The organism is Streptomyces sp. NPDC005266, from assembly GCF_040607655.1.
In the GTDB taxonomy this organism is placed as follows: Bacteria; Actinomycetota; Actinomycetes; order Streptomycetales; family Streptomycetaceae; genus Streptomyces.
Genome location: NZ_JBEXHC010000007.1, coordinates 57,125 through 112,927 on the forward strand (window position 1 = coordinate 57,125; position 55,803 = coordinate 112,927).

The 55,803-nt window shown below is 71.7% G+C and carries 49 protein-coding genes, 4 pseudogenes and 1 riboswitch (2 of these 54 only partly in view); of the genes and pseudogenes, 26 read left to right on the forward strand and 27 right to left on the reverse strand.

Annotation, left to right across the window (positions count from 1 at the left end; all coding sequences use genetic code 11):
* Together ABZU99_RS15895 and ABZU99_RS15900 are read left to right on the forward strand one after the other, a co-directional pair.
* Positions 1–211: the final stretch of a polysialyltransferase family glycosyltransferase gene (locus ABZU99_RS15895; protein WP_355946593.1), read on the forward strand. 1,202 nt of this gene lie to the left of the window's left edge; the window shows 211 of its 1,413 coding nt (coding positions 1,203–1,413); the start codon falls outside the window, past its left edge; it ends in the stop codon at positions 209–211.
* Positions 208–1,455: an acyltransferase family protein gene (locus ABZU99_RS15900; RefSeq protein ID WP_356047551.1), complete on the forward strand. Its 1,248-nt coding sequence runs from the start codon at positions 208–210 to the stop codon at positions 1,453–1,455. The genes ABZU99_RS15895 and ABZU99_RS15900 overlap by 4 nt, the downstream gene beginning before the upstream one ends.
* 69 nt (positions 1,456–1,524) lie before the next feature.
* Here the strand turns inward: ABZU99_RS15900 and ABZU99_RS15905 are convergent, their stop codons facing one another.
* Genes ABZU99_RS15905 through ABZU99_RS15915 form a run of 3 tightly spaced genes read right to left on the reverse strand, consistent with a single transcriptional unit; the run spans position 1,525 to position 3,582 of the window.
* A complete protein-coding gene (locus tag ABZU99_RS15905; RefSeq protein WP_356047553.1) occupies positions 1,525–1,713 on the reverse strand; it encodes a hypothetical protein in 189 nt (62 codons plus the stop codon).
* 49 nt (positions 1,714–1,762) lie between these two features.
* Positions 1,763–2,302 carry a GNAT family N-acetyltransferase gene (locus tag ABZU99_RS15910; RefSeq protein WP_356047555.1) on the reverse strand — a complete coding sequence of 180 codons (540 nt, stop codon included), beginning with the start codon at positions 2,300–2,302 and terminating at the stop codon, positions 1,763–1,765.
* Positions 2,299–3,582, reverse strand: coding sequence for an XRE family transcriptional regulator (locus ABZU99_RS15915; RefSeq protein WP_356047557.1), 1,284 nt, complete (start codon positions 3,580–3,582; stop codon positions 2,299–2,301). The genes ABZU99_RS15910 and ABZU99_RS15915 overlap by 4 nt, the downstream gene beginning before the upstream one ends.
* A gap of 241 nt (positions 3,583–3,823) precedes the next feature.
* On the opposite strand from ABZU99_RS15915, the gene ABZU99_RS15920 reads away from it, so the two are divergent.
* From ABZU99_RS15920 to ABZU99_RS15950, 7 genes are all read left to right on the forward strand, one after another.
* Entirely contained in the window at positions 3,824–4,270 is a 447-nt protein-coding gene (locus ABZU99_RS15920) for an ATP-binding protein (protein WP_356047559.1), read from the forward strand.
* A 227-nt stretch (positions 4,271–4,497) separates the two neighbouring features.
* Positions 4,498–4,686 (forward strand): hypothetical protein, encoded by a 189-nt coding sequence (locus tag ABZU99_RS15925; RefSeq protein ID WP_356047561.1) that lies wholly within the window; start codon positions 4,498–4,500, stop codon positions 4,684–4,686.
* A gap of 187 nt (positions 4,687–4,873) precedes the next feature.
* Complete coding sequence (locus tag ABZU99_RS15930; RefSeq protein ID WP_356047563.1) at positions 4,874–5,053, forward strand: FxLD family lanthipeptide; 180 nt, start codon at positions 4,874–4,876, stop codon at positions 5,051–5,053.
* A gap of 217 nt (positions 5,054–5,270) precedes the next feature.
* On the forward strand, positions 5,271–8,225 hold the full coding sequence (locus ABZU99_RS15935; protein WP_356047565.1) for a lantibiotic dehydratase: 2,955 nt from the start codon (positions 5,271–5,273) through the stop codon (positions 8,223–8,225).
* Positions 8,222–9,496 (forward strand): lanthionine synthetase C family protein, encoded by a 1,275-nt coding sequence (locus ABZU99_RS15940; RefSeq protein WP_356047567.1) that lies wholly within the window; start codon positions 8,222–8,224, stop codon positions 9,494–9,496. Before ABZU99_RS15935 ends, ABZU99_RS15940 begins: the two co-directional genes overlap by 4 nt.
* Before the next feature lie 21 nt (positions 9,497–9,517).
* The gene (fxlM, locus tag ABZU99_RS15945) at positions 9,518–11,599 is read left to right on the forward strand and encodes a methyltransferase, FxLD system (RefSeq protein WP_356047569.1); all 2,082 of its coding nucleotides are present in this window, start codon (positions 9,518–9,520) and stop codon (positions 11,597–11,599) included.
* Positions 11,600–11,683: 84 nt separating this feature from the next.
* The gene (locus tag ABZU99_RS15950; RefSeq protein ID WP_356047571.1) at positions 11,684–12,817 is read left to right on the forward strand and encodes a hypothetical protein; all 1,134 of its coding nucleotides are present in this window, start codon (positions 11,684–11,686) and stop codon (positions 12,815–12,817) included.
* 6 nt (positions 12,818–12,823) lie between these two features.
* Here the strand turns inward: ABZU99_RS15950 and ABZU99_RS15955 are convergent.
* The 5 genes and pseudogenes from ABZU99_RS15955 to ABZU99_RS15975 form a co-directional block, all read right to left on the reverse strand.
* Positions 12,824–13,061 (reverse strand): annotated as a pseudogene (locus tag ABZU99_RS15955) (mobilization protein); the annotation flags it as partial.
* Positions 13,062–13,168: 107 nt separating this feature from the next.
* The gene (locus ABZU99_RS15960; protein WP_356047573.1) at positions 13,169–14,062 is read right to left on the reverse strand and encodes an aminoglycoside phosphotransferase family protein; all 894 of its coding nucleotides are present in this window, start codon (positions 14,060–14,062) and stop codon (positions 13,169–13,171) included.
* Positions 14,063–14,443: 381 nt separating this feature from the next.
* Entirely contained in the window at positions 14,444–15,820 is a 1,377-nt protein-coding gene (locus ABZU99_RS15965; protein ID WP_356047575.1) for a CoA transferase, read from the reverse strand.
* A 460-nt stretch (positions 15,821–16,280) separates the two neighbouring features.
* Positions 16,281–17,678: a gluconate:H+ symporter gene (locus tag ABZU99_RS15970; RefSeq protein WP_355946569.1), complete on the reverse strand. Its 1,398-nt coding sequence runs from the start codon at positions 17,676–17,678 to the stop codon at positions 16,281–16,283.
* A 20-nt stretch (positions 17,679–17,698) separates the two neighbouring features.
* Positions 17,699–18,211 carry a gluconokinase gene (locus ABZU99_RS15975; RefSeq protein ID WP_356047577.1) on the reverse strand — a complete coding sequence of 171 codons (513 nt, stop codon included), beginning with the start codon at positions 18,209–18,211 and terminating at the stop codon, positions 17,699–17,701.
* A 133-nt stretch (positions 18,212–18,344) separates the two neighbouring features.
* Between ABZU99_RS15975 and ABZU99_RS15980 the strand changes: the two genes are divergently transcribed.
* A complete protein-coding gene (locus ABZU99_RS15980) occupies positions 18,345–19,055 on the forward strand; it encodes an FCD domain-containing protein (protein WP_355946563.1) in 711 nt (236 codons plus the stop codon).
* A 284-nt stretch (positions 19,056–19,339) separates the two neighbouring features.
* Here ABZU99_RS15980 and ABZU99_RS15985 read toward each other — a convergent pair.
* Positions 19,340–19,438, reverse strand: a pseudogene (locus tag ABZU99_RS15985) (ATP-binding protein); the annotation flags it as partial.
* Positions 19,439–19,579: 141 nt separating this feature from the next.
* Between ABZU99_RS15985 and ABZU99_RS15990 the strand changes: the two are divergent.
* Positions 19,580–21,775, forward strand: a complete 2,196-nt coding sequence (locus ABZU99_RS15990) for a glycoside hydrolase family 9 protein (protein WP_356047580.1) — start codon at positions 19,580–19,582, stop codon at positions 21,773–21,775.
* Between the two features lie 7 nt (positions 21,776–21,782).
* Here the strand turns inward: ABZU99_RS15990 and ABZU99_RS15995 are convergent, their stop codons facing one another.
* Positions 21,783–23,198, reverse strand: coding sequence for an amidase (locus tag ABZU99_RS15995; protein WP_356047582.1), 1,416 nt, complete (start codon positions 23,196–23,198; stop codon positions 21,783–21,785).
* 131 nt (positions 23,199–23,329) lie between these two features.
* Between ABZU99_RS15995 and ABZU99_RS16000 the strand changes: the two genes are divergently transcribed.
* Together ABZU99_RS16000 and ABZU99_RS16005 are read left to right on the forward strand one after the other, a co-directional pair.
* Positions 23,330–23,479: an SCO1431 family membrane protein gene (locus tag ABZU99_RS16000; protein ID WP_356047584.1), complete on the forward strand. Its 150-nt coding sequence runs from the start codon at positions 23,330–23,332 to the stop codon at positions 23,477–23,479.
* Between the two features lie 353 nt (positions 23,480–23,832).
* A pseudogene (locus ABZU99_RS16005) lies at positions 23,833–24,039 on the forward strand (hypothetical protein); the annotation flags it as partial.
* Between the two features lie 25 nt (positions 24,040–24,064).
* On the opposite strand, the gene ABZU99_RS16010 reads toward ABZU99_RS16005, so the two are convergent.
* The 3 genes from ABZU99_RS16010 to ABZU99_RS16020 all read right to left on the reverse strand — a co-directional run bounded on the left by ABZU99_RS16010 (position 24,065) and on the right by ABZU99_RS16020 (position 26,534).
* The gene (locus tag ABZU99_RS16010) at positions 24,065–24,277 is read right to left on the reverse strand and encodes a hypothetical protein (protein WP_355946545.1); all 213 of its coding nucleotides are present in this window, start codon (positions 24,275–24,277) and stop codon (positions 24,065–24,067) included.
* A 15-nt stretch (positions 24,278–24,292) separates the two neighbouring features.
* Positions 24,293–24,880, reverse strand: coding sequence for a hypothetical protein (locus ABZU99_RS16015; protein WP_356047586.1), 588 nt, complete (start codon positions 24,878–24,880; stop codon positions 24,293–24,295).
* 64 nt (positions 24,881–24,944) lie between these two features.
* Complete coding sequence (locus ABZU99_RS16020) at positions 24,945–26,534, reverse strand: methylmalonyl-CoA mutase family protein (protein ID WP_356047588.1); 1,590 nt, start codon at positions 26,532–26,534, stop codon at positions 24,945–24,947.
* Between the two features lie 149 nt (positions 26,535–26,683).
* Here ABZU99_RS16020 and ABZU99_RS16025 point away from each other — a divergent pair, with 149 nt between their 5' ends.
* Complete coding sequence (locus ABZU99_RS16025) at positions 26,684–27,550, forward strand: L,D-transpeptidase family protein (RefSeq protein ID WP_356047590.1); 867 nt, start codon at positions 26,684–26,686, stop codon at positions 27,548–27,550.
* Positions 27,551–27,823: 273 nt separating this feature from the next.
* On the opposite strand, the gene ABZU99_RS16030 is transcribed toward ABZU99_RS16025, so the two are convergent.
* The 4 genes from ABZU99_RS16030 to ABZU99_RS16045 all read right to left on the reverse strand — a co-directional run bounded on the left by ABZU99_RS16030 (position 27,824) and on the right by ABZU99_RS16045 (position 32,690).
* On the reverse strand, positions 27,824–28,996 hold the full coding sequence (locus tag ABZU99_RS16030; RefSeq protein ID WP_356227857.1) for a hypothetical protein: 1,173 nt from the start codon (positions 28,994–28,996) through the stop codon (positions 27,824–27,826).
* Positions 28,996–29,676, reverse strand: coding sequence for an RNA polymerase sigma factor (locus tag ABZU99_RS16035; RefSeq protein WP_355946707.1), 681 nt, complete (start codon positions 29,674–29,676; stop codon positions 28,996–28,998). The genes ABZU99_RS16030 and ABZU99_RS16035 overlap by 1 nt, the downstream gene beginning before the upstream one ends.
* Before the next feature lie 56 nt (positions 29,677–29,732).
* Complete coding sequence (locus ABZU99_RS16040; protein ID WP_356047594.1) at positions 29,733–30,740, reverse strand: DUF4328 domain-containing protein; 1,008 nt, start codon at positions 30,738–30,740, stop codon at positions 29,733–29,735.
* Positions 30,741–31,046: 306 nt separating this feature from the next.
* The gene (locus ABZU99_RS16045) at positions 31,047–32,690 is read right to left on the reverse strand and encodes a glycoside hydrolase family 20 protein (protein ID WP_356047596.1); all 1,644 of its coding nucleotides are present in this window, start codon (positions 32,688–32,690) and stop codon (positions 31,047–31,049) included.
* Positions 32,691–32,943: 253 nt separating this feature from the next.
* Between ABZU99_RS16045 and ABZU99_RS16050 the strand changes: the two genes are divergently transcribed.
* The 7 genes from ABZU99_RS16050 (at position 32,944) to ABZU99_RS16080 (ending at position 40,406) form a co-directional block, all read left to right on the forward strand.
* Positions 32,944–33,492, forward strand: coding sequence for a 2-oxo-4-hydroxy-4-carboxy-5-ureidoimidazoline decarboxylase (locus tag ABZU99_RS16050; protein WP_355946526.1), 549 nt, complete (start codon positions 32,944–32,946; stop codon positions 33,490–33,492).
* A gap of 156 nt (positions 33,493–33,648) precedes the next feature.
* Positions 33,649–34,029 carry a succinate dehydrogenase, cytochrome b556 subunit gene (sdhC, locus tag ABZU99_RS16055; protein WP_355946524.1) on the forward strand — a complete coding sequence of 127 codons (381 nt, stop codon included), beginning with the start codon at positions 33,649–33,651 and terminating at the stop codon, positions 34,027–34,029.
* Between the two features lie 5 nt (positions 34,030–34,034).
* Positions 34,035–34,505: a succinate dehydrogenase hydrophobic membrane anchor subunit gene (locus ABZU99_RS16060; RefSeq protein WP_355946521.1), complete on the forward strand. Its 471-nt coding sequence runs from the start codon at positions 34,035–34,037 to the stop codon at positions 34,503–34,505.
* 24 nt (positions 34,506–34,529) lie between these two features.
* Positions 34,530–36,284 carry a succinate dehydrogenase flavoprotein subunit gene (gene sdhA, locus ABZU99_RS16065; RefSeq protein ID WP_355946518.1) on the forward strand — a complete coding sequence of 585 codons (1,755 nt, stop codon included), beginning with the start codon at positions 34,530–34,532 and terminating at the stop codon, positions 36,282–36,284.
* The gene (locus tag ABZU99_RS16070; protein WP_355946515.1) at positions 36,284–37,057 is read left to right on the forward strand and encodes a succinate dehydrogenase iron-sulfur subunit; all 774 of its coding nucleotides are present in this window, start codon (positions 36,284–36,286) and stop codon (positions 37,055–37,057) included. Before sdhA ends, ABZU99_RS16070 begins: the two co-directional genes overlap by 1 nt.
* Before the next feature lie 214 nt (positions 37,058–37,271).
* On the forward strand, positions 37,272–38,576 hold the full coding sequence (locus ABZU99_RS16075) for a serine/threonine-protein kinase (RefSeq protein WP_356047599.1): 1,305 nt from the start codon (positions 37,272–37,274) through the stop codon (positions 38,574–38,576).
* An 81-nt stretch (positions 38,577–38,657) separates the two neighbouring features.
* Complete coding sequence (locus ABZU99_RS16080) at positions 38,658–40,406, forward strand: VanZ family protein (RefSeq protein ID WP_356047601.1); 1,749 nt, start codon at positions 38,658–38,660, stop codon at positions 40,404–40,406.
* Here the strand turns inward: ABZU99_RS16080 and ABZU99_RS16085 are convergent.
* Both ABZU99_RS16085 and ABZU99_RS16090 read right to left on the reverse strand, forming a co-directional pair.
* Positions 40,310–42,166 (reverse strand): metallophosphoesterase, encoded by a 1,857-nt coding sequence (locus tag ABZU99_RS16085; protein WP_356047603.1) that lies wholly within the window; start codon positions 42,164–42,166, stop codon positions 40,310–40,312. The genes ABZU99_RS16080 and ABZU99_RS16085 overlap by 97 nt on opposite strands.
* A 49-nt stretch (positions 42,167–42,215) precedes the next feature.
* Entirely contained in the window at positions 42,216–42,467 is a 252-nt protein-coding gene (locus ABZU99_RS16090) for a hypothetical protein (protein ID WP_355946702.1), read from the reverse strand.
* A 106-nt stretch (positions 42,468–42,573) separates the two neighbouring features.
* On the opposite strand from ABZU99_RS16090, the gene ABZU99_RS16095 reads away from it, so the two are divergent.
* Positions 42,574–43,854, forward strand: a complete 1,281-nt coding sequence (locus ABZU99_RS16095; RefSeq protein ID WP_356047605.1) for a D-alanyl-D-alanine carboxypeptidase — start codon at positions 42,574–42,576, stop codon at positions 43,852–43,854.
* 42 nt (positions 43,855–43,896) lie between these two features.
* Here ABZU99_RS16095 and ABZU99_RS16100 read toward each other — a convergent pair whose 3' ends face one another.
* The 4 genes from ABZU99_RS16100 to ABZU99_RS16115 form a co-directional block, all read right to left on the reverse strand.
* Complete coding sequence (locus ABZU99_RS16100; RefSeq protein WP_356047607.1) at positions 43,897–44,832, reverse strand: YihY/virulence factor BrkB family protein; 936 nt, start codon at positions 44,830–44,832, stop codon at positions 43,897–43,899.
* Between the two features lie 27 nt (positions 44,833–44,859).
* Complete coding sequence (locus tag ABZU99_RS16105; RefSeq protein ID WP_356047609.1) at positions 44,860–45,309, reverse strand: GtrA family protein; 450 nt, start codon at positions 45,307–45,309, stop codon at positions 44,860–44,862.
* Positions 45,310–45,374: 65 nt separating this feature from the next.
* Entirely contained in the window at positions 45,375–46,337 is a 963-nt protein-coding gene (locus ABZU99_RS16110; protein WP_356047611.1) for a decaprenyl-phosphate phosphoribosyltransferase, read from the reverse strand.
* Positions 46,330–46,881 (reverse strand): phosphatase PAP2 family protein, encoded by a 552-nt coding sequence (locus ABZU99_RS16115; RefSeq protein WP_356047613.1) that lies wholly within the window; start codon positions 46,879–46,881, stop codon positions 46,330–46,332. The genes ABZU99_RS16110 and ABZU99_RS16115 overlap by 8 nt, the downstream gene beginning before the upstream one ends.
* A gap of 179 nt (positions 46,882–47,060) precedes the next feature.
* Between ABZU99_RS16115 and ABZU99_RS16120 the strand changes: the two genes are divergently transcribed.
* Both ABZU99_RS16120 and ABZU99_RS16125 read left to right on the forward strand, forming a co-directional pair.
* Entirely contained in the window at positions 47,061–48,443 is a 1,383-nt protein-coding gene (locus ABZU99_RS16120; RefSeq protein WP_355946493.1) for an FAD-binding oxidoreductase, read from the forward strand.
* Between the two features lie 168 nt (positions 48,444–48,611).
* Complete coding sequence (locus ABZU99_RS16125; RefSeq protein WP_355946491.1) at positions 48,612–49,367, forward strand: decaprenylphospho-beta-D-erythro-pentofuranosid-2-ulose 2-reductase; 756 nt, start codon at positions 48,612–48,614, stop codon at positions 49,365–49,367.
* Positions 49,368–49,533: 166 nt separating this feature from the next.
* Here the strand turns inward: ABZU99_RS16125 and ABZU99_RS16130 are convergent, their stop codons facing one another.
* Both ABZU99_RS16130 and trpS read right to left on the reverse strand, forming a co-directional pair.
* Positions 49,534–50,133, reverse strand: coding sequence for a 2'-5' RNA ligase family protein (locus ABZU99_RS16130; RefSeq protein ID WP_355946488.1), 600 nt, complete (start codon positions 50,131–50,133; stop codon positions 49,534–49,536).
* Positions 50,134–50,310: 177 nt separating this feature from the next.
* A complete protein-coding gene (gene trpS, locus ABZU99_RS16135) occupies positions 50,311–51,324 on the reverse strand; it encodes a tryptophan--tRNA ligase (RefSeq protein ID WP_355946485.1) in 1,014 nt (337 codons plus the stop codon).
* A 46-nt stretch (positions 51,325–51,370) separates the two neighbouring features.
* On the opposite strand from trpS, the pseudogene ABZU99_RS16140 reads away from it, so the two are divergent.
* A pseudogene (locus ABZU99_RS16140) lies at positions 51,371–51,955 on the forward strand (sigma-70 family RNA polymerase sigma factor); the annotation flags it as partial.
* Between the two features lie 302 nt (positions 51,956–52,257).
* Here the strand turns inward: ABZU99_RS16140 and glyA are convergent.
* On the reverse strand, positions 52,258–53,529 hold the full coding sequence (gene glyA / locus ABZU99_RS16145) for a serine hydroxymethyltransferase (protein ID WP_356047616.1): 1,272 nt from the start codon (positions 53,527–53,529) through the stop codon (positions 52,258–52,260).
* Positions 53,530–53,569: 40 nt separating this feature from the next.
* Positions 53,570–53,667, reverse strand: a riboswitch (ZMP/ZTP riboswitch).
* Between the two features lie 31 nt (positions 53,668–53,698).
* Here glyA and rocD point away from each other — a divergent pair.
* Positions 53,699–54,919: an ornithine--oxo-acid transaminase gene (gene rocD / locus ABZU99_RS16150; protein WP_355946479.1), complete on the forward strand. Its 1,221-nt coding sequence runs from the start codon at positions 53,699–53,701 to the stop codon at positions 54,917–54,919.
* A gap of 29 nt (positions 54,920–54,948) precedes the next feature.
* On the opposite strand, the gene ABZU99_RS16155 is transcribed toward rocD, so the two are convergent.
* Positions 54,949–55,803, reverse strand: the 3' portion of a protein-coding gene (locus ABZU99_RS16155; protein ID WP_355946477.1) for a glutathionylspermidine synthase family protein. 330 nt of this gene lie beyond the right edge of the window; 855 of the gene's 1,185 nt are visible here — the last part of the coding sequence; the start codon falls outside the window, past its right edge; the stop codon is at positions 54,949–54,951.

The following is a 55,803-nucleotide window of genomic DNA, read 5'->3' on the forward strand; positions in this document are numbered from 1 at the left end:
TCTGCGGCCCGCCGCCGAGCGCTATCTGGCGGCCCATCTGGACGCCCACAGCTGGCGCTACTTCAAGCGCCGCCGGCTCACCGCGCTCGCCCTGCCCGGCTCGGTCCCCTCCCAGCTCGCCTTCATCCCGCGCAATGAGACGGTGCGCCGGGTGGCACGCCGCGCCCGCGCCCTCAAGCGGGCCGCCCTCAAGCGGACGGCGACCGGATGAGTGCCCCGGCCGCCCCCGACGCCGGCCCGATACCCGACGCGGCGGCGCCCACGTCGACGCCGCCGCCCGGCGGGGCGCCCACGTCGACGCCGCCGCCCGGCGGGGAGACGGCGAAGCAGAGCGCGAAGCAGAGCGCGAAGGAGATCGCGCAGGGGGCCGCGCGCCCGGCGCGTGGCGGGCACCCGGCGCGGCTGCGCGCGCTGGACGGGCTGCGGCTGCTGGCCGCGCTGATGGTCGCCGCCTACCACTACGGCGGCCGCAGCGGCGAGATCGGCCAGGCGTGGGGCTCCTCGCCCCGTGGCCAGTTCCCCACTGCCTCGACGTTCTTCGCCTATGGCTGTCTCGGTGTCCAGATCTTCTTCATCATCAGCGGCTTCGTCATCTGCATGAGCGGCTGGGGGCGGCCGCTGCGGTCGTTCTTCGCCTCCCGCGTCTCCCGGCTCTTCCCCGCCTACTGGGCCGCGATCATCCTGGTCACCGCCGTCTTCGCGCTCCCCTGGGTCACCTACGAGGCGGTCTCGCCCAGCGACGCGCTGGTCAACTTCACGATGCTGCAGCAGCCGCTCGGGGTGGACCGGGTGCTCGGGGTGTGCTGGACCCTGTGGGCGGAGCTGCGCTTCTACGCCCTCTTCGCGCTGTTCGTCGTCCTCCCGGGCGCCAACCGCCGCCGGGTCGTGCTCTTCTGCGCCGTGTGGACGCTGGGCGCGGCCATCGCCCAGGCGTCGGACCTGCCGCTGCTGGACATCGTGCTGATGCCGGAGTACGCCTCGTACTTCATCGGCGGCATCGGCCTCTACCTGATCCACCGCTTCGGCCATGACGCCCTGTCCTGGGGCATCGTCGGGATCAGCTTCCTGATCGGCCAGCACTACGCGATCCGCGGGCTGTGGCACCCCGCGTCCATGGACAACGCCTTCTCCTACCGGACCTCGATGGGCATCATCGCCGTGGTGGCCTTCGGCTATGCGGCGGTGGCACTGGTCGCGCTCGGCAAGCTGCACTGGGCCAACTGGCGCTGGCTGACCGTGGCGGGCGCGCTGACCTACCCGTTCTATCTGGTCCATGAGCATCTGGGCTGGGTGGTGGTGTGGGCGCTCCACCGGAAGCTCGGCATCCCCTCGTCCGGGACCCTCGCCCTGACCGTCCTGCTGATGCTGGGCCTGGCCTGGGTGCTCTACCGCTACGTCGAACAGCGGCTCACCCCGCTGCTCAAGCGGTCGCTGTCGACCGTCCGGCTGCGCTGACGGCGGCCCCCACGCCCTGGCGGGCGCCCGGCTGTGGGGGCCGGGCGCCCGCCAGATCAAGTCCGGGGCCTAGCCGCAGCGCTGGGCCTTCTCCCGGTCCGTCATGGGACGGGTGCGCTGGGTCTTGGTGCTGGACGCGTCCGGCGTGGGGCCGGACGCCTCGAACGGCACGTACCAGATGTAGTGACCGTAGAACCGGTCCGGGAAGTGCAGCTCATAGGTGCCCTTGACGCTCTGCGTCCGGGGCTCGCGGGTCACCCAGCCGACCTCACCCGGGCGGACGTCCTTGCTCTGCCCGCCTCTTGGGTCAGCGGGTGTCGCGGATCATCACGGTGAGGACCGGTGAGGCCGGTGACGGCTGGCTCTGCCCGATGTCCTCGTACCCCCATGATCTGTAGAGCGCGTGGACCTGTCCGTCCCCGACGGCCGAGTTGACCATGAGCGTGACGTACGGTTCGTCGCGGGTGGCGAGGAGGGCGTCGTGGATGCGGCGGGCAGTGCCGGTCTTCCGCCAAGCCAGCCGGACGCCGCCCTCCTTCAGGGACACGGCCGGACGCTCCGTGTACTTCTCCGCCGGCGCCGGGCTGATGCGCTGCCAGTATCGGTCGCCGTGCTCGATGGTGTTGCCGTAGGCGAAGCCGACCGGATGCCCGTCCGCGTAGGCGAGGACAGCCACGAACCCCGGCTCGGTGCCGTGCCGGTCAAGGCGCTCGCCGAACGCGGTGACCGCGTAGTTCGGCAGGCAGAGGAGTGGGGCGCGTACGTCGGCGTACACGTCGAGGAGGTCGCCGCGGGCAGTGTCGAGGGTGGTGAACCTGCGCAGTTCGACGGCGGGCGCCGTGGTCATGCGGCCTTCCTCCAGGTGGCGGTGTGCTCGGTCCAGGTCTGCACGGTGGAACGGCCCGGCGCAGTGGCGCGCAGCGCGGCCCCGAACTCCTGAAGCATGCGTGTGACCCGGGCGTGTTGGGTGGCGGCTTCGGCGGGGACCTTCATGGCCGTGGCCGTGGCGGCGTCGGCTTCGCCTTGTCCGAGTTGGGCGTGTGCGAGCCGGGCAGTGTTGATGGCGCGGTCGCGCTGCATCTGGGGGCGGAGCAGAGTCAGGCTTCGGTGGGCGTGCGATTCGGCCTGTTCGAAGTTGCCAAGGCGGAGGTGTGCGGACAGAGCGAGTGTTTCAAGCTCGGCTCCGTCGCGGACAGCGGCCATCCACACGGGGAGAGCGAGATCGGGATCGGCGCGTGCGAGTGCGTCCTGAGCGCAGCCGAGGGCCTGCCGTACGGCTGCGGTGTCGCCCGTAAGGCCGAGCGTGGCGGCTTGGCGGGCATGCCCTAGGCAGGCGAACAGGGGGTCACGGCGCGTGATGTGCAGGTTGCGGGCGACGTCGTTGGCGGCGAGCGCGTCGGCGGGACGCCCCATGTGGCGGTACATGGTGCCCGCGTGGCTCCAGATGCGGAACTTGATCGCCTGGTCGCCGGACATCTCGGCGAGGGCCTGGGCTTCGCGCATGTGCGCCTTGGCGACGTCGTAGCGTCGGCCGTCGATGGCAGCCCACATCGCGGAGGAGCGGAAGGCGGCTGCTGAGGCATAGAGGTTGCTGCGTACGCGCTGGGTGGCGCTGCCGGCGTTCTGGAGGTTGAGTGCCTCGTCGGCGAGGGCGGCGGCCCGCTGTTCGATGCCGAGTTGTCCGCCGTGGCGGTGGTCGCTGGCGATGATCTCGGCGAAGCGCTTGTTCAGGCGGTTGACGTCGCTCATGCCGAGACGGCGCGGCGATGCGGTGCCGGGTGCGGCTGCTGCTGCGGCAGCCGCCGCGATGCTGCCGACGAGGGTACGGCGCTTCATGTCGGGGTCCTCCTGCTGCGGTGGGGCCGGGGTGGACGAAGGCCGGCTCCGTGGCACGAACCCTAAAGCGACGGCGGGTAGTCCGGTGACGTCCTCAAGTGCCTTGCGGCCGACTGACTTTGGCCACGTGACCCGGCCCGCTTTCCATGCCCGGACCGATGAGCCGTCGAGTCCTCCAGGGCGCCCGGTCAACCGTTCAATGGCCCTGTTCACGGCCTCGGCGAAGCTGTTGGAGCTGTAACCGTGTTCGGTCATCCACGCCTCAAGAACGGTGTTGCGGGTGGTGTCCATGCGGGCACGGTAGCCCGCGCGATCCCCACCCGCCAGGTAAAGAAGAGGTCAAAACGCCCTAGGTCAATCCGTCGGCTGAGCACCTGAACGCCCTAACCAACCCGCCGGGAAAGGGAGTTGTCTGGGTGCTGGTCACCCGCCGCGCCCCACCGTGCGGGCGGCTGTTGACGGCCCGGCCCGCCCCTGAGGTTCCCCCGCGGGGGCGGGCCGGGCGCCGAGACGACACGAAGGCTCCACCTCAATGACGAGTCTGAGAACATCAGTTGAGGCCCTCTCTGTCGGCCACCCGACATACAGCCAGACCTTCCCGTGCGAGCCGTCCACGGCCGAGATCGGCCGCGAACTCGTCCGAGACGTCCTCGGTGTGTGGCACCTCGACGGCCTCGCCGACCGTGCCGCGCTGATCGTCACGGAGCTGATCGCGAACGCCTCCAGGCACACTCCGTGTCCCGAGATCCGCCTCACGGTTGGGCGGCCGAGCGCGACACGACTGCGTGTCGGGGTCTTGGACCGGGAACCAACGCGTCTGCCCATACTCAGCCAGGCGGCTGACGACGACGAGTCGGGGCGCGGGCTGCTCCTCGTCGATGCTGTCGCCGACCGGTGGGGCTACGACCTGCACGGCTCGGGCAGACGCCCTTGGGGCAAAGAGGTCTGGGCGGAACTCCGTGCCGAGGGCGGCAAGTGAGCATCCAGGCCACGGCACCCCCGCCCCTTCCGGATCTCGCCCGACTCCGGCCCCGCCAGCAGATGGCCATGGACTGCGCCCTCTGCGCCCGGCCGCTGGGAGCGAGCAGTCGACGGCTGGGCGAGATACGCCACCGGGGCCTGCCGTTCCAGCTCTGGGCCTGCGCTCCCAACTGCCAGGCCGCCAGATCGACCATCCCGACCAGCTAAGAAAGGGGACGTCCTTCCATGGAGTGGCCGTGGACCACCGGTGATTGCTGGCTCGGCTGCGGACGTACCGGAGTCCTGGTGATCTGGCTCGGCCCGGTGCAGTGGGGCGGGCAGCACGCCCCCTTCTACGCGTGCGAGCCGTGCCTCGATCGTCTCAAGGCCCAGGCGCTCGCCTACTTCATGGAGCGGCGGCCGACGTCCGCTTGATCAGACTCCCGGCACACGACTTCCCGGCGTGAGGCAGGCAGCCCGCGAGGACTTCCTACGCGGAGCACGTCCCCTCGTGCCGGGCGGCCAGGAACCGTGCGGGGAGCAGCCGTCTGGCGGCGCTCCCGTGATGGCACCTGGTGGGCGCCAGCCCAGTAACACCACAACGATTATGAGGAGTTGACGCATGACGCCGAGCACCGTAGTTCCCAGCCGCACCGAAGTACGCCCGCAGATCCCGGGGGCATCGGACGGTTTCGACCTGGACGTCTCCCTCGTCGAGATCGCCGACCCGGCGGGCCTGGTCAACCTGACCGACGACAACTGCGGGTCCACCTGCGGCGCCTGCACCACCAACGTCGCCTGACCCGGCCCCCAGGTCAATCCGGTCTGGTGCCGCCGCGTCTCCGCGAGGCGGCACCAGCCGCCCGCCCCCTCACCTACGGAGGTACTTGGTGGTTGCTCCGCCCGCAGCGTTTCGCACCGGTTCCACTGCTCTCGTGCGCGCCGTGGCCCGGCCCTCGCTGCCGTTTCCTCCATGCCCTGACCTCGATGACCGCTCGCCCAGTGGTTCGTCTGCCCGTGTGGCGTGGCTACGCGCGGTCTGGGCGAACAAGGACGTCGCCGAGGCACTCCAGCACTCCAGCCCGGTCCTGGCCGCGCCGGTACGGGCCCTGTGTACGGCCGAGCATCCCGCCCGCCGCGATGTGCAGCGCGCGACGCTGTCCGTAGCCCGCTACCTGCTGCGTGCCCAGCACCGAGCGACGCCCTTCGGACTGTTCGCCGGCGTGGCCACCGCAGCGTTCGGCCCGCAGGCGCGGGCCGACTGGGGCGACGAGCACGTGGCCGTCGGCCGCGCGGGGGCAGAGTGGCTGGCGGCCCTGGTCGCACGGTTGGAGGCATGCCCGGAACTCCTCGAACGGCTGCCCGTCGTCATCAACAACACCGTGACGTACCGGGGAGACCGGCTCATCGTGCCGTTCCAGCCCGACGTCCAGGACGACCGGACTCGCGCGGTCGAGGCGTCTCTGGCCCTGACCGGACCGGTGCGCGCGGTCCTTGCCGCGACCCGACTGCCGATCCGGTTCGGCACCCTCGTGGACAAGCTCCAGGCGGAGTTCCCCGAGGCCGGTCCCGAGAAGGCACATCAACTGCTGGCGGAGTTGATCCGGCGGCGGGTGCTGATTACGGGCCTGCACGCTCTGAGCACCGAGACCGATGCCCTCGGGCATCTGGTGGGCCAACTCGACGCGATCGACGCTGGAAGCCTCGCACCGGTCGCGGAGACCGTACGCGAACTCCACGCGGTTCGGGCGGGCCTGGAGGAGTGCGCCACGCACGGCGGCCGGGACAGCGTCGCGGCGCGGATGCGAGACCTCGTCCCCGGCCTGCGTCGCCACCCTGTCGCGCTCGACCTCCGCCTGGACGCCCAGATCGTTCTGCCGGAAGCGGTCGCCCAAGAGATCGAGCGCGCCGCTCTCATCCTGACCCGCTTGAGCATCCGCCCGTACGGGACCGCCGCGTGGAACGAGTACCACCAGCGGTTCTACGAGCGGTACGGCATCGGCACGTTGGTGCCGCTCGCGGAGGTCGTCGCGGACAGCGGCACCGGCTATCCCGACGGCTACCCAGGCGCTCCGGCCAGCGCACGCAGGCCCCGCGTCTCCGCTCGGGATGACGCCCTCGTACGGCTGGCTCAGGCCGCCGCGCTCGATGGCCGTGACGAAGTGATCCTCACGGACGAGCGGATTGAGGCCCTGGATGTGGGTCCCGACGAGCCTCGGCTGCCGCCGCACTTGGAGATTGGGGTGCGGGTGCACGCCGCCGGCCTGGAGGAGTTGCAGCGCGGGCGTTTCCGGCTGGAGGCCGTGAGCGTGTCCCGTGGTGTCGGCGTCTCCACGGGCCGATTCCTCAGCGTGCTGGCCCCCACCGACCGCGAGGCCCTGGCCGCCGAGCTCGCCGACCTCCCGGCCGCGGACGGCAACACCGTGCCCGCGCAGCTCTCTTTCCCGCCCCTGCTCCCCGAGAGCGCCCACGTCACCCGCTCCCCACAGGTCCTGCCCACTGTGATCAGCCTTCAGGAACACCGCGCCCCGCGGGACACCGTGCTCACCCCGGAGGACTTGGCTGTGGGGTGCGACGGCCGCCGCATGTACCTCGCCGTCCCCGAGCGCGGACATCGCGTCGAGGCCATCGGGATGCACGCGCTGAACCCCCGCACCCACACCCCGCCGCTGGTGCGGTTCCTTACTGAACTGTCCCGCGCCCAGTGCGCGCAGGTCACCGTCTTCGACTGGGGCGCCGCACTGGCCATGCCGTTCCTTCCACGTCTGCGGTACGGCCGCATCGTGCTGGCCCCGGCACGCTGGCGGCTGGACGCGTCCGAACTGCCGGGCCGCGTCCGCCCTCGGGAGGAGTGGGATGCTGCGCTTGCCGACTGGCGTGCCCAGCGGAGGCTGCCGCGCCGCGTCCATCTCGTTGAGGACGACCGACGTCTCTTCCTCGACCTCGACGAGGCCAGCCATCGGACGCTCCTGCGTCAGCACCTCGACCGCACGCGCCTGGCCGTGCTGGTCGAGGCCCCGGAACCAGAAGCGTACGGCTGGTGCGGTGGGCGAGCCCACGAGGTCGTAGTTCCGCTCAGGGCGACCCGACCGCCGACGTGGCCGCCGCTGCCCGCCCCCAGCAGGGCCCGTGTCCTGTCTGCTCCCCAGATGCAGATGCCCGCCGCTTCCTCGGTTCTTCTGGCCGCCCTGTACGGCGACCCCCGGCGCCAAGACATCTTGCTCTCCCGGCACTTGCCCGGCCTCCTCGAACAGCTCGGTAACCCGCCGTGGTGGTTCATCCGCTTCCGCGACCCGGACCAGCACCTCCGCGTACGCATCGCCCTCCCCGATCCGGAAGCCTTCGCCGACACGGCCCGAACGGTGAGCGCTTGGGCCGACGAGCTACGAAGCATCGGTCTGCTGGCCGACCTGCGCTATCCCACCTCCTACCGGGAGATGGGCCGCTGGGGCTCCGGCACCGCATGGGAGGCGGCCGAGGAGGTGTTCCGGGCGGACTCGCGCGCCATCTTGGCCCAGCTCACGCAGCCACAGCGCCCCAGCCAGCGCACGCTGGTGGCGGCCCACACCGTTGCCATCGCCTCCGCGTTCCTTGGCAGCACCGAGGCCGGGATGCGGTGGCTGATCGACCACATCCCGCCGACAGCCCCCAAACCCGTTCCGCGCCCCCAGTTCACCGGCGCCGTACGGCTCGCCGACCCGTCCGACGACTGGGCGGCGCTGCGCCGCGTCCCGGGCGGGGACGGCGTCGTGTCGGGATGGGCTGACCGGGATACGGCGCTCGCCACGTACCGGCCGCACCTGTCCGGCCCAGACACGCAGGGCATCGCCGTCGACGACGTCCTGACCTCCCTGCTGCACGTCCACTTCGTGCGCCACGTCGCCGTGAACTTCCCGGAGGAAGAGGTGTGCCTCTACCTGGCGCGTGCCGCCGCCCTGGCCTGGACCGCCCGCACCAGGGCGAGGGCCTCGTGACCGCCCACCCCGCGCTCGGCCTGGTCGACGCCATTGCCACCCGGCTCGCCGACCCCGACACTGTGCCCCTCGGCTCCAGGACGCTGTCCTCGGACCGGCAGAACCTTGCTTACGGCCCTCCCGGCATCGCGCTCCTGCACATCGAGCTGGCCGCGAACGGCCTCGGCTCGTGGCACCGCGCCCACGACTGGCTCGCCGCCGCCTCCAAGCAGCCGCTCACCAGCGGCCCGGACAGCCACCCGTTCTACGGAGTGCCCGCCTTCGCCCACGCCCTTGCCTGTGCCGCCGACCACCTTCCCGGCTCCTACCGGCGCGCCCTCGACGCGATGGACGGACAGTTCGCAGTCGACGTCGGACGCCGTCTCGACGCCGCACACCGCCGCATCGACGCCGGACGCCTGCCGCAGCTCGCCGAGTTCGATGCCATCCGGGGCCTCACCGGATACGGTGCCTGCCTACTGCGCCGAGACCCCGGCAGCTCCACGATGCGCGCCGTTCTCGACTACTGCGTGCGCCTCACCGAACCGATCACCCACCACGGCGAGACCCTGCCGGGCTGGTGGGCGGAGACCGGGCCCTCGGGCAGCCCGGACGACCGATTCCCCGGCGGGCACGCCAACACCGGTATGGCGCACGGCATCGGCGGCGTGCTCGCGCTCCTGGCCCTCGCAGCTCGGAACGGCTCCGCCACCGACGGGCACCATGCAGCACTGCGCACCATCCTGACCTGGCTGGACCGTTGGAAGGAGAAGGCCGGCGGCGGACCGGTCTGGCCGTACTGGGTCACTCAGGGCGAGCTGCGCAGGGGGCGTCTCGTCCCGTCAGTCCCCAGGCGGCCGTCCTGGTGCTACGGAACCGCCGGCCTCGCCCGCGCCCAGCAACTTGCCGCGCTGGCCCTCGGCGATGCCAGCCGCCAGATTGACGCGGAGAACGCGCTCGTGGCCGCTCTCACCGATCCCAAGCAGCTGAAGGCCACGACGGATAACGGCCTCTGCCACGGGTTCGCCGGCCTCGCCCACGCCGCCGCGCGTACGGCAGACGACGCCCACCCCTCGACTGCGGGGAAACTCCGAGCCGCGATCCCGGCCCTCCTGGCTGCGGTCACCCCTCCGAGCACCGACCCCGAACTCATGGCCACGGCGCTCATTCAGGACGAGGAAGGCGGCCCCGGCCTACTCGACGGCGCCGCCGGCATAGCCCTGGCCCTCCTGGCGCCCAGCACCGCCGCACCACCCCAGTCCGCCTGGGACACGTGTCTCCTCATCGCTTGATCCACCGACCGAAGGACCTCTATGCCTCCCGACAGCTGGCAGCAGCACAACATCACCTTCTTCGACCGCGAGAGCGCCCGGCGCACCATCGGAGAACGCCTCGGCCCCGCCCTGATCGAGGCAGAGGCCGACGGGCAGCTCACCGGCTGGTGGTTCATGAACAAGCAGCCCTGGCCGCTGCGTTACCTCGCGGACAAGCCCTCACCGGCCATTGAGTCGCTCCTGAGCGATCTCATCGGCGACGGCGTGGCTGTGTCGTGCCTGCCCTGCGTCTACGAGCCCGAGACCGACACCTTCGGCGGGCCCGAGGCCATGGACGCGGCCCACGAACTGTTCCACAGCGATTCCCGCCACCTGCTCACCTACCAGCCGAGCCCGACGCACGTAGGACGCAGGGAGACCGCCGTCCTGCTGGCGAGCGCCATGATGCGCGGGGCTGGACTCGACTGGTACGAACAGGGCGACGTATGGGCGAAGGTCGCAGCTCTTCGACCGGCCACCAATCCACCACCACCCGAACGAGCCGCCGAACTGGCCCCGGTCATGCGCAAGCTCATGACCGCCGACGCCCACAACCTCTGTCACCTGGGTGGCCCACTCCACGCGCACGAGGAATGGGTGACCGTCTTCGAACGGGCCGGAGCCACGCTCGCCGACCTCGCAAGCCGCGGCGCCCTCGCCCGCGGCCTGCGAGCCGTCATCGCCCACCACGTGATCTTCCACGCCAACCGCGCCGGTCTCCTCCGGGACGACCAGAGCGCCCTGTCCCACATCGCACGAGAGGTAGTCATGGGAATGAGTGACCACACCGAGTCGCCCACCGAGGCAACGGCCGACGCCGATAGCGTCAGCGCGGTGAACACCGACACGATCACCACCCCCACGGCGGACGCCGAGCGCCTCCGCAACGCCCTGGTCGACCAGCTCCGCGCGGACGGACACGCCCGCACACCCGCCGTCGAGACCGCGTTGCGGACCGTGCCCCGCCACGTGTTCGTGCCCGAGGCGTCACTCGAAGACGCCTACGCCAACGCACCGGTGCACATCAAGTACGACACCGACGGCACGTCCATCTCCTGCGCCTCCCAGCCGGGCGTCGTCGCCCTCATGCTGGACCAGCTCGACGCCCAGCCCGGCGAGCGCATCCTCGAACTCGGTGCCGGCACCGGCTACAACGCCGGTCTGCTCGCCCACCTGGTCGGCGAGAACGGACACGTGACCACCCTCGACCTCGACGACGACCTCGTGGAGGGTGCCCGCACGCACCTCGCCGCCGCCGGAATCACCAACGTCGAAGCCGTGACCCGCGACGGGGCCCTCGGCTACGCCGAAACAGCGCCGTACGACCGGATCATCGCCACCGTCGGCGCGCACGGCGTACCGCACGCCTGGCTGCAGCAGCTCGCACCCGCCGGCCGGCTCCTCGTCCCCCAGCGTCTCAAGGGCACCGTCTCCCGCTCCATCGCCTACGAGCAGCGCGACGGCCGGTGGGTGTCCCTCGGCAGCGAGATGAACACCTTCATGCCGCTTCGGCGGGGCATCGCCGACGACGACCGCCGAGTGATCCCGCTCAGCACGGACGGCGCCGTACGACTCCAGGCCCCCGCCGGGCTCAGCATCGACGCCGACGCCCTCGCGGGCGTACTTGACCAGCCGCGCACCGAGGAGTGGACCGGTATGACGGTCCGCGCCATGGAGTCGCCGGAGTGGATGGAACTGTTCGTCACCTGCTCCCTGCCCTCCGGTCTGATCCGGATGCTGTTCTCCCAGAGCGCCAAGGGCACTCTGCTCACCGAGGACCCCTACCCCTCGTCGACCGCGGTCGTCGACAAGGGTGCCGTCACCTACCTCGCCCGGCGCCTTTCGAAGGAGAAGACCCCCGAGGGTGGCAAGCTCTGGGAGTTCGGTGTCGTCGGCCACGGCCCCGGCAGCGATGAGCTGGCCGCGAGGGTCGCCGACGCCATCCGCACCTGGGACCGCGACTACCGCGACCGTGAGGCCACGTTCGAAATCCAGCCTCTCGACGCCCCCGAGATCGAGCAGCGCCCAGGTCTCTTCGCCCTCGACACCCAGCTGAACCGCATCGTCGTCGACTGGCGGTGACGCACGTGTAGCGGACGGTGCCCGCGGCACGCAGTCGGCGGGCACCCTCGCCCCACCAACCCTCACCCACACACTGGGGGACACATGGATCCGCACGGACCCACAGCCCAGCGCTTCCCGCTCGTCGCCCGATTCCGGCCCGCCTGCCTGCCCCTGCCCGAGCGTGTGCGCAGTCTCGTCGACCTGGCCGACACCGCGGTGAACAAGACCGACCAAGGGCTTGCATCGGCCGTCTACAACCAGGCCGCGCTCATCGCCTCCGACCTCGGCCTTCCCGATCTCGCCCGCGAGATGTGCCACCAGCACGCCGCCGCCTACCTCCACGCCTGCCCCCTTCCCGGCATGAGCGCGATCCGAGGGTTGGAACCGGTCGTCAACCTGGCCCGCCTCCAGATCCGCGCTGGCCGCGCAGATGAGGGGCGTCAGCGACTGCTCGACCTGTACAAGGCCGTCGAGGCGGGCACAGCCGCCCGGTTCGAGGGCGTCAACGTACCTGCGGACCTCACTGCGACCGGCGAAGACCGCCAGGAGGTTCGCGCGTGGCTGTGGCGCGTCCTCCTCGCAGACGGCACGCGCACTCTCACCACCGAGGGGCGATGGGCCGAGGCGCTGGCGCACATCGAAGCCCACCATGGCATCGGAAAGCGGATGCTCGACGGTCGGCAGGTCGCCGTACTCGCCGCCCTCGCTGCGGGTGACACCGCGTGGGTCGCTGTCCTCCTTGCCGACACGATGCTTGGCGATGCATGGGAGCAAGCCGTCACGGCATGCCTGACCGTTCTATGCCGCCGCGACGCCGGGCAGCCGATCCACGGCCACCTGGCGGACCTGGTGACGGCCTACCTCGGACGGAAGACCGAACCTGGGATGACCGTCTTCGACACCCGGCTCGGACTTACAGTCCTCGACGCGATCGGTTCCGCCGAGGCGCTCGCCGCGCACCGCATCGTCGAGGACCTCCACCGCAGGACGACGGACGCCGAAGACGGCTACGCGGCCCGCGAGAACTTGGCTCATCCTCTGTTCACCGAGATCGCCACGGACCGGCAAGTGCAGGACTGTCGCGCGCTGGTGCACGCCTGCGCCCTCGGCGCAGGGATCCTCCCGGACGAGCTGCGAGGAGAACTGACAGCGGCTCTGCGCGCCAGCGACAGCGTGATCCGGCAAAGCGTCGCACGTTCCTTCGGTCCCGGAGGAACGCAACCCCTGCGATTCTGACGGTGTCTATCGGCGCTGTCGGTGCTGCTGTTTGGTAGGCGATGGAGGCACCGAGGGGAGCCACCGTTTCCGGTCTGCTGAGTGGGGATCGAGCCTGCCATGGTCGACTGCAGGCGGGCAGCTTCAGCCCGGCGGTTGTGGGTGCTGGGTTTCGGCCGGTGTGCTCGATGCGGGTGATCAGGGCGCGGGCGGGCGGTCGTGCGGTGGTCAGCTCGCGCTGGGCAGCGGCTTCCTTGAGGAGCTGTCTCCAGTGTCATGGGCACCTCCCCCGGCCCACCTGCTCGCCCTGGTCCGGACCAAACTACGTAAACCCCTGGGAGGTTGAGGGGTGGGCGAGCCAACCGGATCGGCCTAATCGGCGTCGTCGGCGAGCACCTCATGGATGACATGGCGGGCGTTGGCGGCGAGGACCGGATTCGTGTCGCGGTAGTACGGCAGCTGGATGAGCGCCATGGACAGGGCCCGGCCCCGGCCGCGTGCCCAGGTCGCGTCGTCGACGCCGAGCGCGTCGCGGAAGTCGTTCCGCACCCCGGCGGGCAGCAGATTCCACGCGGGGATCAGATCGCAGGCGGGGTCGCCTACCCCGGCGGTCGCGAAGTCGATGACCGCGCTGAGCCGTCCGCCGGCGATCAGCAGATTGCCGGGCATCAGATCGGCGTGGACCCACACGGGCGGCCCGGCCCACGCGGGCGCCGCCAGTGCCGCGTCCCATGCCGCGGTCGCCGCCTCCGTGTCGATCGTCCCGCGCAGCGCGCCGATCGCGGCGCGCGTCTCACGGTCCTCCTCCGTCAGCGGGCCGCCCCGGTACGCGGGCGGCCCACCGGCCGGGTCGATCCGGCGCATGGTGGCGATGAACTCCGCCAGATCCGCCGCCAGCCGGCCGGGCCCGGCGATCCGGCCGGCCTCCGGGTTCTCGCCGTCGAGCCAGCGGTTGACGGACCACGGCCAGGGGTAGCCGTCGGCGGGCGCACCCTTGCCGAGCGTCACCGGGATGGCACACGGCAGCAGCGGCGCGAGCCGCGGCAGCCAGTGGTGCTCCCGCTCCACGTCCGGGGCGGCCCCGTCGATCCGCGGCAGCCGTACGGCCAGCTCGTCGCCCAGCCGGAACAGGGCGTTCATGGTGCCCGACGAGGGGACCGGCTCGATGGTCAGCCCCGCCCAGCGGGGGAACTGCGCGGCGAGCAGCCGCCGTACGAGGCCGGCGTCGATGGGCCATTCACCGTCGTGCATCGTGCCCGCGCACATGCGCATCCTCCTGGATCCGTGGGAAACCGGGAACCAGTAGCGGGCACGGGAGGGCGCGTCGGCAACCGATTTTGGGTGCGGAGCCCCCCACCCCGCCCCTCCCCGAAACCGGGGGCCGGCCCCCAGCCCCCGCTCCTCAGACGCTGGAGGGGCTGGGGTGTCCGGCGTCCCGCCGCGACTGCGGGCACGCCCTCCCGTGCGGGCACGCCCTCCGGGCGTGTCCTCAATCGCCGGACGGGCTGGAATACGGGCCCACCGCCCGGCGGCGGCCTGCTCGGGGCGGGACCGGGGCACAGGCCAGGCCAGGCCACAGGCCGGAGTGTGTGCCCCGGCCGCCTGCGGTGACGGGGCTGTGCCCCGGCCGCCTGCGGTGGCGGGGCGTCAGAGCCAGGCGGCGGTGTCGGTGCCCCATTGGGCCGGTGGGCGGGGCCAGTCGAGGGGGCGGCCGTCGTAGGTGATCGGCGAGCGGGCGTGGCGCAGCGGTCCGTACGGGGAGGGCGTCTCGGCGAGATGGGGCTCCGGGTCGTACGCGGCACCGCCCTCGGGGGCGGGGGTGATGCCGTGCATCAGCCAGGACGCGGTGCCCGCGAGGGAGAAGCGAAGATGGCGGCCGCCGCCCGTCTCATGGCGTTCGGTCAGCGCGCGCAGCACCGCCGCGGCGATCAGATAGCCGGTGCCGTGGTCCAGCGCCTGGGCGGGCAGCACACCGGGGCGGCCGTCGGGTCCGGCCTCGATCGCGGCGATGCCGGTCGCCGCCTGGACCAGGCTGTCGAAGCCGCGCCGGGCGGCCCAGGGACCGGACCAGCCCCAGGCGCAGACCTGGGCGAGGACGATGCCGGGGTGGCGTGCCAGCAGGTCGTCCGGGGTGAGGCCGTAGCGGTCGAGCGCTCCGGGGCGGTAGCCGCTGACGACGACGTCGGCGCGGGCGAGGAGGTCGTCGAAGGTCCGTCGGTCCGCGGGATCGGCGAGGTCCAGCCGGGTGGACCGCTTGCCGAAGCCGGTGTCGGCGTGCGTGTCCGGGTCCTCCGGCAGTCGCGGGGAGTCGACTCGCAGGACGTCCGCGCCCAGCAGGGCCAGGGTGCGGGTGGCCACCGGTCCGGCGAGCACCCGGGTCAGGTCGAGGACCCGGACGCCGCTCGCGGGCAGGGGGCCGTGCGGGAGGCGGCACGGGGCGCCTTCGCCGAGCCGCCGGGATTCGATCAGCGGGAGCCCGGTCGGCGGGATCTCACTGGCGTCAGGTTCCGGTACGGCCACGGCCAGGCCGCCCGCCGCGTAGACCGTCTCCTGAATCGACCGGGCCGGGCGGGTCGCCAGCTCCGCCGACAGCCGCTCGACGGACGTGTCCGTGTCGCCTTCGTCGGGGAGGCCGAGGGCGGCCAGCAGCCGGGCGCGGTGGTGCGGGTAGTTGGCGTGGGTGCGGACCCAGCCGTCAGCGGCGCGCCAGAAGCCGGACAGCGGGGCGAAGGACGTCGGCTTGCGGCCGTCGATGCGCAGATGGCGTTCGCTGAGGAACGCCGTGGCGACCGCGCCCTCGTCCACCCGTACCTCCGCGGCCGCCCCGCCCGAGCGCCGCGCGCCCAGTTCGGCGGCGGCCAGCGCGCACGCGCCCACGGTGGCGCGGGCCAGCTCGCGTACGGGCAGCCGGGCGGGGAGCACCCGACGCGAGGGGGTGTACGACACCGCCTTGAGTGGTTCGGCCGGGCCACCAAGGGCGGCCCAGGCGTGGGCGGTTGCCGTGTCGATCTCCCCGTGCGTCATGCGCTCATTGTGCGGCACATCGGTTGCCTCGCCGGATAAAGGGGTCGGACTACGTCCGGCGCCTCCGGGCCGTCCTCCTGCCGGGTCGGCGCGCCACGAGGCCGGACCGAATCCGTGTGCTCGGTCTGAGCTGCGCGGAACGGATGCGCAGGGAGCTGTGCCTCAACGCCGCGCTGCGTGACTGCGGCCGTGGGGTTCGTGTTCGTGCGGTAAGGCGCTACGCCCCGGGGCGGCAACGTGATCCGGGCCCGGACCAGTCAGGTGGTCCGGGCCCGGACCAGTCAGGTGGTCCGGGCCCGGATCAGTCAGGTGGTCCGGGCCCGGATCAGTTTCGGTTCGGCCGGGTCGCCGGCCGGATCACCAGCCGGCCAGATCACCAGCCGGCCGGGTCACCGGCCAGATCACCGGCCGGCCAGATCACCGGCCGGCCAGATCACCAGCCGGCCAGATCACCAGCCGGCTAGATCACCAGTGAGAGCAGCAGGACGAAGCAGATCGAGACGACGGAGATGATCGTCTCCATCACCGACCAGGTCCGCACGGTCTGCCCGACGCTCATCCCGAAGTACTCCTTGACCAGCCAGAACCCCGCGTCGTTGACATGGCTGAAGAAGAGCGACCCGGCGCCGATGGCCAGCACCAGCAGTGCCACATGTGTGGTGGACATGTCGGCGGCGAGCGGCGCCACCAGACCCGCGGCGGAGATCGTGGCCACGGTCGCCGAGCCGGTCGCCAGCCGGATGCCGACCGCGATCAGCCAGGCCAGCAGCAGCGCGGAGATGTGCCAGTTGTTGGCGAAGTCCAGGATCATCTGGCCGACGCCGATGTCGATGAGCGTCTGCTTGAAGCCGCCGCCCGCGCCGACGATCAGCAGGATCCCGGCGATGGGGGCGAGCGACTTCTCGACGGTGGAGGTGAGCCGGTCCCGGGTGAAGCCGGCGGCGCGGCCGAGCGTGAACATCCCGACGAGGACTGCCGCCAGCAGCGCGATCAGGGGCGAGCCGATGACGTCCATGGCCCGCTGGAGGTGGTTGTCCGGGTTGTCCACGACGATGTCGACGAGCGCCTTGCCCAGCATCAGGACGACCGGCAGCAGGACGGTCGCCACGGTGGCGCCGAAGCCGGGACGCCGCTCCAGCTCCTCCGAGGGACGCTGCGGGATCATCTTGTCCGGCGGGGTGAGGTCCACCCAGCGGGCGGCGACCCGCGAGAAGAGCGGCCCCGCGATCACCACGGTCGGCAGCCCGACCAGCACACCGAGCGCCAGGGTGATGCCCAGGTTGGCGTGGACGGCGTCGATCGCGGCCAGCGGGCCGGGGTGCGGGGGCACGAGCCCGTGCATCACGGACAGACCCGCGAGCGCCGGGATGCCGATCCGCATCAGCGAGTAGTTGCCACGCTTGGCGACCAGCAGCACGACGGGGATCAGCAGCACGATCCCCACCTCGAAGAAGAGCGGCAGTCCGATGAGCCCCGCGATCAGCGCCATGGCCCACGGCATGGTGCGGCCGTTCGCCTTGGCCAGGATGGTGTCGACGATCTGGTCGGCACCCCCGGAGTCGGCAAGCAGCCGCCCGAGTATCGCGCCGAGCGCGATCAGCACACCGACGCCCGCGACGGTGGTGCCCAGCCCGGTGGTGAAGCTGGTGATCGCCTTGTCGAGCGGCGCGGCGGCGGCCGCGCCCAGGACCAGCGAGCCGATGGTCAGCGACAGAAAGGCGTGCAGCTTGAACTTGGTGATGAGGAGGACGATGAAGGCGATGCCGACGAGTACGGCTATCCCCAGCTGTGCGTGACCGGCCGACGTGATCGGGTCGACGGTGTCCGCTGCCAGCATCTCGACGCTGAGTCTGGTCACGGAGGGTTCCTTTACGTGCGTTACTGGTGTTCGGGTTGCCGCAGCGCGGCGACGGCGCGCTCGGTGATGACGTCGGGCTCCGGCGCGATGTCCACGGCGACGCCGTGCTCGTCCGGCTGAAGGGGCTCGAGCGTCGCGAGCTGCGAGTCGAGCATCTTCTCGGAGAAGAAGTGGCCCTTGCGGGCCTCCATCCGGTCGGCGATCAGCCCGCGGTCGCCGGTGAGGTGGAGAAAGACGATGTCGGGCGCGGCGTCCCGCAGCCGGTCCCGGTATCCGCGCTTGAGCGCGGAGCAGCTGACGACCCCGCCCTGCGCTGCCTGATCATGGGCCCAGCCGCCGATGGCATCCAGCCAGGGGTAGCGGTCCTCGTCCTCCAGCGGGGTACCGGCCGACATCTTGGCGATGTTGGCCGGCGGGTGGAAGTCGTCGGCCTCGGCGTACGGGACGCCGAGCGCCTCGGCCAGCAGAGGGCCGATCGTGGTCTTGCCCGTGCCGGACACTCCCATGACGACGACAACCTGGGGGGCGTGCATGCGTAAGAACCTCGCTGTCTTCCTTGACCTCGGCGCCGCGGGACACTCAACCCCACAGATACGACGTATTCAAGAGGTCGTGACTTAAAAGTCATACTTAATTGCTAACACCGGGGCCACGTAGGCTGACCCCATGGAAAACCAGGGGCCCAAAGGGCGTGGACTGCACGGCCAAGTCCTGGCGACCCTCGGCCCCGCCATCACCGCGGGCGACTATCCACCGGGCACCGTGCTGCGCACCGACGAGCTGGAGCGGCGCTTCGACGTCTCGCGGACCGTCGTCCGGGAGGCGGTGCGGGTCCTGGAATCCATGCATCTGGTCGAATCCCGCCGCCGGGTCGGGGTCACGGTGCGCCCCGCCGACGAGTGGGACGTCTTCGACCCCCAGGTCATCCGCTGGCGCCTGGCCGGCCCCGACCGCCCCCGCCAGCTCCGCTCCCTCACCGCCCTGCGCTCCGCCATCGAACCGGCCGCCGCCGCCCTGGCCGCCGAGCACGCCACCCCCGAACAGTGCGCCGAGCTGACCGAGCACGCGCTCGACATGGTCGCCACCTCACGGGGCCAGCAGCTGGCCGCGTATCTGGTCCACGACATCGCCTTCCACCGGGTGATCCTGCGGTCCTCGGGCAACGAGATGTTCGCCCGCCTCGGCGACGTCGTCGCCGAGGTCCTCACGGGCCGCACCCAGCACCAGGTCATGTTCACCGACCCGGACCCGGAGGCGGTCACCCTGCACGTACGGGTCGCCGAAGCGGTACGGGAGCGGGACCCCGCGCGGGCGGAGGCGTACACCCGCGAGATCACCGTTGGCGCGCTGCGCGAACTGGACATCCTGGCCCCGTAGCGGGCCCCGGCCCCCCGGGCACGGGGGAACGGGACCGATGCCCTGAGGGGACAAAACCCGTGGCCGCGGTCTCCCGTGTGACAACGTGCACCACCGTGACAGATACCGACACCGTCCGGATCACGCGCTCGCCGAGCGTCCGTCGCTGACCGCCCGCCTCTACGACATCGCCGACACCTGGCCCGTCCTCATCCACCACGAGCCGGTCGCGGGCGCCCTGTTGGGCCGGGTCCCCGAGGACTTCCCGCACGCGGGGCCTTGGGTTCGGCGGCCGGGCGGACGGTCGGCAGTCGCTCGACGCGGGGGTCCTTCACTTCGATGCGGAGCGTGGAGCCGGTGGCGCTGAGTGTCAGCCGAAAGTTCCGGCCCGGCACCCGGCCGTGCGGTCAGCGTGGCCCGCGTACACAGGCCGAAAAGGAGCGACACCAATACGGACGGTGACCGTCCGGCCGTGGCCGGCCCTGTCCGGATGGCGTCGGGTGACTCGTGTGGCACACGCTGCGACTACAGCGCACGCTGAACATATGGCTCAGTCTCCACTCGAAAAGGTCTTCAACGGGGGCTTCGACGAGGCCGCCGACGGCTGGTTCGCCTCGGACGAGGCCCCGGTTTCCGTCGTCGGCGGGAAACTGTGCGCCGACGTACCGGGAGGCACGAGCCAGCCGTACGAGGTCATCATCGGGCAGAACGAGATCTGGCTGCAGAAGGACAAGCCATACACCTTCGCCTTCACCGCCTCGGCGAGCCAACCGGTGTCGGTGAAGGTTCAGGTGCAGCTCAGCGACGAGCCATGGACCGCGGAGCTGTCCCAGGGCGTCACCCTCGGCCCGGACGAACAGCGGTGCACGTTCACCTTCACGTCCAGGGTCGACACCGAGCGCGGCGCGGTCACGTTCCAGGTCGGCGGTAACCCGGCGGCGTGGCGGTTCTGCGTGGACGACGTCTCGCTCATCGGGGGCGATCCGCTGCCGCCCTACGTACCCGACACGGGCCCGCGGGTGCGGGTCAACCAGGTCGGCTATCTGCCGTTCGGGCCGAAACGGGCGACCGTCGTGACCGACGCCGCCGAGCCGGTCCCCTGGCGGCTGGACAACGGCGTCGGAGTCACCGTCGCGTCCGGTGCCTCAACGCCTCGCGGGGACGACGCCTCCTCCGGGCAGGCGGTGCACACGGTGGACTTCGGCGCGGTCACGGAGACGGGCACCGGGTACACGCTGAGCGCCGACGGGGAGACCAGCTATCCGTTCGACATCACCCCAACCCTCTACGACCAGTTGCGCTCCGACGCCCTGCACTTCTTCTATCTCCAGCGCAGCGGCATCGCCATCGATGACGCGCTGGCGCCCGGGTACGGGCGGCCGGCCGGACATCTGGGGGTTGAGCCCAACCAGGGCGACACCAGCGTGCCCTGCCTGCCCGGTACCGGGGACTATCGGCTCGATGTGCGCGGCGGCTGGTACGACGCGGGCGACCACGGCAAGTACGTGGTCAACGGCGGGATCGCCGCCTGCCAGCTGCTCAGCGCGTTCGAGCGGAGCCGGACGGCGCCCATGGCGAGCCCGGACGCGCTGGGCGACGGCAGCCTGCGTGTTCCCGAGCGCGGTAACGGCGTACCGGACATCCTTGACGAGGCGCGCTGGGAGCTGGAGTTCCTGCTCCGCATGCAGGTGCCCGCCGGGCGGCCCCTGGCGGGGATGGCGCACCACAAGGTGCACGACGACGCCTGGACCAAGATGCCGCTGCTTCCCCACGAGGACCCGCGGCCGCGTCGGCTCCATCCGCCGTCGACGGCGGCGACGCTCAACCTCGCCGCGGCCGCCGCGCAGGGCGCCCGGGTGTACGCGCCCTTCGATCCGGACTTCGCCGCGCGCTGCCTGACCGCGGCCCGTACCGCCTGGGCGGCGGCGCGGGCCCACCCGTCGCTGCTGGCCGAGGCGGATTCCATGAACGGCGGTGGCGCGTACGCCGACACCACCGTGAGCGACGAGTTCTACTGGGCGGCCGCCGAACTGTTCCTCACCACCGGAGAGCCGGCTTTCCTCGACGCGCTGCGGGCCTCGCCGCACTGGACCGGTGAGGTGTTCCCGTCATCCGGGTTCAGCTGGCAGGAGGTGGCGGCGCTCGGCCGGCTCGACCTCGCGACCGTGCCCAGCCTGTTGCCGGACGCCGACCGGGACGCCGCCCGCACTTCGGTACGGCAGGCCGCGGACCGGTACCTGGCGACGGCGGGCAACCAGGCGTACGGGATGCCGCTCACGGAGGACGCGTACGGCTGGGGCTCCAACGGCTCGGTGCTCAACAACCTCGTCGTCCTCGCGACCGCATTCGACCTGACCGGCGACGAGCGCTACCGCGACGGGGTCCTGGAAGGGCTGGACCACCTCTTCGGCCGCAACGCCCTCAACCAGTCCTATGTGACCGGGTACGGCGAACACCACTCCCACAACCAGCACAGTCGCCTCTACGGTCACCAGATCACTGCGGCGTCACCGGCGCCGCCCGCCGGTTCGATCGCCGGCGGCCCGAACACCGGGCTGGAGGATAGGAAGGCGAGAAGACGGCTGATCGACCGGACGGGCGAGCGGCCCAGGCGGCCCGAGCCGCAGTTCTGCTACATCGACGACATCGATTCGTACTCGACCAACGAGGTGGCCATCAACTGGAACTCGGCGCTGTCGTGGGTCATCTCGTTCGTGGCCGATCCCGGACAGCGGAACTGAGCGGAAGTCATAGGTCGGCCCCCGGCCGGCGCTCGTACCAGCGCTGGTCCGCCTCCAGTTGCGCCGCCAGGGAGATGAGGAGCGGCTCGCTGTTGGCGCGGCCGAGGAACTGGGCGCCGAGCGGCAGGGTGCACTCGGCGTCGGCGAAGCCGGCGGGGACATTGAGGGCGGGCCAGCCCAGGACGTTCCACGGCCAGGCGTAGGGGCAGGCCGCGATCATGGCCCGGTCGGTCCGGAAGGCGGACAGCTGCGCCATCGCGCCGATCCGCGGGGGCGGGGTGGCCGTCGTCGGGGACAGGACGACATCGAAGCCGAGGCGATCGAAGATCGCCCCGACCTGGCGCCGCAGCGGCTCCTCGTAGGCCCGTGCCCACCGCAGCGCCGCCCCGCCCAGGAGGCGGCCGTTGCGGGCGGCGGCGCGGGTGCGGAGGTCCAGGAGCAGCGGGTCGGGCACGCGGCCGGACCATTCGAAGAGCCCTGCCGTGGCGCGCGGCAGAAAGGAGAAGCCCACGAGCCCGTAGCGCGGCTCGGCCTCCACGACATCGTGGCCGAGGGCGGTCAGCCGCTCGGCGAGCCGGACCACCGCCGCCCGGACGACCGGGTCCAGCCGCTTCGGCGTGCCCGTGAAGGCGGGCTTGAACGACAGGGCGATCCGCAGCCGCCCCGGATCGCGGTTCACCGCGGACAGGACGTCCACGGGCTCGGGGCAGTGCAGATCGCCCTCGCAGTTGCCGGACGCCGCGTGCAGCAGCAGCGCGGCGTCGGCGACGGTGCGGGCCAGTGGACCGTTGCAGGTGATGCCGTGGAACGACTCGGGGTCCGGCCAGGTGGAGATCCGGCCGCGCTGCGGTTTGATGCCGATCAGATGGGTCCAGGCGGCGGGGATACGGACGGACCCGGCGCCGTCGGAGCCCAGCGCGCCGGGGACCAGCCCGGCGGCGACGGCGGCAGCGGCGCCCCCGGAGGAGCCGCCGGGGGTGTACTCGGGGTTCCAGGGGTTGCGCGTGTCGCCGAAGGCGGGGCCCTCGGTAAACGGCCACTGCCCCAGCTCGGGGGTGTTGGTCTTGCCGACGATCACGGCCCCGGCCGCCCGCAGCCGCCGTACGGCCTCGCCGTCCTCCGTCTTGGCCGGGAAGTCGCCGCAGCAGCCGAAGGCGGTCGGTTCGCCCGCCACGTCCGTGTCGTCCTTGACCGCGATCGGCACCCCGAGCAGCGGCAGCCGCTCCCCGGCCGCCAGCCGCCGGTCGGCCTCCTCGGCCTCGCGCAGCGCCGCCTCGGCCCGGACCCGCCGGAAGGCGTTGAGGGTGGGCTGCGTCTCGGCGATGCGCGCCAGCGACTGCTCTACCAGCGCACGGGAGGACACCTCACCGCCGGCCAGCGAGCCGACCTGCTCGCTCAGCCCCATGGGAATGACGCTGGTCACCGTGGACCTCCTCGCGTGAGTTCGGCCACTCCCCCTTTACCCCGGATGGCCTCCGCACGCACCCTGGGCAACGGTGATGACCTGTTTCATCACTTACATCACGATCATCGCTGAGCACCGAGGACACCCGCATGACCGACATCGCGGCGCGCCGCGCCGGCCTTCGCCACCGCACCGGAGGTCCCTCCGATGAAGACCGCGACCGCCTGATGGAACACCTCCTCGGCTGGACGCTCGTCGTGGTGATCGCGATGCTCACCGTCCAGCTGGGCCTCTTCTAGTCTCCGCCCGGCCCCGGCCGGTGTCGCGGCCGCGCACCGCGCGCGGATACCGCTCGACGTCCCGGGCCGGACAGCGGACGCCGACCATCAGCTCACGCGGCGGCCGGGACGCCACCCAGGGGCCGGGCCGGTCGCGGTCGGCCAGGCGGCGGGAGACGGTGCCGACGGCGTACGGCCAGGTCGGCGCGGGCAGCGTCAGCCGGACCAGCCGGCTCCGCCGGGCGTCGGCCGAGGCGGCCATCGCGCTCGGCGGTGCCGTGGCCCCCAGGGCGGCGACGTCGGTGGCGGTCAGCAGGGCCCGCGGCGCGGCCCGGGGCGGGATGCGGAGGTGTCCATGGCGAGGTGGTGTGGCGGACGACGCGGGCGTCACCTGCCGCCGCTGGAACTGGCGCCAGTGCACCCGCACCCGGCTCACCCACACCACCACCCGGGCGATGTTCGTCCTGGACGCGCTCGGGCCGATGGACGACACCGCCCTGAAGGCCGCCGGTGATCAGCTCATCGAGGCCCTGACGGCCGCCTCCCCCGGGGTGACGATCGCCTCCCGGCTGCTCGGCTGAGCCACAGGACCGGCAAGAACGACGGCTAGAACAGGGCCTGCTGACCCGGCGTCGGGGGCTCGTCCTCGCCGAAGAGCTTCGGCGGGGTGGTGAGCAGCGGCGCGATGCGCCGTGAACCCGGGCAGGAGACGAGCTCATAGCCGGAGCGCCGCCCCGGGGGGTCGTGGCGGGCGAAGCGCCCGCCGACGACCGCGATCTCACGGGTGCAGACCGGGCAGGTGCGGCGGGGAGAGGACATGTACCCCAGTGTCGCTCACCGGCCGCGTACGTCCTGGGCGAGTTGCCGGGCCGTTTCCCGGTCGAAGTTCCCGGTGATCCGGATCTTGCCGCCGGAGATGGCCGTGGTGATGGACGGGGCGGACAGCAGCGTGCCCTCGCGGACCATCGCCAGCCGGTTGCGCGGGTACTGCTGAGCGGCGAGCTCGCGGGTCAGCTGGTCGAGGCGGACGCCGTCGGCCCGGTCCAGACCCACCGTCACGGCGTAGCCCCCGAACGACTTGTCGTAGCCGGCCCACGCCGAAGTGGGACGCACGGTGATCCCGGTGCCGGGCGAGACCGTGAGGCAGGACCGGCTCGGCTGGTCCTGGTAGGCGTCGGCGGCGCCGTCCCGGCAGCTGCCGGGCGTCTGATCCGCTACGGGGAGGAGGCGCAGCGGCCGCGCGTCCCGCGCCGCGTACGGATCGGCGCTCACGCTCACCGGCGGGGCGAGCGTGGGCTGGGTGCCGAGGTCGCCCTTGCCGCCGTAGTCCCCGTCGGCCCCTTCGGTCCCGCACCCCGCGACCGCCGTCGCGGCCAGCGCGACGCCGGCCGTCGCCGCGATCCGTCCCCATGTGGCTCTCATTGGCCCAATCCCCTGTTGTCCCAGACCGTTGTCGCGCTCTATTGTCCCGGCCCGCTGCCGCTGCTCAGAACGTGGCGGCCGGAACGTACGTACCCCACACCTCGCGCAGCGCGTCGCAGACCTCGCCCAGTGTCGCGCGCGCGGCGAGCGCGTCCTTCATGGGATACAGCACATTGGCCGTGCCCGGCTCGCTCTCGGCCGCCTTCTTCAGCGCCGCCAGCGCCGCGCCCACCGCCGCCCCGTCGCGCTCGGCGCGCAGGGCGGCGAGGCGGTCGCGCTGCCGGGCCTCGATGGCCGGGTCCACCCGCAGTGGCTCGTACGGCTCTTCCTCAGCCAGCTGGAAGCGGTTGACGCCGACCACCACCCGTTCGCCCGCGTCCGTCTCCTGCGCGATCCGATACGCGTTCCGTTCGATCTCGTCCTTCTGGAGGCCCTGTTCGATCGCGGCCACGGCACCGCCGCGGTCCTCGACGCGCCGCATCAGATCCAGGGCCGCGTCCTCCACGGCGTCGGTCAGCGACTCGACGGCGTACGAGCCCGCGAAGGGGTCGACGGTCGCCGTCACATCCGTCTCGTACGCCAGCACCTGCTGGGTGCGCAGCGCGAGCCGGGCGGACTTGTCGGTGGGCAGGGCGATGGCCTCGTCGAAGGCGTTGGTGTGCAGCGACTGGGTGCCGCCGAGGACGGCTGCCAGGCCCTGGACGGCGACCCGGACGAGATTCACCTCGGGCTGCTGCGCGGTGAGCTGGACGCCCGCGGTCTGGGTGTGGAAGCGCAGCATCTGCGACTTCGGGTCGCGGGCGCCGAACTCCTCGCGCATCACCCGCGCCCAGATCCGGCGCGCGGCGCGGAACTTGGCGACCTCCTCCAGGAGAGTGGTGCGCGAGACGAAGAAGAAGGAGAGGCGCGGCGCGAAATCGTCGATGTCCATGCCCGCCGCGACCGCGGTACGGACGTACTCGATGCCGTCGGCCAGCGTGAAAGCGATCTCCTGCGCGGGCGAGGCACCGGCCTCGGCCATGTGATAGCCAGAGATCGAAATGGTGTTCCACTTCGGCAGCTCGGCCTTGCAGTACTTGAAGATGTCCGCGATCAGCCGCAGCGACGGGCCGGGCGGGAAGATGTACGTGCCGCGCGCGATGTACTCCTTGAGGACGTCGTTCTGGATGGTGCCGGTCAGCTGGTGGCCCGCCACGCCCTGCTCCTCGGCGACCAGTTGGTAGAGGAGCAGCAGCAGGGCCGCGGGCGCGTTGATCGTCATGGAGGTCGAGACCCGGTCGAGCGGAATGCCGTCCAGCAGCACCCGCATGTCCTCGATCGAGTCGATGGCGACGCCGACCTTGCCCACCTCGCCGTGCGCGAGGCCCGCATCCGAGTCGTAGCCCATCTGGGTCGGCAGGTCGAAGGCGACCGACAGCCCGGTGGTGCCGTGCTCGATCAGCTGCCGGTAGCGGGCGTTGGACTCCGCGGCGGTGCCGAACCCCGCGTACTGGCGCATCGTCCAGGGGCGGCCGGTGTACATCGACGGATAGACGCCCCGGGTGAACGGGTACGCCCCGGGCTCACCCAGCCGCTCGGCCGGGTCCCAGCCGGAGAGCGCCTCCGACCCGTACACCGGCTCGACGGGAAATCCGGACTCCGACTGGCGCGCCATGGGACCATGCCTCCTGATGGCTGATATCGGCTCTTTTCCCGCTACAAGCCTTCTTCACAGCATGCGTCGATGTTCGCCGCATGGCAGCCCCGGGAAACATTCAGGACGAAAGATCAGTGGACTGGGGGGATGGGATGCACCGGACATCGATGGCCCACGCCGCACTCGCCACGGCCACGGCGGCGGCACTGCTCGCGGGGTGCCGGGCGGGAGAGGTGACCGCGGACGGCCGGCGGCACACGAGACCGGACACGCGGGCCGCCGCGAGCGCGCCCGTCCGCGAGGCACCACCCCGGCCGCACCACACCTTCACCCACAAACCCAGGGCCAGACCCGCACCCGCGAAGCCCCGCCGGCCGCGCGCGGCCACGGCGGCCAAACCGCGGCGCACCGTCATCGCCTACGGCGCGCGCGGCGAGCGGGTGCGCGAGCTGCAGGCCCGGTTGCGCCAGCTCGGCCTCTTCCGCCGCAATCCGACCGGGTACTACGGCCCGGTCACCCGGGCGTCGGTCACCGCGTATCAGCGCGCGCACGGGATCCCGGCCACCGGCTCGGTCGGCCAACGCACCTGGACCTCCCTGCGCCGCACGACCAGGCCGCCCACGCGCGCCGAGCTGTATCCGCCGCGCACCAATCGGCGCGCCAAGCCCGATGCACGGTGTCTGACGGGGCGGGTGCTGTGCATCAGCAAGAGGAGCCGCACCCTGGCGTGGATGATCAATGGGCGGGTGCTCTCGGTGATGGACGTGCGCTTCGGCTCGAAGTACACCCCGACCCGGGAGGGTCTGTTCAAGGTCAATTTCAAGAGCCGGGACCATTGGTCGACGATCTACGACGCCCCGATGCCCTACGCGATGTTCTTCAGCGGCGGCCAGGCGGTGCACTACTCGGCGGACTTCGCGGCCCGCGGCTACAGCGGCGCCTCGCACGGCTGTGTCAACGTCCGGGACAAGAGAAAGATCGCGGCGGTGTTCAACCAGGTGAAGGCCGGGGACAAGGTCGTGATCTTCAAATAGCCGACGAGACATCAGCCATCCATTGAGCAACCCCCACGGCGGGCAACCAGGTCCGCGAGAGCGGCGTCGGCTCAGGCGCAGAAAAGGCGCCGGCTCAGGAGCAAAAAAGAGGGGCGGCGCGGGCAGAGCCGGGGGAACGTGCTCTGCCCGCGCCGAATGCGCGGAGCCGTCGGTACGGGGGGAACCTCGGCTCCCGCGCGGCCGATGACCAGTCGGCCCGCTTCTTTCAGCGTCACCGCTGAAAAAAACGTCACACCTGGGTGCTGGGCGGCCTCAGCCCGCACCCGTTTCCGTGGCGGTCGCGGTCACGGAACCCGTCGGGGCCGGGGTGTCGCCGGACGGGTCCGCCGAGGAGGGCGGGGGCGGCGGCGGGGGCGGCGGGCCCTGGTCGGGGTGGGAGCCGCCGTCATCGCTTTGCGGATCGCCGCCGGAGCCGCCGTCGTCCGAGCCGCTGTTGTCACCGGACCCGCCACTGTTGTCGCCGCTGCCGCCGCTGCTGTCCGAACCGCCGCCCGAACCGCTACCGCTGTCGGAGCCGTTGTCGTTGCCGCTGTGCGGAGTGCCCTTACCGTCTTCGGCGAGGAGCTGGACGCAGTAGCCGTGGATCGCCGTCCGGCCGCCGGCCGCCTTCTTCAGCTTGTGCAGCGCCTTCTTGCTGACGTCCGGACCCGTGCCGGACTCGGACGCCAGATACTGTCGGCAGACGTCGAGGGCCCACTGCCCGCTGCCCCGGCCGTTGTTCGACGAGCCGGTGGAGGAGTGGCCCTTCCCCTTGCCGTCCTTGCCGTTGCCGTGGCCTTGGTGATCGCCGTCGTCCTGGCCCCCGGAGGTCGCGGCTCCGCCCTGGGCTCCGGCCGAGGCGGCGTCGCTGGCATCGTTGTCGCGCGAGCCGCCGGGGCCGGACGTCTGCGAACTGCCGTCCTCGGAGATGTCCGGGTGGGCCGACTGACCACCCGAGGGTCCGGCGTCCGACACCGACACGCTCACCGCGGGCCCCGGGGTGCCGCCGCCCGCGCCGAACGTCGGCAGGACGCCCGCGGCCGCGGCGACCGCGAATCCGCTCAGCGCGCAGCCTGCCAGCGCGGCCACCATGCCCGCGCGCAGCGGACGGCGCAGCCCCGGCCGGTCGCCCCTGAGCCGCCCCAGCAGGCCGGACGGCCCCTCCGGAGCCGGGCGGCCTGCCGTCGCGCGCTCGGCGCGGGCCACCCGGAAGGCGGCCACGGCGGTCTCCTCGCCCGGAAGCGGAGCGGCGCCGGGCGCGGCTTCGGCCGTGGGACGGGAGGCGGCGGCCACGGCGCCGAGCACGGCGGCCAACCGTTCCGCTTCGACGCATGGCTCATCGCTCCGGCCGTCGGGGCCGGCGAGCCGGCCCTCGACCTGTTCGCCGCGAAGCAACCGCTCCGCGGCACTGTCATCCAGCCAGCTGTAGCGGTGGTCTTCGGCCATCACATGTCTTTCTGCGTTGGCGCGCGGGAATCCGTCACACCCCTAGACTCCGCCACGCCCGTGCTGGTTGCGCCACCACGCGACTCACGCTGAACCGGAATACCGTCCAGTACCGCCGGATCGCCCCCGGCCACGGGCTGGATGAGGTCGGCGAGCCGCCGCAGACCGCGGTGGGCGGCGGTGCGTACCGCGCCCGGCCGTTTGCCCAGGACCGCGGCGGCGCTCTTCGCATCGAGGCCGACGACGACCCGGAGCACCACCGCCTCGGCCTGGTCCTGCGGCAGCTGGGCGATGAGCCCGAGCGCGCGGCCGGTGCCGAGCGCCTCCAGCGCCTCGCCCGCCGTGTCCGCCTCGGACGCCCGGGTCTCCAGCTCCGTCTCGTCGCCGCCTATGGCCGGGCGCCGGCCGCGCATCCGGATGTGGTCGAGCGCGCGATTGCGGGCTATCCGGGCGGCCCAGCCCCGGAAGCGGTCGGCATCTCCACTGAAACGTTGCAGATCACGTGCTATCTGCAACCACGTCTCCGAGGTGATGTCCTCCGCGTCGCCATCGCCGACCAGCGTCCGCACGTAGCCGAGGAGGCGAGGGTGCACGGACCGGTACACGGTCCGGAAAGCGGTCTCGTCCCCGTCCTGCGCCGCACGCACCGCGGCGGTCAGTTCCGCGTCGTCGCCCTGCACGCTCTCTTCCTGCCCCACTCGGAGAATCTGAGGTCCGGCGATGCCGCGGCCGTGGGCTAGCCCTGGCCGTAGGGCGGGTACGGCTGCCCGGGCTGGCCCGGCGGCATCTGCGGGGCACCGTAGCCCATGGGCCCGGGTGCCGGGGTGCCATACGGGGAAGGAGCGGGTGAACCGTACGGAGACGGGGCGCCCATCTGCGGCGGCAGCGAGGCGCGCTGCTCCTGCATCGCGGTGATCTGGCGGACCAGCAGCAGGGCGAGGATCGCGGCGGCGATCGCGATCATGGTCGCGAACATGCTGATGCCGAGGGCCGACTTCATGTCCTCGATGACGCTTCGCGCGTCGCTGACGCCGCTGAAGTCGCCTCGCTTGGCGTCCTCCTCCATCTGCGCCAGCTTGTTGTCCGCGACGGTGTACTGGATGCTGCCGATGAACCCGACGCCGGCCGACGCGAGGAAGGTCACCCACCAGCCGTTGAGCAGGCCGCGACGGACGTGGTGCGGCCCGTGCGGGGAACTGGCGCGCCAGATGTCGTTGGCGATCTGCTTGGGAAACCAGAAGTTGACGACCGGGGTGAACCAGGAGCCGGCCGCCCAGCCGCTGCTGAAGCGGTGCTGGCCGGGCGCGAAGACCTCGCCGTTCAGCCGCAGCCGCCGGAACCAGATGGCCCACACGACGACGGTCGGCAGGGCGACCAGGCCGTTAATGAGTGACATGCCCAGATAGAAGTCGTCGGCGTCATTGGCGTCGTCGATGGTCACCTGCGAGGCGTTGTCGAGCATGTCCGAGACGACGCCGTATTGGTCGCCGCGCCCGATGAGCACCAGGATCAGCGTCGGGATCATCAGCCCGAACAGCACGGTGAGCGTGGTGGAAAGCCCGCGCCGCAGATCGACGCCGCTGGTCGGCATCCCCATCGCCGGGGCGGCCGGGTAGCCGCCGGGCATCGGCGGCTGGTGCGGCGGCGCAACCGGCTGCTGGAGCTGCTGCTGATACGTACCGCATGCGGCACAGCGCCCGTCGGGGCCGACGGCGGCAGCGCGGCAGTTCCCACACGGATACATTTTTTGGTCCCCCTGGGGACGTGGCCCGCTCCGGGTCACGCGAGAAAATAAGCAACTGACCGCGCGCACAGCGCGGACCTGCACGTTACGGGCATCCGACCGGTCCCGTCCAGAGCGGGCCCCGGCCCTCGGACGCGCCATGGCCTCACGAGGTTTCACCCCACGGCAGGTGTGACGTATTCGAGGCGTGCGACGCTGTAGGGAGTACGGGTCCTTCGGGGCCCACGCTGGATGGCGGTCGGGGCCTCTCCTGTGGGGGGTGGCGGCCCCGGCCGTCCTTCCGTTCTCCCCCTTCTCACCGCCTTCTCACACGCCCAGCCGGTTGGCGAGCTTGGTGAACTCAACCCAGCTCAGAGGCGGTTTCCCGGGGTCCCACAGCCGTTGGGCGAGCGCCGCGAGCGGCAGCCGGATGCCCTGGGCGACCTGTGCCTGGGTCTGCGCGTCGGGCCGATCGCCCCAGATGGCGAGGCGGGCGCCGAGGATATGGCCGGGTCCGGTGAGCCGCTTGTCGGGGACGGGCTGGGTGCCGTGCAGGGTCGCGGGCGTCCACTCTTCGTAGATGCCTTCGCCGGTCGGATAGCGGTAGTCGAGGGGCTCGCCGAGAACGTAGTAGAGGTAGGTGTCGTTGACGTTCACGACCTTGCGTCCCTCACGCAGATACTCCTGCGGCGGCCGGGGGTACTCCCTGGCCCGGCCCGTCCAGTACTCGACCTGGATGCGCTTGTCGGGGGTGACGACACCACCGGCGAAGAATCCGTCGTTCCACGCCTTGGGCGTCTTGCCCAGGCTCCGGGCGACCGCCGCCCGGTCGTTCAGCCAGCCGGTGGCCAGGTCCTGGACCCGGGCCCGCTGGCCGTACTTCTCCTTCGCGGCGGCGGCGAGCTTGGGGAACGACGCCTGGGGGTCCCTGACGGTCAGCGCGAGGTACTCGTCGGCGCCCAGATGCCAGTAGCGGCCGGGGAAGAGCGGGGCGAACTCGCGCATCAGCTGGTCGACGATCCGGGCGGAGGCCGGATCGGAGATGTCCACGGCGCCCTGGAAGGTGGTGCCGCCGGCGTTGCGCAGCTGGAGCTGCGGATGCGCCCGGATGACCGCGCCCAGATGGCCGGGCGAGTCGATCTCGGGGATGACGGTGATGTGCAGCCGCTTGGCGACCGCGACGATCTCCCGGACCTGGGCCTTGGTGAGGTGCTGCGGCGAGACGATCTCGGGGTGCGTATCGCTTTGGATACGGAACCCCTGGTCATCGGAGAAGTGCAGGCCCAGCTGATTCAGCTTGAGGTCGGCCATCTCGCGCAGCCGTGCCTCGATCCACCCGGGGCTGAAGTACTTGCGCGCGATATCGACGTTCAGGCCGCGCTGAGCGCGGTCGGGCCGGTCGTGGACGACGCCCTCAAGGAGGCGGCCCCCACCGGAGCGCAGCGCCTGCTTCACGGTCCGGGTGCCGTAGAAGACGCCCGCGTCGGCCGAGCCGGTGATCCGGGCGCTGCCCTTGGCGACGGTGAGGGTGTAGCCCTCCCGGCCGCCGCCGGATCCCTGCTGGAGGGCGAGGGACAGATCGCCCCGGTGGGCGGTGCCGGAGGCGGTACGCAGACCCAGCTCACCGGCGATCGTACGGGCCTCGTCGGCGAGCGGGCCCTTGAGGTCGGCGACCACCCGGCTGTCCGGGCCCGGCCGCCAGCCGGGGCCGGACTTCGGGGTGAAGTCACGGACGGAGGGGATCGTGCGGGGCGGGGCGGAGTGCGCCGCGCCGGGCGCGCCCGAGGAGGAGGACGGGGAGCGCGCGGTCGTCTCGGCCGGGGAGCGGGAGCTCGTCTCGGCCGGGGAGCGCGAGCTCGTCTGGGATGGCGGATGCTGACAGCCGAGGGCTATCAGGACGAAGGTCGCCGCGGCGCCGGCGATGACACCGCGGATGGTTGACGCCCTGGCGTTCCTGAGAGGCACTCCCATGGCGCATACCTCCAAATATCAGGCGAATATCATCCTGCGCCTCGGCTCGTCGTCCACTCCATGAAGCAAAACGTCCCCGTACGGGTGAATTTACGCTCCCTGCTCCACACCGGCCTCCTCACCTCGTTAGCGTGTACTGCCCACGCCCGGAAGCACACGCACCGCACGTGCCCCGTGCACCCCGAGTACCTCAGTCCCGCACCCTTGTACCGCTCGCATCACGTGCCCCCCGCCACGCGTGTCCAAGGAGCCCATGCTGTCCAGGCCCAGATCCAGGTCCGGTGAGGCGGCCCACAGCCTCGCCCGGCTCAACGCCGCCTCCCCCGAGGCGGCCGAGAACGCACTGCTCGCCTGCTGCGGCAGCCGCCGCTGGGCACAGCTGATCGCGGCCCACCGCCCGTACCCCGATACGGAGGCGCTGCTCGCCGCCGGGGAGGAGGCCAGCTACGACCTCACCGGCGCGGATCTCGACGAGGCGCTCGCGGACGAGTCCGTCGTCGGCCATCCGCTGCCGGCCGCGCACAGCCTCGGCGGGCTCGCCGCGCACACCGCGTTACAGGCCGCACACACCGCGTACGAGCGGCGGTTCGGTCATGTCTTTGTGATCTGCCTGGACGGGCTGGGGCCCGACGAGAAGCTCGACCGGCTGCTCGCCGGAATCCGGGCCCGGCTGGGGAACGAGAAGGAGGAGGAACGGGCCCACGCGGCCGAGGAGCTGCGGCGCATCGCCCGTGGACGGCTCGCCCGGCTGGCATCGGATCGCCCCCAGCTATCCGAAATCATCCGATCCCGGACAGCATGATCGCCCGTACGTGACTCTTCGATCACACCTGAGCCCCCCGGGCGAAGGAACCGACAACACGTCGCTACGATGTCCAGGGCCGGTGGACCGTACCCGGCCGGGCCAGACCGACCAGTGAAGCCGGCAGGCCCCAATCCCGCTTCCGGAGGGTTATCCGTGCCGGCTGGAACGTTGTATCGCGGCCGGGAAGGCATGTGGTCCTGGGTGGCTCACCGAGTCACCGGCGTCCTCATCTTCTTCTTCCTGTTCGTACACGTCCTGGACACCTCGTTGGTCCGCGTCTCGCCCGAGGCGTACGACGACGTCGTCGCGACGTACAAGAATCCCGTCGTGAACCTGATGGAGTACGGCCTCGTGGCCGCCATCCTGTTTCACGCCCTCAATGGTCTCCGTGTCATCGCGGTGGACTTCTGGTCGAAGGGCCCGAGGTACCAGCGCCAGATGCTCTGGGGCGTTGTCGGTATCTGGGTCGTGCTGATGGCGGGTGCCTTCTACCCGATCCTCCAGCACACGCTGCGCGAACTGTTCGGGAGCTGACGCACATGTCCGCCGAGACCACCAACCCCGCAAGCGACTCGGTCAGCGCGTACGACGTGGACCATCCGGCCCCGGTCATCGAGCCGCCGCGGGCCCGTACCCGTAAGACGCCGAAGACGACCCGTACCAACTTCGAGATGTACGGCTGGCTCTTCATGCGCCTGTCCGGCGTCCTGCTGGTCGTCCTCGTCCTGGGCCATCTGCTGATCCAGCTGGTGCTGGACGGCGGCGTCAGCAAGATCGGCTTCGCCTTCGTGGCCGGCCGCTGGGCCTCGCCGTTCTGGCAGGCATGGGATCTGATCATGCTGTGGCTCGCCACGCTGCACGGCGCGAACGGCCTGCGCACGATCATCAACGACTACGCGGAGCGGGAAAACACCCGCCTGTGGCTGAAGGCGCTGCTCTACACGGCGACAGGATTCACCATCGTGCTCGGCACCCTGGTGATCTTCACCTTCGACCCGAACATCCGCTAGGCCCCGGGGCTGAGGTATCCACTCATGAAGATCCACAAGTACGACACCGTCATCGTGGGCGCCGGCGGCGCCGGCATGCGCGCGGCCATCGAGTCGACGAAGCGCAGCCGTACGGCGGTGCTCACCAAGCTGTATCCGACCCGCTCCCACACCGGCGCCGCCCAGGGCGGCATGGCCGCCGCCCTCGCGAACGTCGAGGAGGACAACTGGGAGTGGCACACCTTCGACACGATCAAGGGCGGCGACTACCTGGTCGACCAGGACGCCGCCGAGATCCTGGCGAAGGAGGCCATCGACTCGGTCCTCGACCTGGAGAAGATGGGCCTGCCGTTCAACCGGACCCCGAACGGCACCATCGACCAGCGCCGCTTCGGCGGCCACAGCCGTAACCACGGCGAGGCCCCGGTCCGCCGGTCCTGCTACGCCTCGGACCGCACCGGTCACATGATCCTCCAGACGCTGTACCAGAACTGCGTCAAGGAGGGCGTGGAGTTCTACAACGAGTTCTACGTCCTGGACCTGCTGCTCACCGAGGTCGACGGGGTCAAGCGCACCGCCGGTGTGGTGGCCTACGAGCTGGCCACCGGTGAGCTCCATGTCTTCCAGGCGAAGGCCGTGATCTTCGCCTCGGGCGGCTGCGGCAAGTTCTTCAAGGTGACCTCCAACGCGCACACCCTGACCGGTGACGGCCAGGCGGTCGCGTACCGGCGCGGGCTGCCACTGGAGGACATGGAGTTCTTCCAGTTCCACCCGACCGGCATCTGGCGGATGGGCATCCTGCTGACGGAGGGCGCCCGTGGTGAGGGCGGCATCCTCCGCAACAAGGACGGCGAGCGCTTCATGGAGAAGTACGCGCCGGTCATGAAGGACCTCGCCTCCCGCGATGTGGTCTCCCGCTCCATCTATACGGAGATCCGCGAGGGCCGTGGCTGCGGTCCCGAGGGCGACCACGTCTTCCTGGACCTGACCCACCTGCCGCCGGAGCAGCTGGACGCCAAGCTGCCCGACATCACCGAGTTCGCGCGGACGTACCTGGGCATCGAGCCGTACACCGACCCGATCCCGATCCAGCCGACCGCGCACTACACGATGGGCGGCATCCCGACCAACGTCATGGGTGAGGTGCTGGCCGACAACGACACCGTCGTCCCGGGCCTGTACGCCGCGGGCGAGGTCGCCTGCGTGTCCGTGCACGGCGCCAACCGGCTCGGCACCAACTCGCTGCTCGACATCAACGTCTTCGGCCGCCGCGCGGGCATCGCCGCCGCGGAGTACGCCGCCAAGGCCGACTTCGTCGAGCTGCCGGAGGACCCGGCCGAGCTCGTCCGCTCCCAGGTCGAGAACCTGCGGGACTCCACCGGCACCGAGCGGGTCACCGAGGTCCGCAAGGCGCTGCAGGAGACCATGGACAAGAACGTCATGGTCTTCCGCACCGAGCAGACGCTCAAGGAGGCCGTCGAGGAGATCGGCCACCTGCGCGAGCGCTACAAGAACTGCGGCGTCCAGGACAAGGGCAAGCGGTTCAACACCGACCTGCTTGAGGCCATCGAGCTGGGCAACCTGCTCGATCTGGCCGAGGTGATGGCCATCTCCGCGCTGGCCCGCAAGGAGTCCCGTGGCGGCCACTACCGCGAGGACTACCCGAACCGCGACGACGTCAACTTCATGCGGCACACCATGGCGTACCGCGAGGTGGGCGCCGACGGCGCCGAGTCCATCCGCCTCGACTACAAGCCGGTCGTGCAGACCCGCTACCAGCCGATGGAGCGTAAGTACTGATGAGCACCCCCACGCTTGAGAAGTCCGGCCAGGCTCCGGAGGCGGCCGACGCCACCGCGGCGCACCTGATCACGGTCACCTTCCGGATCCGCCGCTTCAACCCGGAGATCTCGGACCAGGCGGTCTGGGAGGACTTCCAGATCGAGATCGACCCCAAGGAACGTGTGCTCGACGGTCTCCACAAGATCAAGTGGGACCTGGACGGCACGCTGACCTTCCGTCGCTCCTGCGCCCACGGCATCTGCGGCTCCGACGCCATGCGCATCAACGGCCGCAACCGGCTGGCCTGCAAGACGCTGATCAAGGACATCAACCCGGAAAAGCCCATCACGGTCGAGGCCATAAAGGGCCTCACGGTCCTCAAGGACCTGGTCGTGGACATGGAGCCGTTCTTCCAGGCCTACCGCGATGTGATGCCCTTCCTGATCACCACGGGCAATGAGCCGACGCGCGAGCGCCTGCAGTCCGCCGAGGACCGCGAGCGCTTCGACGACACCACCAAGTGCATCCTGTGCGCCGCGTGCACCTCCTCGTGCCCGGTGTTCTGGAACGACGGCCAGTACTTCGGCCCGGCGGCGATCGTCAACGCGCACCGCTTCATCTTCGACTCGCGCGACGAGGGCGGGGAGCAGCGGCTGGAGATCCTCAACGACAAGGACGGCGTCTGGCGCTGCCGCACCACCTTCAACTGCACCGACGCGTGCCCGCGTGGCATCGAGGTCACCAAGGCCATCCAGGAGGTGAAGCGCGCGCTGATCACGCGTCGCTTCTGAGCCTCGCGCCTCCTCGGACGCGCTGTGCGGGCCCGCCCCCGGTTCGGGGACGGGCCCGTCTCGTCTATCACCCGTTGAGCACGCGCCACAGTCGTTGAGCACACCACAGTTTTGGTCCGTACCACCGGTGAAAGGCTGATGGGGCGCGTGAAACAGGGGTGACGCCATGTCCGGCGTGCAAGAGCTCGGGCAAGAGCCAGGATCGGGACGGCCCGTGACCGGGGGCCGTCCGCTGAGCGAGCTGCTCAACGAGGACGGCCCGTTAGACCCGGCCGGGGCCGCCGATATCGGTCTGCGGCTGCTCGGCGTGGTGGAGGCCGCCCACGGCAAGGGCATCGCCCACGGCGACATCAACCCCGCTCGGGTGCTGCTCTCCCCGGACGGCGAGGTCGTCCTCACCGGTTTCGGCCGCGTCGGCACGGACCCCTCCTTGCCGGCCGGCGACCCCTCGTACGCCTCCCCCGAGCAGGCGCGGGGGGACGCCGCCACCCCCGCCACCGACCTGTGGGCGCTGGGCGCGGTCCTCTTCGCGATGGTCGAGGGCCGCCCGCCCTATCGCGACCGGGGATGGGTCGAGGCGACGCTGAGCGCGGTGGAGCAGGAACCCGTACCGTCCTCGCCGAACGCCGGGCCGCTCGCCCAGTCGATACAGGGCCTGCTGCGCAAGGATCCCCAGGAGCGGCTGACCGAACCGGTGGTGCGCCAGGCACTGGAACGCATCCTGAACCAGGACCGGCCCGCCGACGCCCGGACCGGGCCACGGCTCCCCTGGCTGCGCGGCGACGGCGAATCGTGGTGGCCGCCGGCGTGCCGGCGCGACGGCCGGAGAGTGCGGACCGTGGCGGTGGCCGTGGCCGCGCTGGTCGTCACCACCTCGGTGGTGGCCCTGGCCGCGAGCGGCCGGCTGACCCAGGGCGATGACCGCGCTTCCGGTCCCGCGCCCTCCGCGCCCCCGCCCAGCGGTGCCACCCCGAGCGGTCCCCGTGAGACCCCCTCGCCGTCGGCGCCGCCCTCCCCCTCCCCATCCGCCGTGCCCGACGACCCGCCGGCGGGCTTCTACCGCTTCTCCAGCTCCGCCGGGCCCGCCGGGTTCTCCATCTTCCTGCCCAAGGGCTGGAAGCAGGTCCCGAGCGGCTCGCGCTACCACGTCAAGTTCGGCGCCGACGGCGACGCGCGCAATCTGGTCGTCACCTTCGGGAAGGGGCCCGAGTCCGACCCGGTCGACGGCTGGCAGCGCCTGGTGCCCTCGCTGGAGAAGCTCTCCCCCGGCTTCCAGCGGGTCGATGAGATCCGCAGGGTCGACTACCGGGGCTGGAAGGCCGCCGACATCGAATGGTCCTCCGCCGTGGGCAGCGACCCCTTCCGCACGTTCGGCCGCGGCTTCCTCGTCGGCGGCGGCCGCGGATACACCATCAGGTGGACGACTCCCGCGGACGAGTCGGACTCCGCGGAGAACAAGCGGGCGCTCGACACCTTCCTGACGTCCTTTGAGGAGACGAAGCCGAAGACGGCCGGCTGAGGCCGCGCCGCCGCCGTCCGCTGACGGCGTCTCACCCCCTTCTATACACCGCATGTATACACGTCGAGTATAGTGCCGCGCATGGCCCACGCCCATCTCCTGCCGATCAAAACGGCCGCCGCCCTCTTCCCCCTGCTCGCAATGGCGTTACTGCTGCCGACAGCCGTCGTCCTCTACCGCCGCCACGGCGTCATGTCCCCCGGCCGCACCCTGTCGCTGTACGGCTTCCTGTACTACGGGCTCACCGCCTTCTGCATGACGGTCGTGCCTCTGCCGAAGCGGACGCCCGACATGTGCGAGCGGTACGCCGTCCTCGCCCGTCCGCAGTGGGTGCCGGGCAACACCTTCGGCGACATCTGGAAAGAAGCGCACCACAAGGTCAACCTCAACGCCCTGGTGCTCCACAACCCCGCCGTCGCCGGAACGCTCTTCAACCTGCTGCTGCTTCTGCCCCTCGGCGTCTTTCTGCGCTATCACTTCCGGCGCGGGCTGCGCGCCACCGCCGGCATCGGCCTCGCGGTCTCGCTGTTCTTCGAGCTGACGCAGTGGACCGGAATATGGGGGATCTACGACTGCCCGTACCGGCTCTTCGACGTGGACGATCTGCTCGTCAACACGGCGGGCACGGTGACCGGCTGGCTCGCCGCCGGGCCGGTGGCCCGGGTGCTGCCCGCGCTGGAGACGCTGGACGGACGGGCGCTGGCGGCGCGTCCGGTGCCCTTCGGACGGCGGCTGGTGGCCCTGGTGGTCGATCTGGCCGGATACGCGGTGACCTCCGCCCTCGCCACGGGCTTCCTCACGCACACCGGCTTCTGGCGCTACGCGCCCCGGGCACCGCTCGGCGTCCTCGTGGCGTGGTTCGTCCTCCTGCCGATGGCGACCGGCGCGACACCGGGCAAGCGGCTGTTGCTGCTGCGGCTGGAGACCCTCGACGGCGGCCCGCTCGCGCCCTGGCGGCTGGCCGTGCGGGCGCTGGTGCTCGCCGTGGCGGCGCTGCCGCTGTGGGCGGGGCTGTTCCTGGCCATGGCGGTGGTGGCGTACGAACCCTCGCTGCCCGGCCTCATCGCGAAGGCCCGCTGGGCGGACGGCCGCGAGGCGGCGACGCTCGCGTTCCTCCACCCGGGTCAGGTGCTGATGGCGCTGACCGCCCTCGCCGCGGTCGCGGCCTACGCGCTGCGCACCCTGCGCCATCCGCAGGGGCTGGCGCCGCACGAGCGGCTGTCCGGGGTACGCAACGCCGCGCTGCCGCACTCCCGCGCCGTACGGCCGCCCGAACGGCCTGCCGCCGTGGAGGCGGGGCCGGTGGTCACGGTCGTGCCGTCGCTGCCGCCGCCACCGTCGCTGCCGTCGCCACCGTCGCTGCTGCCGCCGCCGTCGCCGCCGTCGCCGCCGTCGCCGCCGTCGCCGCCGTCGCCGCCGTCGCCGCTGCCGTCGCCGTCGCCGCTGTCGCCGCTGTCGCCGTCGCTGTCGCCGCTGTCGCCGTCGCCGTCGTCGCTGCCGTCGCCGTCGCCGCTGCCGTCGCCGTCGTCGCTGCCGTCGCCGTCGCCGCTGCCGCCGCTGCCGTCGCTGCCGTCGCCGCCGCCGTCGCCGCTGCCGTCGCTGCCGCCGTCGCCGCCGCCGTCGCCGCTGCCGTCGCTGCCGTCGCCGTCGCCGCTGCCGTCGCTGCCGCCGTCGCCGCCGTCGCCGTCGGAACGGTGCGGGGCGGGTGTGCGGGCCGAGGGGGAGGGCGCTGCTCAGGCCTGGATCGAGGCCAGCTCGACCACGGTCACATCCGGCGGCGCCCCCACTCGCACCGGCGGCCCCCAGGCGCCCGCGCCGCGGGTCACGTAGAGCTGCGTATCGCCGTACCGCTCAAGACCGGCGACGGTGGGGTTGGCAAGCGCCGCCACATAATTGCCGGGCCACAGCTGGCCGCCGTGCGTATGGCCGGACAACTGGAGGTCGACGCCCTGCTTCACCGCGTCGTGGATCACCACCGGCTGATGCGCCAGAAGAACGGACGCGCGCGACCGGTCACGGTCGCCGAGCGCCCTGCCGAGGTCGGGGCCCTGGCCCTCGCTCTCGCCCGCGACGTCGTTGACCCCGGCCAGATCGAAGCCGGGCAGCTCGGTGCGCTCGTTCTCCAGCGGCCGCAGGCCCAGCTCCCGCACATGCTCGACCCATTGGTGGGCACCGGAGAAATACTCGTGATTTCCGGTCACGAAATACGCGCCGTGGCGCGAGCGCAGCGCGCGCAGCGGCTCGGCGGCGGGGCCGAGATCCTCGACGCTGCCGTCCACCAGATCGCCGACGACGGCGATGAGGTCGGGGTTGGTCTTGTTGATCGTCTCGACGACCCGCCGGGTATGGGCACGGCCCAGGATCGGCCCCAGGTGGATATCGCTGACGACGGCGATCCGGAACCCGTGCGCCCGGCGCGGCAACTTGGCGAGCGGCACGGTGACCCTCTTGAGCCGCGGCCCGCGCAGCACGGAGTACGTCCCGTACCCGACCGTCCCCACGGCCAGGGCAGCGGCCCCCACGGCCACGGCCCGCGCGACGAACATCCGCCGGGAGGCGGTGGCCTGTGCGGACGCGGGGCCCGCCGGGGCCCCGTCAGCGGTCGCGGTTCCGGTCCCGTCGGCCATCGCGTCCGAAACCCCGGTCGCGGCCGGGTCCCTGGTCTGGTCCGTTGGCCTCCCGTCAGCGGTCCCGTCCGCGATCCCGGCCGCGGTCCCGGCCGCGATCCCGTCAGCGACCCCGTCAGCGATCGCGGGCCGGTCCGCGGCGCCGACGGTGTCCGAGCCCCCGCCGCACGCAGGCGAACCGCCGCGCCCAGGCCCGGCCCCGGCCGCCTCAGCGGTGCCGACGGTGCCCCCGTCCAGGGCCCCGCCCGCGGTCCGGTCGGCGCCCGAACCGGACGCCGACGAACCACCAGGAGGAAGCCCGGCCCCGGTTACGCTCCATTCACCGGCCGACCCCGAACCCACGGCCGCGCCAGGCGCCGAAGCCCCGCCGCACGCAGGCGAACCGCCGCCCCGCGACGGCTCCGCCCCGGCTGCCACAGCGGGGTCCTCGGCGATGTTCACACAGCCGGCCTTCGCCGACCGCCCGGCAGCCGCCGCTGCCCCGGTGGGCGCTTCGGTCCGGGCGGTCGTCGCCCTCGACGTCCGGTCGGCGGGGCTTCCGGGGCGAGCCGCGGCCCGGCGCTCGGCTCGGCGGACCGCCGGGCCGCCGGGCGGTCCGGCGGCGGCCGGGCCTGAACGTCCGGCGGCGGCCGGCCGCCCCTCGCGTCGCTCCAGCCACCACCGCAGCAGCGGCCGTACCACCTCCCCGGCCAGCAGGGCCAGGGTCAGATAGAGGACCAGGGCGAGCCACAGATAGCCCGGCCAGGCCAGCGCGCGCTGGAGCGCGAAGGGGGCTCCGGCCCGGCCCGCGATCAGCGCCCCGACGGTGGTCAGCGGCAGCACGAAGGCCGCAACGGTGCCGACGCGCCGCGCCCGGCCGCCGCGCGTCGTCGTGTCCCGGACGAGCCGGCACCACAGATACCGGTGCACACCGGTCAGCAGACCGATGACGGCCAGTGCGATCAGAACGTAGAGCGCGACCATCCCCGGTCCTCCCCTTACGGGCTCGCGGGCCCGCGACTACCTGGAACGGCTACTCGGAGGCGTCTTTCCGCCGCAGGGCGCGCAGCCCACGGAACCCGATCACCCCGATCGCCGTCCCCAAGAGAAAGGACGTGATCGCGAGCAGCAGATGGACCCAAAAGTACGCGGTGGGGTCGCCGGAGTCGTCGAAGGCGAGTCCGCTGGCGTCCTTCCACAAGTTCTTGACAAAGGTGAACCAGATGACCCAGCTCCACACCCCGAAGGCGAGCAGGAACCAGGACACGGGGCGGCTGAGCTTCATGGTTTCCAGTATGGACAGCGCCTCCGGTACCTCCACGAGGGGGTCAGACACCCGTGCGTCGGCGGTGCTGTCACCGTCCGGGAAGGCGCCAGGTACGTTCACCACCGTGCCGACATCTTCCTTCGCCCCCACCCGCCGCCGCGCCGCGCGGCCGGCCACCGCCACCGCCGCCGTCGTCCTGCTGTCCAGCCTGCTGACGGCCACCCCCGCTCTCGCCGCCGACCAGACCGGCGGCCCCGAGGGCAGTGCGACCCCGAGGCCGCCCGCCAAGATGTCCACCGTGGGCGGGGAGCGGCTGGGCCGTCCCGGGACCCAGGTGGACGCGAAGCCGGGGGCGCCCGCCCTGCCGAAGGGGCTGAGCGGAAAGTCCTGGCTGGTGGCCGACGCCGAGTCGGGCGATGTGCTCGCCGCGCACAACGCCCACTGGCAGCTGCCGCCCGCGTCCACCCTGAAGATGCTGTTCGCGGACACCCTGCTCCCGAAGATGCCGAAGACGCAGACCCATAAGGTGGCGCCGTCCGACCTGGCGGGCATGGGCGCGGGCAGCAGCCTGGTGGGGGTCAAGGAGAACTACACCTACACGGTGCACGACCTGTGGCTCGGCGTCTTTCTGCGCTCGGGCAATGACGCGGTGCACGTCCTGTCCGCGATGAACGGCGGCGTCCCGGCGACCGTGCGGGAGATGCAGGCGCACGCCAAGCAGCTGAACGCACATGACACCCATGTCGTCACGCCGGATGGCTACGACGAGAAGGACCAGGTCAGCAGCGCCTACGACCTCACGCTCTTCGCCCGCTCGGGCCTTCAGAAGGCGGACTTCCGGGAGTACTGCTCGACGGCGACGGCGCAGTTCCCGGGCGAGTTCAAGAAGGGGAAGGACGGCAAGAAGCGCCGCGAGAGCTTCGGCATCCAGAACACCAACCGGCTGCTGACCGGGTTCAACATCAAGCCATACAAGGGCATCGCCGGGGTCAAGAACGGCTATACGTCGCACGCCGGCTCCACCTTCACCGGGGTCGCCCAGCACGGCAAGCGGGTGCTGCTGGTCACGGTCATGAATCCGCAGAAGTCGGCGCCGAGCGAGGTCTACAAGGAGACCGCGCAGCTCTTCGACTGGGGCTTCAAGGCCGCCGACTCGGTGAATCCGGTCGGCACTCTCGTCCGGCCGGGTGCGGCGGGCGCGAGCCAGAGCGACGGGCCGACGGGCGAGAAGTCGTCGGACGGCCACGCGAAAGCGTCCGTCTCACCGGGCCACGGCGGCTCCAGCGGCATGTGGACCGCCGCCGGGATCGCGGGCGGCTCGCTGGCGCTGCTGGGCGCGGTGGCCTTCGCGGTGCACCGCCGCTGGCCGCTGCCGGAGCTGGTGCGGCGGCGCTCGCGCGACTGAGCCCGGCCTCAGACGGCGGCGCTCGCGCGACTGAGCCCGGCCTCAGGCGGCGGCCGGGGGTCCGTCGGGCGCGACGGACCCTCCCTCCGTGTCGGCCTCGGCCGCCCACTCTGCCTCGGCGCCGGCCTTCTCGGCGGGCGGGATGGCCGTCCACGCGGCACAGAACAAGGTGAGTTTGGCGGTGAGGTTCATCCACAGCAGCAGCGCGATCGGCACGCCGAACGCGCCGTACATGCTCTTGGCCGCCACGTCCCGCAGATAGCTGCTCAGCAGCAGCTTGAGCAGTTCGAAGCCGATCGCGCCGATGAGCGCGGCGACCACCACCGTCCGGCGCGGCGGCTCCACCCCGGGCAGCCAGGTCAGCACGTAGCACAGCAGCAGGAAGTCGGCGGCCACGGCGATGGCGAACGCGGCGATCCGCAGCAGCCAGCCGCCGACCCCGTTCTCGGGGATGTGGAGCAGATGCGTGACCCGGCCGACGGCGGTGGCGGCGAGCGTGGAGACGGCGAAGGAGGCGAGGGCGACGCCGCCGAGGCCGAGCAGGACACCGGCGTCCTTGACCTTGCGCATCACCGGATTGCCGGGGTCCTCCTCCAGCTCCCAGACGGCGCGCAGGCACTCGCGCAGCGAGCCCACCCAGCCGATGCCGGTGAACAGCAGCAGCGCGCCCGCGACGACCCCGATGGTGCCGGCGTTCTGGACGAGGCCGCCCAGGTCCAGCTGGCCGGAGATGCCGGGGATCTGCTGGGCCAGCTTCTTCTGCAACTGGTGCATCTGCGTCTCGCTGAGCGTCGCGGCGCCGATGGCCGCCCCGACGGCGATGAGCGGGAAGAAGGCGAGGAAGCTGGTGAACGTGATGGCGGCGGCGAGCCGCGTCCAGTGGACGCGGTCCAGCCGTTCATAGGAGCGCCAGGCGTGGGTGCGCATCACCCGGGCGATCGCGGGGCCGACAAGCGGCAGCCGGGTCAACCATTCCATGCTCAGCAACTACCCTTCTGCGCGGTTCTACTCCTTGGCGCACCGACGTGCACGGTGGCGTGCGGTGCGACGTGCGGTGCTGAACACCAACGTCCGGGTTCCCCAGAACCGCAGACAGGTAGCAAGAACCATCCCGATACCCGCTCCGGAGACCGCGTCCGCGCGCGGGGAGGTCAGCCCGAGCCCGTAGTGCGAGACGGCCAGGGTGAGCAGTTGGACGACGGCGCCCGCGAGGTTTACCGCGAAGAAGACCGCATATTGGCGGGCACGGCGTACGGCGGTGGCCGGGGCGGCGCGACGGCGGTAGGTGCCGATCGCGTTGCCGAGATAGGCGACCGTGCACCCGGCGACGAACGACAGCGCCTTGGCGGTGAGCGGACCGAGCCCGACGGGCTCGCGCAGCCACAGGAACAGCCCCAGATCGGCGGCGTAGGCGGCGGCCCCGGCGAGCGCGAACCCGGTCAGCTCGGGCAGCATCCCCCGCACCCGGGCCCGTGCCCGCGCCCGTGCCCCCGGACGGGCCGGCGACGGCGGCGCGCAGGTCACAGCCCGACGACCGCCGATCCGTACAGCGCCATCCAGGCAAGTGCCGTGGCGGCCAGGGGCCGGTCGCGCAACAGGACGTCCTCGGGGGCGCCGGCGGTGCCGCGGTCGGCGAAGACGGCGTAGCGCAGCACGCCGAGGATGAAGGGGACCATGGACAGCTGACGCCAGGGCAGCAGCTCATGGTGCGCGCCCTTGGTCTCCAGCGCCCACAGGCAGTACGCGAGGACGGCGACCCCCGCCGCCAATTGCCAGACGAACCGCAGATAGCCGACGGTGTACTCGCCCAGCAAGGCGCGTGTCTCACCCGCCGCACCGGGCCTTCCGGCCGTCAGCAGCGCTTCGGAATAGCGTTTGGCAGCGACCATATAGAGCGCGCCGAACCCTGTGGTGATGAGAAACCAGCGGGAGAGCGGGATGCCGAGCGCGAGGCCGCCGACCATGGCGCGCATCAGAAAGCCGGTGGTGACGACGACGAGATCGACCACCAGGACCTGCTTGAGCCGCAGACAGTAGGCGAGTTGCATGACGACATACGCGGAGATCAGCGCGGCGGTGGCCGGGTTGCACAGCAGCGCGGCCCCGGCCGGTGCCAGCAGCGCCAGCACCGCGCCCATGGCGTAGGCGACGGGCACGGGCACCTGCCCGGCGGCCACGGGGCGGCGGCACTTGTCGGGGTGGGCCCGGTCGGCCTCGGCGTCCCTGGCGTCGTTGATCAGATAGACGGCCGAGGCGGCGGCCGTGAACAGGACGAAGACGACGGCGAGCCGCCCCACCACGTGGGGCGAGTCGAGCGCCCCGGCGGCGGCCGGGGCGGCGGTGACGAGCAGGTTCTTGATCCACTGCCGGGGGCGCGCGGTCAGCAGCAGCCCCAGCGGCAGCCGCACCGCCCTGGCCCCCGCCGTATCGGTGGTCGCGGGGGTGGGCGGCGGCTCCTCCAGCAGGGTCGTCGGATCAGCCATGGCGACGGCCTCCGTCGTACGATCCACGCGGCCCCGCGGTGCCCAGCCGGGTGATGAGCGCGCCGAGGGCCGCGCCGGCGGCCACGTCCGTCGGATAGTGCACCCCGACGACCAGGCGCGACACACAGACCGCGGCGGCCAGCGGCGGTATGCACAGCCCGGCGGGCCCCAGTGGGCCGAAGGCGAGCGCCGCCGCGGCCGACGACGCGGCGTGCGAACTGGGGAAGGAGTGCCGCCCGGCGGTGCGCACCAGGGGCCCGGCCCCGGGCAGCCGGGGCCGGGGGCGGCGTACGACGCGCTTGAGGACCATGCCGGCCAGGTGGGCGGTGGCGACCACGGCGGTGCCGCGCAGCCATGCGCCGCGGCGCACCGGGTCGTCCCCGGAGCGGGCCGCGCCCAGAAGCCCGGCGGCGAGCCACAGGGCGCCGTGTTCGCCGCCCAGGGACAGTGCGCGGGCCACGGCGGCCACCCGCGTGTCGGTGCCGCGGGCGCGCAGGGCCACGAGCAGTCGGCGGTCCAGGCCGGTGGGAAACAGCGGGCCCACCTCTTCTCGGTCGGGGCCCGGTCCGTGCGCGGGCTTCCCCCATGACTCTCGCCGCCGACGGGGAGTCAGCCGAAGTCGTGGCGTCCAAATACTTCCGTTAATCACTCTTTTCGGTGAGCCATGCGAGGCCGAGCCGCAAAAGCTTCATACACGGCATACCGGACGATACGTTCATCCGTATGCCCGCCGTCGCCGCCCCGGCCGCCACGCCGCTCACCGGCTGGGGACGTACCGCCCCCACCGCCGCGGCCCGCCTGCTGCGCCCGCGCACCTGTGAGGAGGCCGCCGATGCGGTGCGCGGCTGCGCCAAGCACGGCACGCGCGGCGGCATCGCGCGCGGGCTCGGCCGAGCGTACGGGGACGCCGCGCAGAACGCGGGCGGCGCCGTCCTCGACATGACCGCAATGGACCGCATCCGCACGATCGACGCCGTGCGCGGCGAGGTCGTCTGCGAGGCGGGCGTCAGCCTGCACCGGCTGATGGAGGTGGCGCTGCCGCTCGGCTGGTTCGTCCCCGTCACCCCCGGCACCCGTCAGGTGACGGTCGGCGGCGCGATCGGCGCGGACATCCACGGCAAGAACCACCATGTCTCCGGCTCCTTCACCCGGCACGTCCGCTCCCTTGAGCTCCTTACGGCCGACGGCGCGATCCATACCCTCACCCCCGGCACGGATCTCTTCCGGGCCACGGCGGGCGGCATGGGGCTGACCGGCGTCGTGCTCTCCGCGACCCTCGCCCTTCTGCCGGTGGAGACCTCACTGATGTCGGTGGACACCGAACGCGCCCGCGATCTGGACGACCTGATGGCCCGTCTGACCGCCACCGACCACCGCTACCGCTATTCGGTCGCCTGGATCGACCTTCTGGCGCGCGGCGCCGCCACCGGCCGCTCCGTCCTCACCCGGGGCGACCACGCCCCGCTGGGCGCCCTCGTACCGGGCCGTCGCGGACGGTACGGCGCCCCGCTGGCCTTCCGCCCGGGAAGGCTGCCCCCGCCCCCGCGCCGCGTCCCCGAGGGGCTGCTCTCGCGCACCACCGTGGGGCTCTTCAACGAGCTCTGGTACCGCAGGGCGCCCCGGCTGCGGATCGGCGAGCTCCAGCCGATCCCGGCCTTCTTCCATCCGCTCGACGGCCTTCCGCATTGGAACCGGATCTACGGGCGCGGCGGCTTCGTGCAGTACCAGTTCGTCGTCGGCCACGGCCAGGAGGAGGCGCTGCGCACGATCGTGCGGCGGATCGCCCGGCGCCGCTGCCCGTCCTTCCTTGCGGTGCTCAAGCGGTTCGGGGAGGCCGACCCGGGCTGGCTGTCGTTCCCGATGGCCGGGTGGACGCTGGCCCTGGACATCCCCGCCCGGCTGCCGGGCCTCGGCGGCTTCCTGGACGAGCTGGACGAGGTGGTGGCCGGCGCGGGCGGCCGGGTCTACCTCGCCAAGGACGCCCGGCTGCGGCCCGAGCTGCTCGCCGCGATGTATCCACGGCTGCCGGACTTCCGCGCCCTGCGGCGGTCGCTGGACCCGCGCGGGCTGTTCACCTCGGACCTGGCCCGTCGGCTGTCCCTCTAAGCGGTTACGGCGAAGTCAAGTGCTGATCCTTCTCGGCGTCCAAGCCCTCGGCCAGGCCGAACGGCGAGGGATCAGCGGCGAACTTCACCGTATCCGCTCAGCCCAACCCACGCTCCCCACAGCGCACACGCACGCTCCCCATAGCGCACACGAAAGGCAGGGCCGCCCGTGAAGGACGCCTTCGGTTCCCCGCAGTCGCTGCTCGTCCTCGGCGGCACCTCCGAGATCGCGCTCGCGACCGCCCGCCGTCTGATCACCCGCCGTACCCGCACCGTCTGGCTGGCCGGCCGTCCCTCCCCCGCCCTGGAGTCGGCCGCACGGCAGCTGCGGGAGCTCGGCGCCGACGCCCGTACCGTCCCCTTCGACGCCCTCGCCACCGAAACGCACGAGGTGACGCTGGGAAAGGTCTTCGCCGAGGGCGACATCGACATGGTGCTGCTGGCCTTCGGCGTCCTGGGCACACAGGAACACGACGAGACGCATCCGCCGGCCGCGGTCCGCGTCGTCCAGACCAACTGCACGGGCGCCGTCTCCGCCGCCCTGGTCTGCGCCCAGGCCATGCGCCGCCAGGGCCATGGCTCACTCGTCGTGCTCTCCTCGGTCGCCGCCGAGCGCCCCCGCCGCGCGAACTTCATCTACGGCGCCGGCAAGGCGGGGCTCGACGCCTTCGCGCAGGGGCTGGCGGACGCGATGCACGGCACGGGCGTCCATGTGATGGTGGTGCGCCCCGGCTTCGTGCGTACCAAGATGACGGCCGGAATGCGGCCCGCGCCGCTGGCCACCACGCCCCAGGCGGTCGCCGAGGCCATCGAGGAGGGGCTGCGGCGGCGCTCCGGGACGGTCTGGGTCCCGGGCGCGCTGCGCGTGGTGATGTCCGTCCTCCGGCATCTGCCCCGGACGGTCTTCCGCCGGCTGCCCGGCTGAGCCGGGGCGGCGGAACGAAACGACCGGCCGACGGCTGTACGGCTGACCGGCTGACCGGATACCTGACCGGCTGACCGGCTGACCGGCTGACCGGCTGACCGGCTATACCTGACCGGCTGACCGGCCTGTACGGCCGACCGGCTGTACGGCCGACCGGCTGACCGGACTACACGGAGGGAGCGGCCGGGCGGGAGAGATCGGCCTGACGGGGCACCACGGGCGAGGAGGTCTGCGGCGACTCGCCCGACCCGAAGGGGTACTCGCGGTCAAGCCGCCACACCCCGTCCTCCCCCTGCTCGTACAGGGCGAATCCGGTGATGGTCCAGGCCGCCTCGTAGTCGCTCAGCTCGGCGAACGCCCGGTCCATCGCCTCCTCGTCGATGCCGTGCGCGACAGTGACATGCGGGTGGTACGGAAACTGCAGCTCGCGGGCGCACGGCCCGGACCCGGCCCGGATCTGCTCCTGCAGCGCCGCGCACTCCTCCGCGCCTTCCACGATCCTGACGAAGACGACCGGCGAGAGCGGACGGAAGGTGCCGGTCCCCTGCAGCCGCATCGGGAACGGCCGCCCCTCGGCCGCGACCTGGGCCAGGTGATCCTCGACGGCGGGCAGCGTGGACGCGTCCACCTGGGTCGGCGGCAACAGGGTGACGTGGGTGGGGATGCCGTGAGCGGCCGGGTCCCCGAAGCCCGCACGCCGCTTCTGGAGGAAGCCGCCGTACGGTTCCGGGACCGCGATCGAAACGCCGAGGGTTACAGTCCCCACTGCGTTCTCCCTCCTGGCCCTCCCGGGCTGCTGGGCTCAAGTCCGCCGCACCGGTGACAGTGTGGCGGCTGCGCCGCCTTCGCGGCTGGATTCATCGGTTTTTGACACACAGCGCCGAAGACCCCCTGGTCAGGGGGTCCAGCCGCGGTGTACCGCTGTCGTCGGGCGTCCGGGTCCTCAGTGCGTCGCGGGCAGGAAGCCCACCTTGTCGTAGGCGAGTGCCAGCGTCTCGGCGGCGACGGCGCGGGCCTTCTCGGCTCCCTTGGCCAGGATTCCGTCCAACGTCGCCGGATCCGCCAGGTATTCCTGGGTCCGCTCGCGGAACGGCGTCACCCACTCGACCAGCACCTCGGCGAGGTCGGTCTTGAGCGCACCGTACCCCTTGCCCACGTACTTCTTCTCCAACTCGGCGATGGGGGCGCCGGTCAGGGTGGAGTAGATCGTCAGCAGATTGCTGACGCCGGGCTTCTTCTCCTCGTCGAAGCGGATCTCGGTCTCGAGGTCGGTCACCGCGCTCTTGATCTTCTTCGCCGAGACCTTGGGCTCGTCCAGCAGGCTGATGATGCCCTTCGGCGTGGACGCCGACTTGCTCATCTTGATCGACGGGTCCTGAAGGTCGTAGATCTTCCCGGTCTCCTTGACGATGTACGGGTCGGGGACGGTGAAGGTCTCGCCGAAGCGCCCGTTGAACCGGTCCGCGAGATCGCGGGTGAGCTCGATGTGCTGGCGCTGGTCCTCGCCGACCGGGACATGGTTGGCCTGGTAGAGCAGGATGTCCGCGACCTGGAGGATCGGGTAGGTGAAGAGCCCGACGGTCGCCCGGTCGGCGCCGTGCCTGGCCGACTTGTCCTTGAACTGGGTCATCCGGGACGCCTCGCCGAAGCCGGTGAGACAGTTCATCACCCAGCCGAGCTGCGCGTGCTCGGGCACATGGCTCTGGATGAAGAGGGTGCAGCGGTCCGGGTCGAGTCCGGAGGCGAGCAGCTGGGCGGCGGCGAGCCGGGTGTTGGCACGCAGCTCCGCCGGATCCTGCGGCACGGTGATCGCGTGCAGGTCCACCACGGTGTAGAACGCGTCGTGGGTCTCCTGCAGCGCGACGTACTGCCGGATCGCACCGAGGTAATTCCCGAGGTGGAACGAGCCTGCGGTGGGCTGGATACCGGAGAGCGCACGGGGACGATCGAGGGCCATGGCACCCATTCTCTCAGGTGTGGAACCAGACTCCGTCCGCCGGTGTATGAAAGGTGTGAGGACTGACGAGGGGGCGCGGGAGGGGGACCTCATCGCGCGGGACGAAGCAAGGATCATCGCGCGTGTGCGGGCCGGGGAGACCGGGGCGTACGCGGAGCTGATGCGGGCCCACGCGTCCATCGCGCTGCGCACGGCGGTGCTGCTCGGAGCGGGTGCGGACGCCGAGGATGTGGTGCAGGACGCCTTTGTGAAGGCGTATCTCGCCCTGGGGAGATTCCGGGACGGGGCGGCCTTCCGGCCGTGGCTGCTGCGGATCGTCGCGCGGGAGACGAGTAATGCGGTGCGCTCGGCGCGTCGGCTGCGTACGGCGGTCGACCGGGAAGGGGCGCTGGCCGGGGCCGAGCCGGTGATACCGGAGTCGGCCGATCCGGCGGTGGCGGCGATGGCGGGCGAGCGGCGGACGCGGCTGAGGGCCGCGGTGCAGGAGCTGAGCGAGCCGCAGCGCCGCGTGGTGATCTGCCGCTATCTGCTGGATCTGGACGAGGCGGAGACCGCGGAGACGCTGGGCTGGCCGCGCGGCACGGTGAAATCGCGGCTGAGCCGCGCGCTGAAACGGCTGGAGCGGTTGCTCGAACCCGAGGACGGGGCGGCCGAGGCGATCACGGAAGAGAGGCGGGGAGGAGATGGCCGGAGAAGGGCTGCCCGAGGAGCTGCGGGCGCTCGGGCGCGCGCTGGAGGGACCGCCGCCCGGCGGGCCGTCGGCGGACGGCGTGTCGCCGGGGGGCGGCGAGACGGTGGTCGAGCGGGTGCTGGCACGGATCGTGGGCCTGCCGGTGCCGGTGCCGGTCGAGGCGGACGGCGACCGGATCCGGGAGGAGCAGTGGTGGCGGCCCATACCCGGCCTGGAGGCCGGGCAGGGCCGCGCGGGCGTCGTCAGCCGATCGGCAGACCGGGGGCCGGGTAGGCCTCCATCAGCTCAGCGACCTCGGCCCTGATCTTGATGAGGGCCCCCTCGTCACCGGTCTTCGCGGCGGTCACGCCCCGGTCGATCCAGTCGGCCACGGCGGGCATGTGGCCGGTGCCCAGGCCGCGCGAGGTCAGGGAGGGGGTGCCGATCCGGATGCCGGACGGGTCGAAGGGCTTGCGCGGGTCGAAGGGGACGGTGTTGTAGTTCACCACGATCCCGGCCTGGTCCAGTGCCTTCGCCGCGACCTTGCCCGGCACCTCCTTGGGCGTCAGGTCCATCAGGATCAGATGGTTGTCGGTGCCGCCGGAGACCAGATCGAAGCCGCGGGCGAGCAGCGCGTCGGCGAGGGCCTTGGCGTTGGCGACGACGGCGTGGGCGTAGTCACGGAAGGCGGGCTGGGCGGCCTCATGCAGGGCCACCGCGATGGCGGCGGTGGTCTGGTTGTGCGGACCGCCCTGAAGCCCGGGGAAGACGGCCTTGTCGATGGCCTTGGCATGGGTCTCGCGCGCCATCAGCATCGCGCCGCGCGGACCCCGGAGCGTCTTGTGGGTGGTGGTGGAGATGACATCCGCGTACGGCACCGGCGAGGGGTGGGCGCCGCCCGCGATCAGGCCGGCGATATGCGCGATATCCGCGACGAGCACCGCGTCCACTTCGCGGGCGATCTCCGCGAAGGCGGCGAAGTCGATGGTGCGGGGCACGGCGGTGCCCCCGCAGAAGATCAGCTTCGGCCGCTCCTGGCGGGCCAGATCGCGCACTTGGTCGAAGTCGATGGCGCCGGTGTCCTGGCGGACCCCGTACTGGACGCCGCGGAACCACGCGCCGGTGGCGGAGATACCCCAGCCATGGGTGAGGTGGCCGCCCATCGGCAGTGACATGCCCATCACGGTGTCGCCCGGACGGGCGAAGGCCAGATAGACGGCGAGGTTGGCGGGCGAACCGGAGTAGGGCTGGACATTGGCGTGCTCGGCGCCGAAGACGGCCTTGGCACGGTTGATCGCCAGGGTCTCGACCTGGTCGATGACCTGCTGACCCTCGTAGTAGCGGCGGCCGGCATAGCCCTCGCTGTACTTGTTCTGCAGCACCGTCCCGGAGGCTTCCAGGACGGCGCTGGAGACATAGTTCTCGCTGGGGATCAGCCGCAGGGTCTCGGACTGCAGCGTTTCCTCGGCGCCGACGAGGGCGGCGAGTTCGGGGTCGGCGGCCGACAGGGCGGGATGGGGCAGGGGCAGGCTCATGGTGTCCTCCGGGGCGATCGGTAGCTGTCCGGTCGTGCTCCCGGGGTGCCCAGGCGGGCGGCACCTCGTGGCGCTGTGGCCGCGCACCGCTTCCTCGTGGTCGGTTCCACGCTCGGCTCGCCAGTCACGGTGCGCACGCCCACTCTAGCTAGTGAGAAAAGGAGGAGAGATGGGACCGGGACGCTCCGCGGAACTCGCCATGGCGGCCGCCGAGGCCCATAGCGCGCGCAACTACCATCCGCTGCCGGTCGTCATCGCGTCCGCCGAGGGCGCCTGGATGACCGATGTCGAGGGCCGCCGCTATCTCGATCTGCTCGCCGGATACTCGGCGCTCAACTTCGGGCACGGCAACCGCCGCCTGCTCGACGCCGCCCGGGCGCAACTGGAGCGGGTCACCCTGACCTCGCGGGCGTTCCACCACGACCGCTTCGGCGCCTTCTGCGCCGAGCTGGCCGAGCTGTGCGGGATGGAGACGGTCCTGCCGATGAACACGGGGGCGGAGGCGGTGGAGACGGCGGTCAAGACCGCCCGCAAATGGGGCTACCGGGTGAAGGGGGTGCCGGACGGCCGGGCGCGGATCATCGCCGCCGAGAACAACTTCCACGGCCGGACGACCACCCTGATCAGCTTCTCCACCGATCCGGTGGCACGTGCGGACCACGGCCCCTTCACCCCGGGGTTCCAGATCGTGCCGTACGGCGATGCGGCGGCGATGGAGGCGGCGCTCGACGCCGCCCCCGAGGAGACGGTCGCCGTGCTGCTGGAGCCCATCCAGGGCGAGGCCGGAGTGCTGGTGCCGCCCCCCGGCTATCTGAGCCGGGTGCGGGAGCTGACCCGGGAGCGGAAGGTGCTGCTCATGGCGGACGAGATCCAGTCGGGTCTCGGGCGCACGGGCCGGACCTTCGCCTGTGAGCACGAGGGCGTGGTCCCCGATGTCTATCTGCTGGGCAAGGCGCTGGGCGGCGGTGTGGTGCCGGTGTCGGCGGTGGTCTCCTCCAAGGAGGTGCTCGGGGTCCACCGGCCCGGTGAGCACGGCTCGACCTTCGGCGGCAATCCGCTCGCCTGCGCCATCGCGCTGGAGGTCATCGCCATGCTGCGGACGGGCGAATTCCAGCGGCGCGCGGCGAAGCTGGGCGAGCTGCTCCACCGCGAGCTGGGGCTGCTCCTGGGAGAAGGCGTCGACGAGGTGCGGGGGCGGGGGCTGTGGGCGGGAGTGGACATCGATCCGTCGCTCGGCACCGGGCGGCAGATCTCCGAGCGGCTCATGGACCGCGGGGTGCTGGTCAAGGAGACCCACGGCGCCACGATCCGGCTCGCCCCGCCCCTGGTGATCGGCAAGGAGGATCTGGAGTGGGGTCTGGACCGGCTCAGGGCGGTGCTGGCGGAGTGATCGGACCGATCTCGGTGGCCCCGCAGCGCTCAGAGAATCACATGCGGCACAAAGCGCGCGTACTCGTCGGTGACCAGCCCCGCCGACTCCCGGATGCCGAGCCCCGCCGGCTCGTCCTCCACCACCCAGGCACCCAGCACCACCCGGTTGCCGTCCATATCGGGCAGCGGCGCCAGCTCCTGGTAGCAGCAGGGCTCATCCCGTACGACGGCTCCGTCGCCCGGCTCGCGCACCGTGACGCCCGCGCCCTCGCGCCCGAGCAGCGGTTTGGCCACGTATCCGGTGGTGCGGGCCAGCTCGCGGGGGCCGTCGAGGTAGGCGGGGAGCAGATTCGGATGGCCGGGGAAGAGCTCCCACAGGACGGCCAGCAGCGCCTTGTTGGAGAGCAGCATCTTCCAGGCGGGTTCGATCCACAGGGTGGACCCGGTGCCGCCTCCGTTGTCCAGGGTGTCCAGCACATGCGGGCCGAAGCGGTCGGTGACCAGCCACTCCCAGGGGTAGAGCTTGAAGCAGCCGCGGATGAACCGGAACCGCTTGTCCACGAAGCGGCCCGAGAGCCGCTCCCAGCCGATGTCCTCCATCGAGATCGACTCGGTCCTCAGCCCGGCCTGTTCGGCCGTCTCGCGGAGGTAAGCGACCGTCATCAGGTCCTCGCCCAGCTCGTCCCCCGCCGAGTGCGCGAAGTACAGGGGCACGCCCGGCGGCAGCAGCGCCGCCTGGTTGCGCCAGGCGTCGACAAGCCGCTCATGGAGGGAGTTCCACTGGTCGGCACCCGGGAAGCGGTCCTCCATCCAGAACCACTGGGCGCTCGCCGCCTCCACCAGCGAGGTGGGCGTGTCGGCGTTGTACTCCAGCAGCTTCGCCGGACCGCCGCCGTCATAGCG

What these genes read in the sequence shown, in the direction of transcription:
- ABZU99_RS16080 (WP_356047601.1), top strand. Translation starts at nt 38,658, where the DNA reads ATGGCCCACGCCCATCTCCTGCCGATCAAAACGGCCGCCGCCCTCTTC.
- fxlM (WP_356047569.1), top strand. Translation starts at nt 9,518, where the DNA reads ATGCCTCCCGACAGCTGGCAGCAGCACAACATCACCTTCTTCGACCGC.
- ABZU99_RS15900 (WP_356047551.1), top strand. Translation starts at nt 208, where the DNA reads ATGAGTGCCCCGGCCGCCCCCGACGCCGGCCCGATACCCGACGCGGCG.
- ABZU99_RS16070 (WP_355946515.1), top strand. Translation starts at nt 36,284, where the DNA reads ATGAGCACCCCCACGCTTGAGAAGTCCGGCCAGGCTCCGGAGGCGGCC.
- ABZU99_RS16040 (WP_356047594.1), bottom strand. Translation starts at nt 30,740, where the DNA reads ATGTATCCGTGTGGGAACTGCCGCGCTGCCGCCGTCGGCCCCGACGGG.
- ABZU99_RS15975 (WP_356047577.1), bottom strand. Translation starts at nt 18,211, where the DNA reads ATGCACGCCCCCCAGGTTGTCGTCGTCATGGGAGTGTCCGGCACGGGC.
- glyA (WP_356047616.1), bottom strand. Translation starts at nt 53,529, where the DNA reads ATGAGCCTGCCCCTGCCCCATCCCGCCCTGTCGGCCGCCGACCCCGAA.
- ABZU99_RS16085 (WP_356047603.1), bottom strand. Translation starts at nt 42,166, where the DNA reads ATGGTCGCGCTCTACGTTCTGATCGCACTGGCCGTCATCGGTCTGCTG.
- ABZU99_RS16110 (WP_356047611.1), bottom strand. Translation starts at nt 46,337, where the DNA reads ATGGCTGATCCGACGACCCTGCTGGAGGAGCCGCCGCCCACCCCCGCG.
- ABZU99_RS15915 (WP_356047557.1), bottom strand. Translation starts at nt 3,582, where the DNA reads ATGGACACCACCCGCAACACCGTTCTTGAGGCGTGGATGACCGAACAC.
- ABZU99_RS16025 (WP_356047590.1), top strand. Translation starts at nt 26,684, where the DNA reads ATGGCCCACGCCGCACTCGCCACGGCCACGGCGGCGGCACTGCTCGCG.
- ABZU99_RS15930 (WP_356047563.1), top strand. Translation starts at nt 4,874, where the DNA reads ATGACGCCGAGCACCGTAGTTCCCAGCCGCACCGAAGTACGCCCGCAG.
- ABZU99_RS15910 (WP_356047555.1), bottom strand. Translation starts at nt 2,302, where the DNA reads ATGACCACGGCGCCCGCCGTCGAACTGCGCAGGTTCACCACCCTCGAC.
- ABZU99_RS16015 (WP_356047586.1), bottom strand. Translation starts at nt 24,880, where the DNA reads ATGAGAGCCACATGGGGACGGATCGCGGCGACGGCCGGCGTCGCGCTG.
- ABZU99_RS15960 (WP_356047573.1), bottom strand. Translation starts at nt 14,062, where the DNA reads ATGTGCGCGGGCACGATGCACGACGGTGAATGGCCCATCGACGCCGGC.
- rocD (WP_355946479.1), top strand. Translation starts at nt 53,699, where the DNA reads ATGGGACCGGGACGCTCCGCGGAACTCGCCATGGCGGCCGCCGAGGCC.
- ABZU99_RS16050 (WP_355946526.1), top strand. Translation starts at nt 32,944, where the DNA reads ATGCTGTCCAGGCCCAGATCCAGGTCCGGTGAGGCGGCCCACAGCCTC.
- ABZU99_RS16120 (WP_355946493.1), top strand. Translation starts at nt 47,061, where the DNA reads ATGCCCGCCGTCGCCGCCCCGGCCGCCACGCCGCTCACCGGCTGGGGA.
- ABZU99_RS16090 (WP_355946702.1), bottom strand. Translation starts at nt 42,467, where the DNA reads ATGAAGCTCAGCCGCCCCGTGTCCTGGTTCCTGCTCGCCTTCGGGGTG.
- ABZU99_RS16010 (WP_355946545.1), bottom strand. Translation starts at nt 24,277, where the DNA reads ATGTCCTCTCCCCGCCGCACCTGCCCGGTCTGCACCCGTGAGATCGCG.
- ABZU99_RS15990 (WP_356047580.1), top strand. Translation starts at nt 19,580, where the DNA reads ATGGCTCAGTCTCCACTCGAAAAGGTCTTCAACGGGGGCTTCGACGAG.
- sdhA (WP_355946518.1), top strand. Translation starts at nt 34,530, where the DNA reads ATGAAGATCCACAAGTACGACACCGTCATCGTGGGCGCCGGCGGCGCC.
- trpS (WP_355946485.1), bottom strand. Translation starts at nt 51,324, where the DNA reads ATGGCCCTCGATCGTCCCCGTGCGCTCTCCGGTATCCAGCCCACCGCA.
- ABZU99_RS16000 (WP_356047584.1), top strand. Translation starts at nt 23,330, where the DNA reads ATGACCGACATCGCGGCGCGCCGCGCCGGCCTTCGCCACCGCACCGGA.
- ABZU99_RS16100 (WP_356047607.1), bottom strand. Translation starts at nt 44,832, where the DNA reads ATGGAATGGTTGACCCGGCTGCCGCTTGTCGGCCCCGCGATCGCCCGG.
- ABZU99_RS16020 (WP_356047588.1), bottom strand. Translation starts at nt 26,534, where the DNA reads ATGGCGCGCCAGTCGGAGTCCGGATTTCCCGTCGAGCCGGTGTACGGG.
- ABZU99_RS15980 (WP_355946563.1), top strand. Translation starts at nt 18,345, where the DNA reads ATGGAAAACCAGGGGCCCAAAGGGCGTGGACTGCACGGCCAAGTCCTG.
- ABZU99_RS15950 (WP_356047571.1), top strand. Translation starts at nt 11,684, where the DNA reads ATGGATCCGCACGGACCCACAGCCCAGCGCTTCCCGCTCGTCGCCCGA.
- ABZU99_RS16045 (WP_356047596.1), bottom strand. Translation starts at nt 32,690, where the DNA reads ATGGGAGTGCCTCTCAGGAACGCCAGGGCGTCAACCATCCGCGGTGTC.
- ABZU99_RS15965 (WP_356047575.1), bottom strand. Translation starts at nt 15,820, where the DNA reads ATGACGCACGGGGAGATCGACACGGCAACCGCCCACGCCTGGGCCGCC.
- ABZU99_RS16030 (WP_356227857.1), bottom strand. Translation starts at nt 28,996, where the DNA reads ATGGCCGAAGACCACCGCTACAGCTGGCTGGATGACAGTGCCGCGGAG.
- ABZU99_RS16105 (WP_356047609.1), bottom strand. Translation starts at nt 45,309, where the DNA reads ATGCTGCCCGAGCTGACCGGGTTCGCGCTCGCCGGGGCCGCCGCCTAC.
- ABZU99_RS15920 (WP_356047559.1), top strand. Translation starts at nt 3,824, where the DNA reads ATGACGAGTCTGAGAACATCAGTTGAGGCCCTCTCTGTCGGCCACCCG.
- ABZU99_RS16060 (WP_355946521.1), top strand. Translation starts at nt 34,035, where the DNA reads ATGTCCGCCGAGACCACCAACCCCGCAAGCGACTCGGTCAGCGCGTAC.
- ABZU99_RS15925 (WP_356047561.1), top strand. Translation starts at nt 4,498, where the DNA reads ATGGAGTGGCCGTGGACCACCGGTGATTGCTGGCTCGGCTGCGGACGT.